The sequence below is a fragment of the Angustibacter sp. McL0619 genome (assembly GCF_049994355.1).
Classification (GTDB): domain Bacteria; phylum Actinomycetota; class Actinomycetes; order Actinomycetales; family Angustibacteraceae; genus Angustibacter.
Genome location: NZ_CP188257.1, coordinates 1,866,069 through 1,923,739 on the forward strand (window position 1 = coordinate 1,866,069; position 57,671 = coordinate 1,923,739).

The following is a 57,671-nucleotide window of genomic DNA, read 5'->3' on the forward strand; positions in this document are numbered from 1 at the left end:
TCGTCGGCTTCCCCGGCGAGACGGAGGAGGACTTCCAGGCCACCCTGGACGTCGTCCGGGCCGCTCGCTTCGCCAGCGCGTTCACCTTCCAGTACTCCCGGCGGCCCGGCACCCCGGCCGCAGACCTGCCCGACCAGCTACCCAAGGCGGTCGTGCAGGAGCGTTACGAGCGGCTGGTCGCCCTGCAGGACGAGATCTCCTGGGCGGAGAACCGGACCCAGGAGGGGCGCGTCCTCGAGGTGCTGGTGGCCGAGGGTGAGGGCCGCAAGGACGAGACCACGCACCGTCTCAGTGGCCGCGCCGCCGACAACCGGCTGGTCCACTTCGCGGTGCCGCCCCACGCGCTGGAGGCGGGCGACGTGCCCCGTCCCGGCGACGTCGTCCAGGTGGAGGTCACCTACGGGGCGCCGCACCACCTGGTCGCCGACGCTGCGCTGTCCGGGGGCCCGTACGCGGTGCGCCGGACCCGGGCCGGCGACGCCTGGCAGGCCCGCCAGGCGCAGCCGCAGAGTCCGGGGCCGAAGCCGGTCGGTCTAGGCCTGCCGGGCCTCGGCGCGCCGGCCGCGACCCCGGTGGTCCAGGGCTGCCGGTGACGTCCGGTCCGCACGACGGGCTCGTCGTCGCGGTGGTCGGCGCAACCGCGACGGGCAAGTCCGACCTCGGGGTGGCGCTCGCCCGCGCCCTGGACGGTGAGGTGGTCAACGCCGACGCCATGCAGCTCTACCGCGGCATGGACGTCGGCACGGCGAAGCTGCCCGTCGCCGAGCGCCAAGGGGTGCCGCACCACCTGCTCGACGTGCTCGACGTGGCCCAAGAGGCGACCTTGGCCGCCTACCAGCGTGCGGTCGAGGCGGCCCTGGGTGACGTGCTGGCCCGGGGGCGGGTGCCGGTCCTGGTGGGCGGGTCCGGGCTCTACGTACGGGCCGCGTTGGACCTGCTGGAGATCCCGCCCACCGACCCGGCCGTTCGCGCCGAGCTGGAGGTCGAGGCCGAGCGGCTGGGCGCCGCGGCCATGCACGCCAGGCTCGCCGAGCTCGACCCTGCGTCCGCGGGACGCATCCTGCCGGGCAACGTCCGCCGCGTGGTGCGGGCTCTGGAGGTGGTCCGGCTGACCGGGCGGCCGTTCTCTGCGACCCTGCCCGAGCCGGCCTACCGTCGCACCGCCGTCCAGATCGGCCTGCGGGCTCCGCGGCCCGAGCTGGACCAGCGGATCGGCGTCCGGGTGCGGTCGATGTGGGACGCCGGGCTGCTGGCCGAGGTGCAGCGCCTGCTCCCGCTCGGCCTGCGCGAGGGACGCACGGCAATGCGGGCCGTCGGCTACGCGCAGGCGCTCGGCCAGCTGGACGGACGGCTGGACGAGCACGAGGCGATGGACGAGACCGCCCGCCTGACCAGGCGGCTGGTGCGCCGCCAGGAGTCCTGGTTCGCCCGCGACGACCGGATCGCCTGGCTGCCGCACGACGCGCCTGACCTGCTCGAGCAGGCGCTGGGCGAGGTCGGTGCTGCGGGATCGGCCGCGCGTACCGGATGATGGTCTCGTGCAGCTGACCTTCACCAAGGGCCACGGGACCGAGAACGACTTCGTGCTGGTCCGAGACCTGGACGCCACCGTCGACCTGACCGCCGAGCAGGTTCGCCGGATCACCGACCGGCACGCCGGCCTCGGTGCGGACGGCGTGATCCGGGTCGTGCGGGCCCGCGACGTCCCCGAGGTGGCCGACCAGGCTGAGTCCGCCGAGTGGTTCATGGACTACCGCAACGCGGACGGCGTGGCCGCCGAGATGTGCGGCAACGGCGTCCGCGTCTTTGTGTCCTACCTGCTGCGCGAGGGGCTGGTCGACGGCCTGTCCTGGGACGGCGGCGAGCTGGCCGTGGCGACGCGCGCCGGCACCAAGCGGGTGCGGGTGGACGGCGACGAGCTCGCCGTCGACCTCGGCCCCTGGCGCGTGGTGGGCGGCGAGCAGGCGCTGGACGACGGCGGGGACGCGCGGGTCGCCGTGCACGGCCTGGACGGCTCGGTGGCCGGCCTCTCGCTCGACCTCGGTAACCCGCACACCGTGGTGATGCTGCCGAACGAGACCGACCTGGCGGCGCTGGACCTGACCGACGCGCCGCACGTCACCCCGGAACCGCCGAACGGCACGAACGTGGAGTTCGTCGTCATGTTGGGCGCCGGTCACGTCCGGATGCGAGTGCACGAGCGCGGGGTGGGGGAGACCCGTTCCTGCGGCACGGGCGCAGCGGCCGCTGCGCTGGCGGCCCGCGCATGGACCAACGTCGCCGGTGGGGGTGAGCCGGACGCCTGGCGGGTAGACGTCCCCGGCGGCACCCTGCGGGTGCTGCTTCGCCCGGGCGGGACCGTCGAGCTGGCCGGCCCGGCCGAGCTGGTCGCGGACGGCACGCTCACGCTCTGACCCGCCTCGCGGTGATCATGCATGTTCGCCCATCCCGTCGGGCGTGGCGCCGAATGGCAGCTGTCGGCCGTCCCGCCTAGGTTGGCAGAACGTGCCGGTTCGGGAGGGTCTGTTATGAAGAGTCCTGTTCTTATCGCATTCGCCGCCGCTCTTGCGGTAGCCGGAGGCCTGCTCGCTCCACCCGCAGGCGCTGCCAGCTCGACGTCGGACTCGGGCCCGGTCATCCCGCCGCCGAAGGTGCCGGTGATGACCGGTGGCGGGGGAGCGGTCTCGTCGGTGGACGAGGTCGCGACCCAGGTCGGGATCGACGTCCTGCGTCGCGGCGGCAACGCAGCGGACGCAGCGGTGGCCGCGGCGGCAGCGCTCGGCGTCACCGAGCCGTTCTCCTCGGGCATCGGGGGCGGCGGGTTCCTGGTGTACTACGACGCCAAGCACCGCAGCGTGCACGCGGTCGACGGCCGCGAGACCGCGCCGCGGACGTTCACCAGCACCACCTTCACCGACGGTTCCGGAGCCGCACTGGACTTCAACACCGTGGTCAACTCCGGCCTGTCGGTCGGGGTGCCGGGCACGCCTGCGCTGTGGGACACGGTCGCGCGACGCTGGGGCACCGAGTCGTTCGCCGACCTGATGAAGCCGGCCCAGGACGTCGCGCGGCGCGGCTTCGTGGTGGACGCGACGTTCCATCAGCAGGTCGTCGACAACGCCACGCGGTTCGCCCGGTTCCCGGCGACCGCCGCGCTGTACCTCAAGGGCGGGCAGCCGCCGGCCACCGGATCGGTGTTCACGAACCCGGACATGGCCAAGGCGTACGGCGAGCTGCGCGCCCACGGGGTCAAGTCCCTCTACCGAGGCAGGCTCGGCGCGGCACTGGTGGCCGCGGCGCAGCATCCAGTCACCAGCGACGGCTCGACGGTCTATCCCGGTCAGATCACCACGGGCGACCTCAAGGACTACCAGGCGCAGCAACCCACCCCTACGACGACCCGCTACCGCGGGCTGGACGTGCGGGGCATGCCGGTGCCCTCTTCCGGCGGGATCACGGTGGGTGAGTCGCTGAACCTGCTGGAGGCGTACGACCGGCAGACCCGGCAGAGCATCTCGGACGTCGACGAGGCGCAGTACCTGCACCGGTTCAGCGAGGCCACCGCGACCGCGTTCGCGGACCGGAACAGGTGGATCGGCAACGTACCCGGTGTACCCGCGAAGCAGCTCACCTCCCAGGGGTTCGCCGACGAGCGGGCGTGCGCGCTGTTCAGCCCGACCGCCGCGGCCGCGCGTCCGGTGCCGTTCGGCAGCCCCGACGGCTCGTACTCGTGCTCGACCGGCGCCACCCACCAGGACGCCGCGCGGGACGACCACGGGACGACGCACCTGACCGTGGCCGACAGGTGGGGCAACGTCGCGTCGTACACCTTGACCATCGAGCAGACCGGTGGCTCGGCGATCACGGTGCCAGGCTGGGGCTTCCTGCTGAACAACGAGCTGACCGACTTCGACTTCGTCCCGCTGACGGCCGGCGTGCCCGATCCCAACCTGCCGGCGCCGGGCAAGCGGCCGCGCTCGTCGATGAGCCCGACCATCGTCACGGTGCACGGCCGTCCGGTGCTCGCCCTCGGTTCGCCGGGCGGGGCCACCATCATCACGACCGTCTCGCAGGTGCTCACCGAGTACCTGGACCGCGGCCTGTCGCTGGAGAACGCCATCGCAGCACCGCGGCTGTCGTCACGCAACGGGGTGGAGCAGGCCGAACCGGCGATCTACTCCGGACCCGAAGGCGCCGCCCTGAGCGCGCTCGGGCACGTGATGTCCAGCACGCCGGAGATCGGAGCCGCCACCGGCATCGTGATCCGCGCCGACGGGACCTTCCAAGCAGCCGCGGAGCCGGTCCGCCGTGGCGGTGGCTCGGCTCAGGTGGTCCGTCCCGGAGGCTGACCTGGGTACGTCCCGGTCACTCCGCCTTGGTGGGCAACGTGCAGGGTCACCACGGGGGCGGCGCGGCGGGGGCGGTCACCCGCAGCACCCGGAAGCCGCGTGCGGTGGCCGCCCGGCTGACCTGGAAGCCACGCGGCCCCAGCTGTTCGTCGAGCCAGCGGTGCAGCGAGTCCGAGCCCAGGTTTCGCTGCACCACGAGGTATGCGCTGGCTCCCACGTCCAGCCGGGGCAGCCAACGCAGCAAGAGCTGATGCAGGACCGCCTTGCCGACCCGGATCGGCGGGTTGCTCCAGATCGCGGCGAACCGGAGGTCGTCCGGCACCTCGTCGGGCAGGCACGCTCGCACGCCGGTGGCAGCGACCCGCTCGGCATTGCGGCGCAGTAGCGCGATCGCGCGCTCGTTGACGTCCACGCCCCACACGGTCGCGGCCGGGCTGTCGAGCGCGAGGCTGAGGGTGATCGGGCCCCAGCCGCAGCCGAGGTCCAGCAGGTCGCCGTGCTCGGGAGCGGGCGGGGCCTCGTGCAGCAGCACCTGGGTGCCGGCGTCCAGCCGTCCGGGGCTGAACACCCCGGGCGCGGTCACCAGGTCGAGCTCGCGGTCGCCCAGTCGCACCCGCAGCGGGCGCAGGTCCGCGGCACTGGCCGGCTGCGCGGTGAAGTAGTGGTCCGTCTCGGCCGCACCGGGCGGGTCGTCGCTGCTCTGCACCGGGACATTCTGGCAGCCCGCCCAGCGCACCAGTGGTGCCGAGCCCAGGGGCGCGCACCCACCCGCGCATCCACCGGCGCATCCACCGGCGCACCCACCCGCGCACCCACCCGTGCACCTTCGGCGCACCCCAGTTGCACGCGTAGGCGGGAATCCAGTAGCCGCCCCGGTCGTTCCTATGTCACGTTGGTCTTCCGACGTCGAACCCCAGCACCAGGAGATCCGTGAACCGCCGCGCCGCCGCAGCAGACCCCATCGACCCGCAGGACGACGTCCTGGCCGGCTCGGCTGATGGGTACGACGGCGGCTCCGACGACGCCCACGACCGCGAGTACGACCGCGAGTACGACGGCGGCTTCGACGGCGACCAGCTGGACCTGGAGGAGCGCCACGCGCTGCGCCGGGTCGCCGGTCTGTCCACCGAGCTCGCGGACGTCACCGAGGTCGAGTACCGCCAGCTCCGTCTTGAGCGGGTCGTGCTGGCCGGCGTGTTCAACGGTGACCTGCGCGACGGCGAGAACTCGCTGGCCGAGCTCGCCGCGCTCGCCGAGACCGCCGGCTCCCAGGTGCTCGACGCCATCATGCAGCGCCGCGACCAGCCCGACCCGGGTACGTTCCTCGGCTCCGGCAAGGCCATCGAGCTGCGCGACATCGTGGTCGAGACCGGCGCCGACACGGTGATCTGCGACGGCGAGCTGGCGCCGTCCCAGCGCCGTGCCCTCGAGGACGTGGTCAAGGTCAAGGTCATCGACCGCACCGCGCTGATCCTGGACATCTTCGCCCAGCACGCCCGCAGCCGGGAGGGCAAGGCGCAGGTCGAGCTCGCGCAGCTCGAGTACCTGCTGCCGCGCCTGCGCGGCTGGGGCGAGTCGATGTCCCGGCAGGCCGGTGGACGAGTGGCCGGTGGTGAGGGCATCGGCTCGCGCGGCCCCGGTGAGACGAAGATCGAGCTCGACCGGCGCCGGATCCGCACCCGGATCGCCAAGCTTCGCCGCCAGATCCGCGAGATGAAGACGGCCCGCGACGTCAGCCGGCACGACCGCAAGCGTCACGAGGTGCCGAGCGTGGCGATCGCCGGCTACACCAACGCCGGCAAGTCCAGCCTGCTGAACCGGCTCACGGGCGCTGGAGTGTTGGTCGAGAACGCGCTGTTCGCCACCCTGGACCCGACCGTGCGCCGGGCCGAGACCAGCGACGGACGCACGTACACCCTGGCCGACACCGTCGGGTTCGTCCGCCAGCTGCCGCACCAGCTGGTCGAGGCGTTCCGCTCGACGCTGGAGGAGGTCGCCGACAGCGATCTGGTGCTGCACGTCGTGGACGCCTCGCACCCCGACCCGGAGGGCCAGATCCAGGCCGTGCGAACGGTTCTGGCGGACGTCGAGGCGCACCAGGTGCCCGAGCTGATCGTGCTCAACAAGGCCGACGCCGCCGATCCCGAGGTGATCGCCCGGATCCGTTCGCGCGAGCGCTCCGTGGTGGTCGTCTCGGCCCGCACCGGCGAGGGGCTGGCTGAGCTGCGGGGGCGGATCGAGCAGCTGCTGCCGCGGCCGGACATCAAGGTCGAGGTGCTGCTGCCGTACGGGCGCGGCGACCTGGTCAGCAAGGTGCACCGCGACGGCGAGGTGCTCACCGAGGAGCACTTGGCCGACGGTACCGCGCTGACCGCTCGGGTCCGTCCCGCGTTGGCCGGCGAGCTGGCTGCCTACGCGGTCTGACCGGGGTCGTCGAGCGGTAGCAGCAAGCGGAAGCGCGCTCCGCCCTCCGGCGCGTGCGCAGCCTGCGCAGTGCCGCCGAGCCGCCTGGCGATGGTCGCCACGATGGCCAGGCCGAGGCCGGTGCTGACCGGCCGCTGCCCGACGTACCGCTGGTGCAGCGCGGACCGCTCGAACGCCACGGTGAGGTCGTCGTCGGTCAGGCCAGGGCCGCCGTCGCGCACCTCGAGCACGGCCCAACGGTCCTCGACGCGCACTGCGAGCACCACCGGTGACCCGGACGGCGTGACCCGGACGGCGTTCTCGGCCAGTCCGTCCAGCACCTGCCGAACCCGGGTCGGGTCGGTGCTGACGACGACCGGTGAGGACGGTCGCTCCATGCGCAGCACCTGGCCGTCCTTCGCGCAGCGCGAGCGCCAGACGGGCTCGGCGTCGTCCAGCAGGCCGACCAGGTCGACGGCCACGGCGTCGATGCGCAGGTCGACCGCGTCCAGCCGGGCCAGGTCGAGCAGGTCGCCCACCAGTCGCTGCAGCCGGTCCGACTCGGCCAGCAGGGTGCGGCCGACCGCGGGCACCTCGTCGCCCGAGGTGACGCCGTCCGCGAGCGCCTCGGCGTACCCGCGCACCGCCGTCAGTGGGGTGCGCAGCTCGTGCGAGACCGACAGCAGGAAGTCGCGTTGACGCTGCTCGCTGGCCCCGAGCGCCTCGCTGAGCCCGTTGACCGCGTCGGCCACCTGGGCGAGCTCGCGCGGTCCGCTCGGGTCGAGCCGGACGTCCCGCTCGCCGGCGGCGAGTCGGTCTGCGGCAGAAGCCATGCGCTGCAACGGTTTCGTCAACCAGCGAGCCAGCAGCACCCCCGCCACGATGGCCACCACGAGAGCGATGCCCAGCGCGAGGATCTGCCGCCAGAGCAACCGCACCGCCGGCCCGAGCGCGTCGGACTGGGTGCGGGCCAGCACCAGGGCGCCGCCGTTTGACAACGGCCGTCCCTCGGCGATCACGGTTCGGCCGGACGCCTGGAACGTCAGCGAGACCGGCTGGCCGGCCTGCAGCCGGGCCTTGCCGCGCTCGGCGGCGAGCACGGCAAGCGCGTCGCCGCGCACCGTCCCGTTGGGCTGGACCCGGGCGACCGGCGTATTGGCGGCGCGCAGCGCGCGCAGGCCCTGGGTGATCCGGGCCGGGTTCGCGACGTCCACCAGGTCCGAGACGAGGTCGGCCTGCGAGGCCAGGGAACGGCGGGCCTCACCCCGGGCCGCCTGCCGCACCAGCCCGATCGACAGCAGGCCGGCCACCAGCACCGCCAGGGTGACGGTCGCCGTGATCACCAGCGTGGTGCGCTGCGCCAGCGAGGGCCGCGGTGCCTGACGCGCCGTCATGCGGTCCGGCCGCGGTCGTCGGCCGCGTACCCGACGCCGCGCACGGTGCGGATCGGGCTGGCGTCACCGAGCTTGGCCCGCACCTGGGCCACGTGAACGTCCACGGTGCGCGTCGCGTCGTCCGAGGGGTAGTCCCAGACCTGGGAGAGCAGCTCACCTCGTGGGAAGACCCGTCCCGGGCGACGCATCAGGTGCGCCAGCAGGTCGAACTCAGTGGTGGTGAGCTCCACTGGTTTCTCGTCCACCCACACCAGCCGGCGGCCGAGGTCCAGCCGTACCCGGCCGACCTGCAGCGGCGGTTCGTCCGGCGACTGCCGGTGCGCCGGACCACCGGCGCTGCGCCGCAGCACCGCCTTCACCCGGGCGACGAGCTCGCGAGGTGAGTAGGGCTTGGTCACGTAGTCGTCGGCGCCGAGCTCGAGGCCGATCACCCGGTCGACCTCGTCGTCGCGCGCGGTCACCAGGATCACCGGCGTCCAGTCCCCGCGGGCCCGCATCGCCCGGCACAGGTCGACGCCGTCCCGCCCGCCCGGCAGCCCGATGTCGAGCAGTACGACGTGTGGCGGGGTGCGGGCGGCGACCGCCTCGGCGGTGGCGACGTCACGAGCCAGGTCGACGACGAAGCCGTCCCGCTCCAGGTACATCCTGGCCAGGTCGGCCAGAGCCGGTTCGTCCTCGACGACGAGGACGCGGCGAACAGGTTCCATGTCCTCACCGTCGTGGTCGGTCCGGGGTCGGCGCAACGTTCGTACAGGATGCTGACACAGGCCGAGCGACCCGCTGACCTGGACGCTCCAGGCTGGCCTTCATGAGAACCGACGACCGCGTCATGGCTGCCGCCCGGATCGCCGCGCTGGGGACCGGCGGAGCGGCCGCGATCCACCTCGCGGTGGCTGGCGAGCACTTCCAAGAATGGTGGCTGTTCGGCACGTTCTTCCTGGTGCTCAGCGTGGCCCAAGGACTGCTCGGCTGGCGGCTGTGGGTGGCCCCCACCGTGCGGCTGGCCGCAGCCACCGGCGCGCTGAACCTGGCGACTGTGGGCCTGTGGGCGCTGACCCGCACCAGCGGGCTGCCCTTCGGCCCGGCCGCCGGTGAGCCGGAGCCGTGGGGAGTCACGGACGGCATCTGCGCCGGTCTCGAGCTGCTGGCGGCCGCGGCCTGCACGGCCCTGGTGCTCTGGGTGCGGCGAAACGGTGCCGTCCCCACCGGCTGGTCGGCGAGCAGGGCGGCCGGCCTGGTGGTCAGCACCGTGGCGGCGTTGGTGGTGCTGGCCAGCGGGATCGCGGTGGCTGCCCCTGGGGAGCACTCGGACACCGGCGACCACGCCGACGAGGCGATGGCCGACATGGCCGACATGGCCGGCGACCCGGCGTCCGGCGGCTCGGCGCACGGCAACGGGGAGCGTCATGAGATGGCGAACCTGCCGGACGTCTCGCGCGCCACCGCGGCGCAGACCGCCGCGGGCCGCCGGCTGGTCACCACGCTGGAGTCGGACACCGCCGAGTACCGCGACCCCGCGGCCGCGACGAGCGCCGGGTACGACATCGCTGGCGCGCTGTCTAAGTGGTCGAAGAAGCACGACGGCAAGCAGCCCGGCCAGATCGCCGCCCTGCACGTCCCGCAGCCACAGGCCCGCACGGACGACAAGCTCGTGGACCCGAGCGCGCCCGAGACGCTGATCTACCACCGCACCGAAGACGGCGGGCTCACCCTGATCGGCGTGATGTTCACCGCGCAGGGCCAGCAGCCGCCTGCCCGGTTCCAGCCGTACATGCGCTGGCACTACCACCACATGTGCATCGGCCGCGGCGGCGAGCGCACCCGGCCGCCCGGGGGCGACGAGAACGCCGCCTGCCCCAGTGGCACGAGGTCGCACACCAGCGGCTACATGACCCACGTCTGGCTCGTCGAGCCGGGCAGCAGCGCCGACCAGCTGCGCTACGCCTTCGCCATGGCACCGCCCACGCAGCAGCTGCAGCAGGCGCTCGCCGGCGCCGCCTGAACGGCCCGCACCGCGTCGGCCAGTAGGGTCGGTGGGTGCCCGCCGCCCGTCCGAGAGCCACCCCCGAGTCCGCCGACCTGGCACCGCTGATCGAGGCCGCGGTCGCGGGCGTCGGCGGCGTCCAGCGCCCCGGGCAGGTGCAGATGGCCCAGGCCGTCGCTGCTGCGGTGACCAACAGCGAGCACCTGCTGGTACAGGCGGGCACCGGCACCGGCAAGTCCCTGGCCTACCTGGTGCCCGCCATCGCCCGAGCCGTCGCCACCCGACGTCCGGTGGTGATCGCCACCGCCACTCTGGCTCTGCAGGCCCAGGTGGTCGACCGCGACCTTCCGCGGATCAGCGAGGCGCTCGCGCCGCTGCTCGGCCGGCGCGCCACCTTCGGGCTGGTCAAGGGGCGGCGAAACTACCTGTGCCGGCACAAGCTGGTCGGCGGCTTCCCGGAGGAGGAGGACGACGCGCTGTTCGGCACGCCGGTGCTGACCAGCAAGCTCGGCGACGAGGTTGTCCGGTTGCGCGAGTGGGCCCAGGAGACGGAGTCCGGCGACCGCGACGAGCTGGTACCGGGGGTCTCCGAACGGGCCTGGCGGCAGGTCTCGGTGTCCGCGCACGAGTGCCTGGGCGGCAAGTGCCCGATGGTCGAGGAGTGCTTCGTCGAGCAGGCGCGGGGCGCCGCCAAGGTGTCCGACGTCGTGGTCACCAACCACTCGATGCTGGCCATCGACGCGTTCGAGGGCCGCCAGATCCTGCCTGAGCACGACCTCGTCGTGGTCGACGAGGGACACGAGCTGGTGGATCGCGTCACGTCGACGATCACCGACGAGCTGACCGCGTCGATGGTGGAGCGCGCGGCCCGGCGGGCCGCGCGGATGGCGGACGTCGACGCGCTCAGCCTGTCCGCCGACGGGCTGCGCGAGGTGCTGGAGGGCGCGCCCGCCGGCCGCCTGACGTCGATGCCGGAGAGCCTCGGTGTGGCACTCGCGGCCGTCCGCGACGCTGCCCGTGCGGTGCAGAGTGAGATCAAGGCGGACAAGAGCGTTGAGGTGGACGGCGCCCGACAGGTGGCGCGCGCCGAGGTCGACGAGGTCTTCGAGGTCAGCGAGCGGCTGCTGTCGGGTAACGACCACGACGTGGCCTGGTTGGGCGACGACGCGCGCCGCGGCCCGGTCCTGCACGTCGCGCCGATCGGAGTGGCCGGACTGCTGCGTGAGCGGCTGTTCCCGGAGCGGACCGTGGTACTTACGTCGGCCACCCTCGAGCTCGGCGGCAGCTTCGACGCGGCGGCCGCGTCGATGGGGCTGACCGGCCCGGACGCGCCACCCTGGCAGGGGGTCGACGTCGGCAGCCCGTTCGAGTACGAGAAGCAGGCGGTGCTCTACTGCGCCAAGCACCTGCCGCCGCCCGGCCGCGACGGCACGGCGTCAGCGGCGATGGACGAGCTGGCCGACCTGATCACCGCCGCCGGCGGCCGCACCCTCGGGTTGTTCTCGTCCCGGCGGGCGGCGGAGGCGGCGGCCGAGGCGATGCGGGAACGGCTGGACGTGCCGATCCTGTGCCAGGGCGAGGACCAGATGCCGACCCTGGTGCGCGCGTTCGCCCGGGACGCCCGGACCTGCCTGTTCGGCACGCTGTCCCTGTGGCAGGGCGTCGACGTCCCGGGACCGGCCTGTCACCTCGTGGTGATCGACCGGATCCCGTTCCCGCGCCCGGACGACCCGCTGATGTCGGCGCGGTCCCAAGCGGTCGCTGATGCCGGCGGCAACGGGTTCATGGCAGTCGCCGCCACGCATGCGGCGTTGCGGCTGGCCCAGGGCTCCGGGCGGCTGGTCCGCTCGTCGCAGGACCGCGGCGTCGTGGCCGTGCTCGACTCCAGGCTGGCGACGGCGCGCTACGGGTCGTTCCTGCGGGCCTCGATGCCACCGTTCTGGCCGACCGCGGACCGCGAGAAGGTGCTGGGCGCCCTGCGCCGGCTGGACTCGGCGGCCGGCGACGTGCTGCCTGTGCTCGAGCCCGGTCTGCGCGTGGACGCCGTGCGGGAGAGCACGGACGAACCGCCGCCACCGGCCCACGCCGAGCCCCGGGTGCCGCTCGACGTGCCCGCCGTGCAGCCCGCGCCGGTGCCCGAGTCCAGCCGCACCGGTGTGGTGCAGGGCCGGGCCTGGACGGCGCAGGACGACACGACGATGTGTGAGGGGGTCGAGCTGGGATGCACGGTCGAGGACCTGGCGGACCAGTTCGACTGCGAGGTCGAGGTCGTCGAGGCCCGCCTGGACGCCCTCGGGCTGGACGCTCCGCACGAGCTGTTCTGAGCACGACGGGGCAGACCAGTTCGACGGACTCCCAGGCGGCGTCCAGGAACATCGGCCACGATGGGGGCATGCAGGAAGACGAGGCCACCCGGATCGCCGCCACGCTCATGGAGCGGGGGGTGATCGCGCGCGTCGCCCGACCCAGCTCGTACCGGTTCGGGGTGCGCATCCCTCTCGGCGACGGCCGGGAGGCGCTGTGGGACGTCGACGGCGCCGCGGGGCTGGAGGCGCAGATCATGCGAGACGGCGTGCTGGTCGGCTTCATCCCGCAGATCGCCGGCTCCGAGCACTTCGACGAGGCGCAGACGGTCGAGGCCATCCTGGCCACCGACTACGGATCGGGCTGACCCCAGGCGCGCTGGACGACGGCGCGAGCCACCTGGTCTGATGATCGGGTGAGCGCTGCCACCGGGGCAGACCAGGACCGGGTCGTGGGCTGCGTCGTGCGAGGTGGCGACGACCCGGCGGCCCTGCTGCTGGACGCCGTCGGACGTTCCTCGGCACCGCTGGCCGGCGCCCTGGCCGGACGACGTGGCCGCCGCGCGGTCGTTGCGGTAGTGCTGGCCCAGCCCGCGCCGGTGCCACCCGGCCTCGTGACGGCCGCCGTGGACCTGTTGCTGGACAACGGTTTCGCGGACGTCGTCGTCGGCTCCGCACTGCGCACCGCGGACCGCGACCGGGGCTACGAGTCGCTCGACGCGTTGGCTGCCGCGGCCGGCCACACCGGTCGGACGACGGCCGGCCACCGGTACGACGTCGTGGACCTGGACGAGCTCACCGAGCCGGCGGACGTGCCGCCGGGCAGTGTGCTGCACGGCCGTCAGGTGTCTCAGGCGTGGGCCCGGGCCGAGGTCCGGATCGTGTTGTGCCGCAGCGTGACCGACGCCGTCGACGGCTATGCCGGTGCCCTGGATGCCTTGCTGCTGGCTGCTCCGTCCGTGCCCGGCGCGGACCCCGCCGACGTGGCCACCGACCTGCTGCTGCACTACCCGCCGACCCTGGTCATCGTCGATGCCGCCGTGTCCAGCCACGGCCCGGACGGCCGGCACCTGTTGAGCGAGCTGGACACCGGGGCGCTGGTCGCCGCGACCGACGCGCTGCGGCTGGACGTCGTGCTGGCCGGTCTGCAGGGCGAGGATCCGGCGGCATCCCGGCTGGTCCAGCGAGCACTGACCCGCACCCGCCCGGCCGCCGGACTGGTCGTCGGCGACCTGACTCCGTTCCCCGGCTGGGTGCGCGCCCACCCGCTCGTCCGGGACGCCGCGCGCCACGCCGGTGCCAGCTCGAACCTGGCCCGGGTGCTCGCCGCCGCGACCGGCGGACCGGACGCGGGCAGCACGGGTGGCGACCCGGTGCTGAACGCGTTGCGCGGCCTGCTGACCCCGATGGTCGCCGCGGCCGACGACCCGGTCGCCCGCGGTGCGCTGGTGGGGCTGCTCGGGGCGGCGGCCGCGGTGGCCCAGCAGGTCGAGGGCTGGACGACGACGATGGCCAAGGACAGGGTGGCCAGGGTCGTCGTGCCGCTGGGCTTCGACCCGGCGCAGTGGACGGCGGCCAGCTACGACGAGCTGCCCGACGTGCTCGGGGACCTCGACGCCGTGCTCGACGGTGTTCCCGACGTCCCCGGCCCGATCCGCTGGCGCCTGCTCGACCGGTCGGTGGTGTTCGAGACGTCCCGGGTGATCGAGGCGCCGTTCACGGACTTCGTCGCCCGGGTGGACGTGGCGGAGGGGATCAGCCTGATGGCCGACTACCTGGGCGGTCGCCGGGTCGCCGTCAGCACTGACGGCGGCGGCCGGTCGGTGCGTCAGGCCGAACGCAACCTCTACCTTCCCCAGCCGAACTACCTGGCGCACTGGGGCGGCCTGCCGATCGACGTCTGCAAGATCGAGCTCGTGCAGCGCGATCAGGCGCGGCACGCTCTGCACTGGCGCACCGTGCACAGCCCGAACGGCTCGGCGACCTACGACGACGGCACCTTGGCTTTCACCGACGTCGGGGGCGGCCGCACGCGGCTCTCGGTTCGCGGCCGGCAGCTGTTCACGCTGCCCGCCTTCTGGGAGGCCGTCGACCTGGACCGGGTGCCGGAGGTCAGGAACGACCTCGTCGAGGACGCCTACCGACGCTTCTTCAGCATCACCTTCGACAACCTCCAGGCCCAGTACGAGGGCCGTGAGTCCCGGATCGGCCGGGAGCCGGAGGACGACGGACCGCTGGTCACCCAGACCGTGAAGGCCCTGGTGGACCTGGCCTCCCAGTGGCTCAGCGACCAGCGGCCAGGATGGGCGGGGGTCCCCGCCCCGCCGGCGCCCGAGGTCGACGTGCATGGCTTCCGGCACTTCCGGGGCAGCCCGGGGGTGGCCCGGTGAGGATCGCGGTCACCGGGGCGAGCGGTCTGGTCGGTGGCCAGGTCGTGGCGGCGGCGGCCGCGTCCGGGCACCAGGTGCGGGCCGTGGTGCGCCGCCGGGTCGACGTGCCGGGCGCCGGGCCAGGCGCGGTGATCGGTGAGGACTTCGAGACGGTCCGCGCGTCGTTGGCGGACCCGGACTCGTTGCGCGCCGCCTTCGCCGGGTGCGATGCGGTGGTGCACTGCGCTGCCGTGTACGCCTTCGGGGCCGAGCGCGCGGCAGAGGTCGAGCGGGTCAACACCACCGGGACGGTGGCGGTGGTGCAGGCGGCGGCCGACGCGGGCGCCGGGCGGGTGGTGGTGACGTCGTCCTCGGTGACCCGTGGGTCTGCGGCCACCGCGGTGGCCCGCACGGAGCTGGACGTGCTCGGCGACGAACCTGCGCCGGCGTACTACGCCAGCAAGGTCGAGCAGGAGCGGCTCGCCCTGCAGGCGGGGGAGCACGGCGGGGTCGCGGTCCTGCTCGCGCTGCCGACCGTCGTCCTCGGCGGACCGGCAGCGCGGTTGGTGCCGAGCAACGCGATCGTGCTGCGCTACCTGCTCGACCTGACCCGCAGCACCTACCCCGGCGGGTGCAACGTGGTCGACGCCCGGGACGTCGGACACGGCCACGTCCTGCTGCTCGAGCGCGGCGAGGCCGGGCAGCGGTACCTGCTGGGCGGGCAGAACCTGAGCTGGCGCGCGCTGCACGCCACGGTAGCCGAGCTGGCCGGTCTGCCCGGACCGTTCCTGGAGGTGCCGCGCCCGCTGGCCCAAGCGATGGTGAAGGTCGCCGACGGCTGGGGCCGGCTGACGTCGTCCGCCCCGCTGGTGACCGCCGACGAGGCCGACACGGTGGGCCGCTGGTACTGGTACGACCACGCGCGAGCATCAGCGCTGGGCTACTCGCCGCGGTCCGGGCGGGACGCGCTCGCGTCGTCCTTGGCCTGGCTGCTCGTCGGCGACAAGGTGCCGCGCTGGGTGCGGGAGGGGCTCTCGCCTTCGGCCGAGGTGCGGGCGGCGCGGCCGTTGGTGCCGCGCTCTCTGTAGAGCCGCTCCGGCCGTCCCACCCGGATGGCCCCGTCCCTCACGACGCGTCACTCAAGTTGCCTCGGCAATAGGCCGAAGGGGTGTTGTTGCCGTCACAACGGCACTGGATGGACCACGCACTGTCACGAACTGCCCATCACCTGGCCAAGCGGGAGCAATCCGACTCGGCCCCCCTGCTGAGGAGAATGCAATGCGAGTTACTGGAAGGCGTCGGGTCGCACTCGTGGCGGCTGCGACCGGAATCGTCCTCGTCGGCGCTGGCACCGCCTACGCCTACTGGACCACCACCGGAAGCGGGACCGGCACTGCGAAGGCCGGCACCAGCGTGCCGGTGACCGTCACGCAGGACAGCACCGTCAACGGTCTGTACCCGGACGGGCCTGCGGTCCCGATCGACTTCACCGTCAACAACCCCAGCCCGGGTGCACAGTTCATCACGTCCGTGTCGATCGCCGTGACCGGGACGAGCTCGCCCACGTGCACGGCCGCCAACTTCGACGTGGACCAGCCGACCATCACCCCGGCCAACCTCGCCTCGGGCGCAACGGCGTTCACCGGCGCATCGACCGGTGCGGCGATCCACATGATCGACACCGGCGCCAACCAGGACGCCTGCAAGTCGGTCACGGTCAACCTGTCGTACTCGGTCAACTGACCGGGATCGGTCCGGGCTGACGAGCAGCGGGCGCGACGATGGCTGACGGCACTGAGCCGAGCACCACCCCGGAGCAGCCGGCGGCGAAGCGTCGCCGCGCTGCTGCGGGGTGGTGGGTGCTCGCTGCCTTCAGCCTGCTCGCCGTCGCCGGGCTGCTGCTCAGCCAGCTGTTCGACGGTGCCGCCCCGGACGCAACCTCGGGCGGCCGACGCCCCACCCCGTCCGGCGACCAGTCGCCCGGTACCGGTCCGACGACGGCGCCCACCGCCGGCTCGTCGGTGACCACCGGTACGACGACGAACTCGGACCACACGACGTCCGACCCGACGACCGTCGGGACGACGCCCTTCCCGACGACGACCCGGACCACCCCCGGGACGACGAACCCCGGCGGAACGCCGAGCACCAGTGCTGGCCCGACGGCGACGCCATCCGGCTCCGGGGTGCCGTTCAGCATCACCTCATCGACGACGAACGGTCAGCTGCTCCCGGGCGCCACCCGGACACTGTCGGTCCGGGTGCAGAACCCGAACGCGTCCGCGATCCGGCTGCTCACGCTCACCGTCTCGGTCGGCAACCCGGCACAGCCTGGGTGCGCGGCCTCCTGGGTCACGGTCGGGGACTACCGGTCCGCCCGCGATCCGCTGGTGCAGATCGCCGCAGGCCAGTCGCGCCAGGTGAAGCTTCCGATCACGCTGACCAACCTCGTCGCGGTGAACCAGGACGCCTGCAAGGGCGTCGTCTTCCCGTTGGCCTTCAACGGCTCCGCCGCGCAGGTGCCCTGATGAGCGTCCGCCCGAAGCACCGTCGCCCCTCCCGCGCCCGGCTGCCGAAGCTGGCGCTCGGCGGGCTGCTTGCCCTGACCGCGACGCTCGGCCTCGGCCCAGCGACGACGGCCCACGCCAGCTGGTCGGCGACCGGCAGCGGCTCCGGCCTCGCGTCCACCGGCGCGATCACCGCGGCCAGCGCACTCACCGCGACCCAGGTCGCCAACACCGTAAAGGTGACCTGGGCAGCCGGTATGCCGCCGCTGGGTGCCTCGCTGACCGGGTACTACGTGACGCGGCACGCAGGAGCCACGGCGTCCAAGGCGTGCGGCACCGACCCCGCGCTGCCCGCGACGTACCTGTCGGCGGCGGCCACGACCTGCACCGACACCTCGGTCGGCAACGGCACCTACACGTACACGGTCACCGCCGTGCTGCGCACGTGGACGGCGCAGAGCACGTCGAGCAACGCCCTCGTCGTCAACATCGACGGCTCCGCCCCAGGCCTGGGTCTGGGGACGGCGGCCGGTGCCCCCGGCGCCTACCTGTCGGGGGCGACGCTGTGGTTCCGCAGCGGCAGTGCCGGCAGCGTGGCGCTGACGCTGGCCGTCAGCGACGCCCAGTCCGGCCCGGGCTCCGCCACGTTCCCCCTGGTGTCCGCACCGGGCTGGACCCACCCGGCCGAGACCGTGAGCACCGGCACCGGGTCTGCACCGACCATCACCTACCAGTCCAGCCCGATCACCTGGACCGCGTCGCCGGGCACCCCGGCCTCGGTGAACGTGGTCGGCAAGGACGTGGCCGGCAACTCCTCCAGCATCCCGGTCGCCTTCGCGGCCGACTCCGCGGCCCCGACCGGCGGCGCGCTGACCGTCAACACGGTCGCGGCGAGCGGCGCAGGCAGCCAGAGCGGCAACAAGACGGGCTCGTTCAGCATCGGCTCCAGGATCGACTTCGCCGGCGACGTCGGGTCCGGGGTGTCCAGCAGCGTCCTGTCGGCGCAGTCAGCCGCCCTGACGAACGGTGCGTGCGGCTCGTTCGGTGCCCCGACCACGCTCGTCGGCACGCCGGCCCAAAGCGGGCTGGCCACCGGCTGCTACCGCTACACGCTGACCGGCACCGACCGGGTGGGGAACGCCTCGGTGCTCTCCACGACGGTCCAGGTCGACACCACCCTGCCGAGCCAGAGCCTGTCGCTGGCCTCCGCCACCGGGGCGTTCCTGACCCCTGGGCGGCTGTTCTTCCGGGGCACGGTCGCGGGGTCCTTCCAGCTCGCCGCGGCCATCACGGACGCGGCGTCAGGCCCGGCACAGTCCACCTTCCCGGTCGTCGCCACCACCGGCTGGACGCACAGCGCCGAGACGGTCAGCACAGGCAGTGGCGCGGCGCCGACCAAGACCTACACCTCGGCCAGCTACACCTGGACCGCCGGCTCCGCGGCGCCCGGCACCCAGAACATCGTCGGCGCCGACGGCGCCGGCAACACGGTCATCACGGCACTCGCCGTGACCCGGGACAACACGGCCCCGGCGGGCGGCGTCCTGAAGGTGAACGGCGGCACGGCGAGCGCAGCCGGGACGACGACCAACAGCTCCACCGGCTCGTTCGCCATCGGGACCCGCACCGAGTACGTCGAGGCGCCGTCCACCACGGCAGCCGGCCTGGCGTCCAGCGTGCTGACCCGTGAGACGGGCACGCTGAGCGGCACGGCGTGCTCCGGCTACGGCCCGGCCACCACACTGACCGGATCGCCGGCCGAGTCCGGGCTGGCCACCGGGTGCTACCGGTACACGTTGACCGGGACCGACAACGTGGGCAACGTCGTGGCCATCTCCACGACCGTCCGGGTCGACGTATCGGCTCCAGTCGGCGGGGGTCTCACGGTGAACGGTCAGGCGGCTTCGGCGGCCGTGCCGACGACGTCGAGCTCGACCGGAGCCTGGCCGATCGTCCGCACCGACTGGACCGACCCGCAGTGGACCACCACGACCAGCACCATGACCCGGCAGACCGCCGCGATCAGCAACGGCGTGTGCGGGGCCTTCGGCGCCGCGACCACCATCCTGGGGGCGCCGGCCCAGACCGGGACGTCGCGCAACTGCTACAAGTACACGCTGACCGGCACCAACACCGCGGGGCTGGTCTCGACGGTGGCCGTCATCGTGAAGGTCGACCTCTACGTCACCGGGGTCCAGCTGACCAACGGCTCGGGCACCGCCGGACGCGTCACCGCCGGCGACAAGATCGTCGTCACGTTCTCCGACACCATGGACCCGAGCACGTTCTGCTCGGCCTGGACCACCAGCGGCGACCAGTCGATCACCGGTAACAGCCAGGCCACCGTCACGCTCACCAACGCGGGCACCAGCGACACGATGAGCGTCACGTCGAGCCTGTGCACCTTCCGGCTCGGGACCATGAGCCTGGGGTCGACGGCCTACACGGGCGCGACCACGACGTTCGGCGGCACCGGGGCAAGCAAGTCCACCATCGCGTGGGACGCGGCGGCCAGGACGCTCACCGTGACCCTGGGGGCGGCCTCCGGGGTCTCCCCGGCCACTGTCGCCACGAGCGTGGTGACGTTCACGCCGAGCACCGTCATCCGCAACAGCAGCGGGCTCGCCATCGGTGGGGTCTTCACCACCGCCGACATCCAGCAGTTCTGACTCAGCCGCCGTCCAGCGGCGTGAGCCGCAGCACCGGCAGGGTTCGGTCGGTCTTGTCCAGGTAGCCCTTGAAGCCCGGCGCCTCGGCCACGATCTGGGTCCAGGCCTTCTCGCGGGCCGGCCCTTCGAGCTGCTCCGCCGAGACCTTCCGCCTGTTCCCGCCGACCTCGGCCCACACCTGGTCCGGGTGGGCCACGATGTTGTGGTACCAACCCGGGTGCTTCGCGGCGCCACCGGCCGAGGCGCAGACGACCCAGCTGCCGTCGTCCTGGTCGAACCGGGCGGCCGGCGTCGTGTGCTCCTTGCCCGACTTCGCACCGACCGTGGTCAGGTAGATCAGCGACATCCCTTGGAACGTGTCGTGCCTGCGCCGGTGGAACCACACCATCACGGGCATGACCACCTTGCCGACCAGCTTCGGTGGCGTGCGGCCGCCTCGGGTACCGCTTGGCAGCTTCTCGATCGACATGACCAGTCCCTCCGACGAGTGTTCACGCACAGCATGCGCGGGCCGGTGGCGGCCTGTCGACCTCGGCGGTTCGTCAGCCGGTGTTGAAACCACCGTTGCTGTGCAGCAGCTGCCCGTTGATCCAGGAACCCTCGTCGGACAGCAGGAACCGGACCAGGTCGGCAGTGTCGCGCCCGGTGCCGAGCCGGCCGGCCGGCGTCTCGGCCACGCCCATGGCACGGATCTCGTCGGTCATCCAGCCGGTGTCGATCGGGCCGGGGTTGATCACGTTGGCCCGCACCCCTCGGTCGGCCAGCTCGGTGGCAGCGGCCACCACGATCCGGTCCAGCGCACCCTTGCTCGCCCCGTACGGCGTGTTGCCGGCAGTGTGGTCGCTGGTCAGCGCGACGATCCGGCCCTGCACCTCGCCCGGCGCCACGGGACCGGCGGGCAGCTGCTCGGCGAACGCCTTGACCAGCAGCCACACCGCCCTGGCGTTGACCGCGAAGTGGCGGTCCCAGCTCTGCACCGACGTGGTCAGGATCGAGCTGTCCACCGACTCCCCGTGGGACATGACCAGCGCGGACAGCGTCCCCAGCTCGCTCACCGCCGCGTCGACCAGTCGGGCCGGCGTGGCGACGTCGGCGAGGTCACCGGGCAGCAGGACGACCCTTCGACCGAGCGCTCGACACTGCGCCGCCACCGCCTCCGGGTCGGCCGGGGTCCGCTCGTAGCCGAGCCGGTCGTCGTACGGCGTCCAGTACGACAGCCCCAGGTCCCACCCGTCCCCGGCCAGCCCCAGCGCCAGTGCAGCGCCGATCGAACGTCGCCGACCGACACCGGTGACCAGAGCGGAACGCGGACCGGACGGCACGGTCAGACAGGTCTGTAGACCAGGTGCACGACGCCGTTGTCGTACACGTCGTGCCCGGTGAGCGTGAGCTTGGTGGCGTCCACGCCATCCGCCCAAAGCCGCTGCCCCCGACCGACCGCGACGGGGTAGACGAACAGGTGCAGCTCGTCCACCAGTCCCTGCGCGAGCAGCCCGCGCACCAGGGTGCCGCTGCCGGAGACGTAGATCAGACCGTCCGTCGAGTCCTTGAGCCTGCGGATCGCGTCGGCGTCGAACGCGCCGAGCAGCGTCGAAGGCCCCCAGTCAACGCTCGGCTTGCGCGCCCCGACCACGTACTTGTGCGTGTCGTTGAAGAACGGCGCGCCCGGGTCCTGCTCCGCCGTCCGGGTGGACCAGGCCGGCGCGAACATCTCGTACGTGGTGCGGCCCAGCAGGATCGCGGTGGACGCACCGGTGATCGCGGCGAGCGTCTCGCCCATCCTCGGATCGAAGCCGAACTCGAAGGTCCACTGCGGGTCCTCGAACACCCCGTCGAGCGCGACGAACTCGTGGACGGCGATCCTGCCCATCGGCGTGCCTTTCAGTCAACGGCGACGACGCAGACGACCGTGGCCTCCTCGCCGCCGCTGACGGTGATGGTGCTGCGATACGTCCTGCCCACCTCGAACGTACCGGCAGCCAGGTCGCAGGACACCGTGACCACCCGCTCCTCGCCGGCCGGCACCGTCGTGCGGGCCGGGTCGAGCTCGATCACCGCGTCCAGCTCGACCCCGAGCTCGTCGACCAGCGGCGCCGCCGACAGCTCGATCCGCCGAGCCCTGGGGTGCCGGTTGACCACCGTCACCGCGCCAGATGCCCGTTCGCCGGGCGAACCGCGCAGGGTAAGCCCGGCCGCGCCGGGTGCGGGCGGCGGGGGAGCGGCCGGGTGCCTGGTCGGCTCCGCGGACGGCGCGTGCGCGTGGCCGTGGCCCGGCGCCTGCCGGCTGCGCGCTACGTCGTCCACGACGCTGGTGGCGACCGCGCTGCCCAGCTGGGCGATGTCCCGGACGTACTCCGCGCCGAGGCGGCTCGCGCTGCGCCAGTAGCGCGTTCCCTCGCGGCGGGCCGCCTGCGCGTAGGCGCGGCTCGCACTGGCGGTGTCGAGCTCGCCGCCCATCGCCGAGCGCACCAGCTCCATCGAGGCCCTACCCCACGCGGCCTGCGCCTGCCAGGCCTCGCGGGTGACCTCCAGCCAGCGGGTCAGCTCCGGATCACGCTCGTCCTGGGCCATCGTGTCCTCCTAGCAGCAACCGCAGTCGCAGGTGACGTCCACAGCGTCGCACACCGCTGGGTGGACCACGACCGCGATCCGTTGCGGCCGTGCACATCCTTCGAAGCGGACGTCGGCGTACGCGCTCGCGCAGCCGCCGACGTCACCGAGCGACTCGCGCTGGTCGCCGTCCTTGGGTGCGCTCACCGCGACGAGCAGCCGAACCACCTTGCGCTCGCACCCCTGCAGGGTCAGCGGTGAGTCCACGTCGAACCGCGCCTGCACGCTCACCTGCTCGTCGCTGCACGCGTGCCACGGCCCGACCTCCAGGCTCACCTCGCGCTCGCGGTGCCGCGAGTTGCGCAGGGAGAACGCGAGCACCCGGCGCTCGCCCGCGCGGGCGTGCAGGACGACGTCGGCCTGCGGCACGCAACACGTGCACGGGTCACCGCAGCCGCAGTCCTGCTGTTCGTGGGACTGCGTGCAGCCGCAGGCCTTCTGGTCGCCACGCGGCTCGGTCGTCCAGCCGCGTTGCAGAGTCCGGACGGCGCTGGAGGAGTCGTCCCACCAGCGCTGCATCGCCTCGGCCCAGCCGGTCGCCAGGTCGTTCAGCACGTCGGTCGGTGCGCTGCTGCTCATCGGTTCTTCCTCGCTGTGGTGGGCTTGTCGTCGCAGGGCAGCACCAGGACCACGAGGGTCGCGGTGCCCAGGGGGATGCGCGCCTGGTGGCGGCGAGTGGGGTCGAGGTCGTCCGGGACGGCGACCCGGCCGGTCGCGTCGAGTGCGACCCCCGGCTCGACGGTGACCGCGGCGTCCAGGGTGAGGGTGACGTCGAGGTCGCCGACGACGCCGTTCGTCCACACTCGCGCCTTGAGCACCGACGCGACGTGCACGGAGACGTTGCCCTGGTTGGTGATCCGCAGCGTGAGCGGCCCGGTACCCCGTTCGGCGAGCAGCCGGTGCGGGCTGATCTGCAGGTCAGGTTCGGGCTCGACGTGCAGCACCGCCTCGCGGGCCACCCCGGCCACCTCGAGCTGCACGGGGTACGTGCCGGGCGCGGTGGTGGCGGGCAGGCTCAGGCTTACCGGCACGGTGCCGGTCGCCCCGGCTGGCAGCCTGGCGCCCAGGGTGGCGGCGGTGGTCGGCACGTCCGCGCCGCGCACGGTCGCCGAACGCACCGTGACGGCCTGGTCGGTGGTGTTCTGGACGGTGACCGTCGCGTCCAGGCGGCGCGGCGTGCCGCGCAGCTGGATGGGCGGTGTGGGGGCGGCCGGCGTGCCGCGGCGCTTGGTGGCCACAGCGCCCGCCTACAGGTCCACGACGATCGGACAGGCCCGGTCGGGTCGCACGTGGGTGGACGTCTGGCCGGACACGCTGAGCGCGAACAGCTCCAGCCCGAGGACCGACCAGCCCCAGCGTTGCTCGTAGGGCGTGCAGACCTCTGTCGGCGGGGGAGGCGCCAGCTCGAGGCGCACGCAGGAGTCGACGGCGACCGGTCTCAGGTCGACGGACGACTGGAGCGGCGCCAGCGCGACCTTGGTGTCCGCGACGACCATGCTGTCGGTGTGCAGCTTGGACTCCGAGGTCACGGCGGACTTGGTGTTCACCGACGTCCCGCCGGCCAGCGTCGTGGTCGTCCCGCCGTCCAGGGTGAGCTTCATGTCGTCCAGGCCGGCGAGGTCGGTGGTCAACCCACCGGAGACGTTGGTGTCGATCGAGTAGTCCGCCATCAGGGCGTCCCTTCGGTTGGGCTGGTTGGGCCGGCTGGGCTGACGAGGTAGGAGTGGTGGAAGCCCAGCCGGGGGTCGCCCCAGCTGGGCAGCCGCGGGTCGAACTCCTGCAGCTCGGGCATCGATACCCGCAGTCGAAGCTCGAGCGAGGGGTAGTCGTAGACGGTGATGTGGTTCTGCCCGCGGTTCGCGGTGAACAGCAGCGTCTGGTCGGCCGACAGCTGGCAGGCGTAGATGCCGTCCAGCAGCGCCCCGCGGCTGACCTTCATGGCGCCGACGTACAGGTGGGCGTTGCTGAACACGTTGCCGCGGGCTAGCGCCTCGGTGACGGTGGCGGCGGCCTGGCGGGCGTGGGTCCACTGGTCCAGCGCGCCCGGGTGCTCGTCGATGATCCGGTGCTGCGACAGCGTCGCCAGGTCGACCAGCACGACCGTGTGGCTGCCGCCGGTGCAGAAGATCAGCTCGCGGTCGGAGATCGTCACGTCGGAGTTGATGTGCGCCGGCAGGTCGCGGTCGGCCGACCAGTGCCGCAGCACCCGGCCGGACTCGGCGTCCACCTCGTAGGCGTACTCGCGCAGGTACGACATCCCCCAGTGCTGCCAGTCGGTCCCGTCCGCCGGCGCCACCCGGAACGAGAGCGCGTAGAACACGTCGAGCACCGGGTGCGGCACCAGGTGCCAGCAGGTGGTGGGCAGCTCGACCCGGCGGACGGCGCCGGTGAGCGTGTCCAGGACGCCCACCTCGCGGGCCTCGCCACGGGTCGGGTGGTCCATCCCGCCGAACACGACGTAGCGCCCGGACGCCGTGCGCTTCATCGCGTGCGGGACCTTCAGCCCGTGCGGCGCCAGCTGCTCGGCCTTGGTCAGCCGGTTCACGTCGAAGCGCCACAGGTGCTCGCCGATCGCGGTGACGAACTCGGTGTCGTCCAGCCAGACCAGGTGCGTGCTGCCCTTGATGGTCGTGTCCGGGACGGCGAAGCGCAGCGTTGACACCCGGTCCGCCTCGTCCAGCGTGGCCGGGTCGTAGAACAACAGGTGCTGACCGGTGTTGCCCAGGAAGCCCAGGCGGCGGGCGGGGTCCACCGTGGGGGCGTGCCCGCCGGCAACGCCGCCGAAGTACGTGATCTTGTAAGCGTGGTCGCCGGTGGCCGGGTCGTACCGGAACAGGCAGACCCCCGCGCGGCCCTCGAGACCGTTCAGGCCGTTCCCGTCCAGGGCGATGTGGAACGCGTAGGGGTAGTCGCGCGCGCCCCCCGCTACGCCGACCACCACAGATCACCGCCCGGCCCGGTGCTCGTTCTCCCGCGGCTCCAGGCCGCCCCAAATCGACCATACGCGGCCACGCGGGCGGCGTCACCGGGGCGAATCGGACAAAGCCCCACCGCCGCAGACCCGGTGGGCCAGCTGGCTAGCCTACCTCGATCGGCTGGCCCCCGGTGATCCGGACCAGCTCCTCGTACGACGTCGGGAACACCGTGTGCGGGTGGCCCGCGGCCGCCCACACCACGTCGTACCGCGACAGCGCGATGTCGATGAAGGTGCGCACCGGCGTCAGGTGCCCGACCGGGGCGACCCCGCCGATGGCGAAACCCGTTGCGGCACGGACGATCTCCGGTGTCGCCCGCTGCAGGTCCGCGACCCCGATCAGGTCCGCCACCTTGTGCGTGTCGACCCGGTGGCCGCCGGAGGTCATGATCAGCAGCGGCTCGCCCGGCACGCCCAGCTCGTGTCGTCCCTGGTCTGGGTCGGCGACGGCCGGGACCGAGACGAAGACCAGCGAGTTGGCGATCTGCGAGACCTCCACCCCGAGCGCGTCGGCGGCGGCCTGGGCGGTCCGGGCGGCGTCGTCCAGCACCCGCACCTGCCCCTGGACACCCAGGCCCGCAAGGGTCTGGGTCACCCGGGCGACCGCGTTGTGCTCGGTGAGGTCCGCCATGGAGGAAGGGTAGTGCCGGTGCGAACTACCGTCGCGCAGGTGAGTCGCACCGGCGCGGCCCTCACCAGAAGCGCGGCTGCCCGGGGATGGTCTCCAGGTCGGCCAGCAGCATGGCGCGGTCCTCGTCGTCGGCGATGTCCTCGCCGCACGCCAGTGCCTGCTCGGTGGCGGCCCGGGCGGCCAGCGCATCGCCGCTGACGGCGTGCGCACGCGCCAGCGCCTCGTACGCGAACGCCAGGTCCCAGTCGCCGATCGCGTTCTCCCGGCACAGGTCCAGCTCGCGCTGTGCGTGGTGGAGGCTCGGCTCGCCACGACCCAGGACGGCGTAGACCCGCGAGCACAGCCACTCACCGCGGGCCAGGTTGACCGGGGTGCCGACGCCGGCCCAGTGGTGCCGCGACGCGTGCGCGGTGTGCAGCATGCGGTCGTCGTCGGCCGGGGTGCGGGCCTCGTTCTCCATCAGCCGCCAGGTGTCGTTGAAGAGCGCGACGGCAAGTCGCCGCTCGACGTCGTGGTCCAGCCTGGTGTCCGGGTGGACATCGGCAGGCTGGGCCGGTTGGGTGGCCTGTTGCGGCTGGGAGGGCCCGCTGGTCTGGGTCACCGGTGTCTCCTTCAGGTAGTGGTCGATGGTGTGCAGATCGCCGCGCAGGCGGATCGAGCGGGCCTCGACGCGTCGGCGGTGCCGGACCAAGGTCGCAGTCACGGCGTCGAGGTCGGAGCTGTTCAGGCACTCGCGCACCTCTTGCAACGGGACGTCCACTGCACGCAGCCGATGCACCAGCAGGGCGATGTCGAGCTGCTGATGGGTGTAGTACCGGTAGCCGGTCTGCGGGTCCACGTGCGCGGGGTGCAGCAGGCCGACCCGGTGGTAGTGCCGGATCGCCTTCGTGGTCAGGCCGGTGCGCCTGGCCAGCACGCCGATGGTCAGGAGCTCGTCGGGGGTGGTGCTCGAGGTCATGTCCGGCAGGCTAGGGGTCTACCCCGGGGCAACCTCAAGCACGTCGCGGGAGGTGTCAAGAGCGGGTGGCTCGATGGTGTTGACGGACTGTCCGAGCCCGGGTGTAGTCTCGTAGTCGTTCGAACACCTGTTCGAATCCTCTCGAGGCGTACTCCCCGTCGCCTCGGGGGAGGGTCCGTCCTTCCGGCCGCTTCGACCCCGGCCCCGTGACGGGCCCGGACCTGCCTGGTCCGGGTGGCGGTGGGGAAGCCGCCACCCGGATCTGGCCGGTCCGGCTCTGCCTCCTTCCCCACGGCAGCGCGACCAGCGGGCATCAGTCGTGGTGGAGGTGGTTGCTGTGCGGCGGTACGACGAGGCGATCGAGGTGCGGACGGCGAACGCGGCCGAGGTGGCGGATCCTGAGGGCGCCGCCGTAGGCCTGTCGGCGCCGGTGGCCTTCGTGTGGCGTGACCGGCTGTACGTCGTCCGGGGCGTGCTCGCGCACTGGTACGAGCGGCGCGTGTGGTGGCGAGAGGCGGCCGCCACGGCGTTGCTCGGTCTGCGGGCCGAGACCTCTGGGGGGTCCACCGCGCAGGGGGCGGTGGCGCTCGCGCCGGGCGAGGTCCGGGCATCCCTGGAGCCGGCAGAACGACAGGTCTGGCGGGTCGAGGCCGCGGCCGGGCGTTCCAGCCCGGTCGGGGTCTACGACCTCGTGCACGACCCGTCTGCCGAGCCCGTCACCGGTTGGCGGCTGACCGGCGTCGACGACTGAGGCGCACCCCATCGACCATCGAGCTGGCAGGAGGATCTCGTGACCACACCCGGCCCTGCGCGCGTCCCACCCGGCAGCCTCGACCTGGTCGACCGAGCCAGGGACAGCCTGGTGATGGCCCTCAGCGCCACCTCGGCCGGCGAGCGCTACGTCGCGGCCCACCTGGCTGCGCTGCGGGCTGCGGCCGCCGTGCTGTCGGTGCGTGGGCGTCCGCAGCGGTACGGGCGGCCGCGCAGCGTGTGGGAGGTGCTGCCCACAGTGGCGCCCGAGCTGGGGGAGTGGGCCAGCTTCTTCGACGCCGGGGCGACCCGTCGAGCCGCGGTCGAGGCCGGCCGGGAGGACGCCGTGAGCAGCCGGGAGGCGGATGACCTGGTCCGCGACGGCGAGGCCTTCCTCGCAGTGGTCGAAGGCGTGCTCGGTCTACCGCGTCACGCGGTGCTGCCCGTGGGGGCCGCTTCGATCTCCAGCGGGACGCTCCCGCTGCCGTTGTCGGGATGACCAGCGACTTCGTCCACCTGCACGTGGCCTCGGGGTACTCGCTACGGCACGGCGCCTCCTCGCCGCAGGTCCTGGTGGACCGTGCGGTCGAGCAGCGGATGAGCGCACTCGCTCTCACCGACCGCGACGGGCTGTACGGCGCGGTCAAGTTCGTCCTGGCCTGTCAGCGCGCCGGCATCGCCCCGCTGCTCGGGGTGGATCTGGCGACGGCACCCACCGGTCTGGTCGACGGGCTGCCGGGCTGGGCCGATCCGTCGGCCGCGGCGCGGGCCGCCGGAAACGGGCGGACGCCTGTGCGCGGTGGGGCCCTGGTGGATCCCTACCGTCCTCGGGTCACGGTGCTCGCCCACGGCCCGGCCGCACCGGCGGGTGCCGGTGCGGGGTGGGCGGCGTTGTGCCGGCTGACCTCCGCGGCGCACCTGGCCAGCGCCGCGCTGGGCGGCGAGCGGGGGACGCCGGTCACCGACCTGGCGATGCTCGCCCGCCACGCGAGTACGCCGACGTCCGATGGGGCAGCGCTCACGGTGCTGCTCGGCCCGTCCAGCGAGGTCGGTCGGGCGGTGCTGGCCCGGCGTCCGGACCTGGCCCGCGCCGTGCTGTCCCGGTGGCGCGAGGTGCTGCCCGAGGGGTCGTTGGCGATCGAGGTGGTCTGTCACCACGGGCCGCCGAACGGCCCGCTCAGCGTGCAGCACGCCGGGCGGATGCTGGCGCTGGCCAGGGCAGCCGGCCTGCCCGCCGTGCTGACCAACGCGGTCCGCTATGCCACCCCCGACGGGGCCGCCACCGCCGACGTCCTGGATGCCACCCGGCGGCTGGTCACGCTCGACGTGCGTCACCTCGACCGGGTGACCGCCCAGGGCTACCTGGCCGACGGCGCCACCATGACGCGTACCGCCGAGCAGGTCGTGGCGACCCTCGGCGGTGGCAGCCACCTGGCCCACGACGAGGTGCGTCGGCTGCTGGCCGACACGGCCGCGCTGGCCGGGCGGTGCGAGCTCGACCCGAGAGCCGACCTCGGCATCGGGTCGGTGCACCTGCCTGAGCCCGCGGTGCTCGGCCTGTCCGCGGGCCAGAGCCCGAGCGCAGTGCTGCGCGAGCGGGTCCACGCATCGGTCGCCGGACGCTACCCGGGTGCACCGCAGCGTCGGTTGGGCGAGGTGGGGCAACGCCTCGCCGCCGAGCTCGACGTCATCGACCAGCTCGGCTACCAGAGCTACTTCCTCACCGTCGCCGCGGTCTGCGACCTGATCCGGGGCATGGGCGTGCGGGTCGCGGCTCGCGGGTCAGGGGCAGGCAGCCTGGTCAACTACCTGCTCGGGATCAGCGGTGTCGACCCGATCGAGCACGGTCTGCTGATGGAGCGGTTCTGCTCGCCGTTGCGCGCCCAGCTGCCGGACATCGACATCGACGTCGAGTCGGCCCGGCGCACCGAGGTCTACGAGCAGATCCTGCAACGGTTCGGCGGCGAGCGGGTCACCTGCGTGTCGATGATGGACACCTACCGGGTGCGGCACGCCGTCCGGGACGTCGGTGCCGCCCTCGGGCTGCCGCCCGTCGAGGTCGACGCCATCGCCAAGTCGTTCCCGCACATCAGGGCGCGCAACGCCCGCACCGCGATCGCCGAGCTGCCCGAGCTGCGGACCAGCGGCCTCGGTCACCAGCGGCTCGACCTGCTCTTCGAGCACGTCGAGCGGCTCGACGCGCTGCCCCGGCACATCGCCCTGCACCCGTGCGGCGTCGTGCTGTCCGACATCACGCTGCTGGACCGCACCCCGGTCGAGGCGAGCTGGCTGGGGTTCCCGATGAGCCAGTTCGACAAGGACGACGTCGAGGCCATGGGACTGCTCAAGCTCGACGTGCTGGGCATCCGGATGCAGTCGGCGATGGCGCACGCCGTCGACGAGATCATCCGGGTGGACGGAGTGCAGGTCGACCTCGACGACCGGTCGGACGTCCCGCTGGACGACGAGGCGACCTTCCGGCTGATCCGCTCGACGCACACGCTGGGCTGCTTCCAGATCGAGTCGCCCGGGCAGCGTGAGCTGGTCGGCAAGTTCGGGCCCGAGACGTTCGACGACATCGTCATAGACATCTCGCTGTTCCGTCCCGGCCCGGTGAAGTCGGACATGGTGACCCCCTTCCTGCAGGCCAGGCACGGCTGGCGCGACCCGGAGTACCTGCACCCCTCGCTGCGCCCGGTGCTGGAGGACACCGGCGGCGTGGTCGTCTTCCACGAGCAGGTGCTGCAGATCGTGGCGGTCACCACCGGGGTCAGCCTCGCCGAGGCGGACGAGGTGCGCCGGGCGATGGGTTCGCCGGCCGGCCAGCTGGAGGTCGAGGCCTGGTGGCGCCCCGCAGCTCGTGCGCGCGGCTACACCGCGGCCGACGTCGAGCGGATTTGGTTGGTGCTCAAGGCATTCGCGTCCTTCGGCTTCTGCAAGGCGCACGCCGCGGCGTTCGCGCTGCCGACCTACCAGTCGGCCTGGCTCAAGGCCCACCACCCGGCCGCCTTCCTGGCCGGGGTGCTGACCCACGACCCCGGCATGTATCCCAAGCGGCTGATCCTGGACGACGCGCGCAGTCTCGGCATTGCCGTCCTGGGGCTGGATGTCAACGCCAGCGACAACACCTACCGGGTCGAGCGCCTCGCCCCGTGGGACGAGCCACCGCCGGCCATCCTGGACCAGCTGGACGCCGGTCCGCAGCACCCGGACGACGGCCCGCGCCCGCGCCCGCACCCGGACCTACCGGACGGGCGCGACTACGGCATCCGGCTCTCGCTCGCCGACGTCAAGGGGATCACCGACGCCGAGGTCGAGCGCATCGTCGCCGGGCGGCCGTACGCCTCGCTCGCCGACTTCTGGCATCGGGCCAGGGCGAGCCGCCCGGTCGTCGAGCGGCTCGTCGTCGCCGGGGCGTTCGACAGCCTGTACGGCCTGGGCGGCCTGGCCGCGCGCCTGCCGGTACGCCGGCGAGGGCAGGTGACCCGTCGCGACCTGATGCTCCAGGTGGTCGAGCTGGACCGCTGGACGCGTGCCACCACCCGCGGCACCGGCCTGGGCAGGCAGCGGGCCGCGGCCCGGGTGGCCAAGGGGGCCCGTGGCCCGCAGAGCCCGGACGACGTGCGGGCCCTGGCCGCGGCCCAGTCGCAGGCCGCGGCCCCCGCAGTCCCGGCCGCGGAGCAGCCCGTGCAGCTCGCGCTCGACCTCGGCGACGCGCCGGACACCACTCGGCCGACCGGGCTGCCGGAGATGACCATGACTGAACGCGTGCACGCCGAGCTCGAGGTGCTCGGCCTGGATGCCAGCGCGCACATCGTCGACGCCTACGCCCCGATGCTCGACGCGCTCGGCGTCACCCGCAGCAAGGACCTGCTCGACCAGCGAAACCAGGCCGAGCTGCTGGTGGCCGGGGTGAAGGTCGCCACCCAGACCCCGCCGATCCGCTCCGGGCGGCGGGTCGTCTTCCTCACCCTGGACGACTCCACCGGCCCGGTGGACGCCACCTTCTTCGAGGACGTCCAGGGCCCTTACGCCGCAACGGTCTTCCACTCGTGGCTGCTCGTGGTGCGTGGAGTGCTGCGACGTACCGGCCCGCGTGGGGTCTCGCTGCGGGCGACGGGGGCGTGGCAGCTGCCGCCGCTGTGGGAGGCGTGGACGAGAGGTGGGCTGCCCGCCGTGCACGCCGCGCTGGACGCCGCCGACGTCCTGGCGCACGCCCAGGCGGTCCCGGACGACCGCGAGGAGGTGCTCGTCGAGTACACGGCCGAAGCGACCGTGGCAGCAGCGGCGAGCCGCTCGACCCGGCCGGTCATGGTGCCGCCGCAGGTCGACGAGCCGGCGGCCAAGGCCGGCGGCATGGGCGCGGGGCAGCGCCACCGCCGGGTCCTGGTGCATGCCAGCGGCTTCAAGCAGTCGCCCTACGCGGACGTCAAGCCGCCGGGCGAGGACGTCAAGTCCGCCCCGCGCAAGCTGTGGCACTCCAGCCCGGGGAGTTCGGGCCGGTGAGCGCGGCGCACCTCACTAGGCTGGGCGATGACCGCGGGAACCGCGGTTCCCGCGCGCACCGAGCCCGGGTCCGACGACCTCGAGGAGGCCACCGGTGGCCGCACCATCCGCCGACGCGCCCCGCCGGGCTCGCCGTGGCGACGTCGCCAGCGCCCCCCGCACCGCCGCAGTCTGGGAGGTCGTCTCGCGTACCGCGCGGACCCTCCAGGGCGACGACCCGAGCCGCCCGCTCGTGGTGCTGGACGTCGGCGGTGGCACCGGCGGACTCGCCGTCCCGCTGGCGTCCCTGGGCCACCACGTCACCGTCGTCGACCCCAGCCCCGACGCGCTCGCGGCGCTGGCCAGGCGCGCCGAGGAGGCCGGCGTGGTCGGGCGGATCCAGGGCGTCCAGGCCGACGCGGCCCAGCTCGCCCAGGTCGTCCAGCCCGGCGGCGTCGACCTGGTCTGCTGCCACGGGGTGCTGGAGTACGTCGACGAGCCGGCCGAGGCGCTCGACGCGATCTCGCAGGTGCTCCGCGGCGGTGGCGTCGCCAGCCTGCTGGTCGCCCAGCGGCTCGCGGTCGTGCTGGCCCGAGCCCTCGCCGGCCGGTTCGCGGAGGCCGCGCACGCACTGGACGCTCCGGACGGCCGCTGGGGGCAGGCCGACCCGCTGCCGCGCCGCTTCGACGCCTCGAGCATCGTCGCTCTCGCCGAGGCGGCCGGGCTGTCCACCCGCCGCGAACCCGGGCTGGTGCACGGCGTGCGGCTGTTCAGCGACCTGGTCCCCGAGGCTCTGGTGGACGGCGAGGACGCCCGGGCCGCGCTGCTCGAGCTCGAGCAGCGCGCCGGTGACCATCCGGACCACCCCGAGCTCGCGTCGCTGGCCGCGCAGCTGCACGTCGTGGCGGTCCGCGAACCGCGGTGAGCACCCAGTGACCGGTTACCCGCGGGCCGAGGCGACGGCATGAGCCGGCGTCAGATCACCGCGGCGCACCGACCGAAGGACGCCGACGACACCGGGTGCACCATCCTGCACGCCGACATGGACGCGTTCTACGCCTCCGTGTCGCTGCTCGAGCGTCCCGACCTGGTCGGCACGCCGGTCATCATCGGCGGCTCCGGCTCCCGTGGCGTCGTGCTGTCGGCCACCTACGAGGCCCGCACGTTCGGGGTGCACGCCGCGATGCCGATGTCCCGGGCCCGCCGGCTCTGCCCGCGGGCCACCGTGATCGAGCCGGACCACCGCCGGTACTCGACCGTGTCGGACGGGGTGATGGCCGTGTTCGCCGACGTCACGCCGTTGGTGGAGCCGCTGTCGCTGGACGAGGCGTTCCTGGACGTGGCCGGGTCGATCCGCCGGCTCGGGCGGCCCACCGAGATCGCCCAGCACATCCGGGACCGCGTGCACGACGAGCAGGGCGTGGCCTGCTCGGTCGGCGTGGCCTCGACGAAGTTCGTCGCCAAGCTGGCCTCCGGCCTGGCCAAGCCCGACGGCCTGTTCGTCGTCCCGCGCGACCAGACGCTGCAGGTGCTGCACCCGCTGCCGGTCGCCGCGCTCTGGGGCGTGGGGGAGAAGACCGAGGAGACGCTGCACCGCTTCGGGTTGCGCACCGTGGCAGACATCGCGCACACACCGGTGGACACCCTTCGCCGCGCGCTCGGCCAGGCGGTCGGCTCCCAGCTGTTCGAACTGTCCTGGGGGCGTGACCCGCGCACGGTGGTCCCCGCGCAGAGCGAGCGCAGCATCGGCAACGAGGAGACGTTCTCGCACGACGTCGACGACCCGCTGGTGATCCGCCGCGAGCTGCTCCGTCTCGCCGAGCGCACCGCGGCCAGGCTGCGGTCCGCCGGGCAGGTCGGCCGCACCGTCTCGATCAAGGTCCGGTTCGCCGACTTCACCACGATCACCCGGGCCCGCACCCTGCCGCAGTCGACCGACGTCGCCCGTGAGGTGTACGCCACCGCGATCGCGCTGTACGAGGCGCTCGGTCTGCAACGCAGCCGCATCCGGCTGGTCGGCGTCCGGGTCGAGGGGCTGCAGCCGGCTGACCAGCAGCAGCGCCAGCTCGCGTTGGACGACAAGCCCTTCGGCTGGCGGGACGCCGAGCGAGCGGTCGACCAGGCCAGCGCCCGGTTCGGCGCCGGCAGCGTCCGCCCGGCCAGCCTGGTGGACCCGGATCCGCCCCCGCAACGGCCTGCCGGCCTGCCCCGCCAGACGGATCCACGGGTCACGGACTGACATCGGTTGGGCTACCTCAGCGACCCATTTCCCCGCTGCGCTTTCGCGCTCGACTATCGCGACCTATCCTGGACCTGCAAAGGGAATGACGGCGACCTTCCCAGTCGTCGTCCCTCCATCGTCTCAGTGCCAGCGGGGAGGTCACCGTGCCGCTATCGGAGCACGAGCAGCGGGTGCTCGAGCAGATGGAGCACGCGATGGAGGCCGAGGACCCGAAGTTCGCCACGGCCATGCGCGGGCGAACGCCGAAGGCCCGCCAGCGCCGCCGCATCATGCTCGGCAGTATCGGTGTCGTCATCGGGCTGGTCCTGGTCGTTCTCGGTGTGGCACAAGGGGTTGTGGCCCTGGCCGTCGCGGGGTTCGTGCTGATGCTCGGGGCCGGTGGGTTGGCGCTGACGCCGCCTCGACGGCAGAGCGCCAAGGGTGTCGCCGTCAAGGGGAACGGCCCGATCGGGGCAGTCGGCGCCGACGGCTTGACGAAACCCCGCCGCGCGAAGGCGAGCAAGAAGGCCGCCAAGTCCGGCACGTTCATGCAGCGCCTCGAGCAGCGCTGGGACCACCGCAAGGACCAGGGCCAGGGCTGGTAGCCCGCCACTGAACGTCCCCTCGAGCATCAGTCCGCTCGAGGTCGGCCACCCGAAAGGTGCGCCAGCACCTCCTGAGTGCCCCGAGTTGCCCCGGACTGCGGTGTTGTCAGCGCATGTGCGGCGGGTTGTCAGCCCTTGTGGATCCGCGGCCGACGCAGCCGGTGCGTTGCCCGGGCGATCCGCTCATCCCAGCCGCCGAGGAACCGTCCGAGCCGGCGACCCACCCCGGTGATCCGCGACGTCCCCGACGAGGGGTAGAGCACGGCCCGCAGCCGCTGCGAGCGCGGCCGGGTGGCCGATACCGCCCGTACGACCGTGCGGACATCGCCCTGCAGGTCGTCCACGGCGCTGCCGGGCCGAGCGTAGCGGGCCCGTTCCACGGTGGTGCTGATCCGGGACAGCGCCGCCTGGGAGTCCTCGCCGAGGGTGGCCGCCGACTGCAGCCGATGGTCCACCTGACGAGGCGTCAGCGAAACGGGCAGCTCGATGCCGAGGTCGGCAACCTGCTCGTGCAGGTCCGCCCAGGACGCCTCCACGTCCCGCCCGGCCGCCGCCGCACGGCGCCTGCGCCGTCGACGCCCGAGCCACGCACTGGCCGGCGTCAGCAGTGCCGCGGCCAGCAGCAGCAGGACCACCAGTGCGACCTCCACGGCACGCACCAGCCCGGCGTTGCCGGGGTCGACGGTCGCGGTGACCGCGTTGATCTCGCCGGTGCGCTCGCGCGCCTCGGCGTCGGCCAGCGACTGGATGCGGGGATCGACCGAGGAGGTGGCGGTGGCGCCGGTGCCGGCCGTCGCCGTACCGGACGACACTCCGCCCGAGCCGACGGTCGCGCCGACCTGTGCCCAGCTGGGTGCGGAGCCGGTACGCGAGGCCGGGGTCGGCTCGAAGCGGACCCAGCCGACGTTCTGGAAGTACAGCTCGGGCCAGGCGTGCGCGTCCGTCAGCTTGACCGACCACCAGTCGTCCTGCGTCGGAGTGCCGGGCAGGAAGCCGACACCGATCCGGGAGGGAATGCCCAGGGTGCGGGCCATCACCGCCATCGCCGAGGAGAACTGCACGCAGAAGCCGCGCCGATCACGCAGGAACGCCGCCACCGCGTCGCCGCCGGAGTCCGACGGTGCGTCCGTGGAGTAGGTGAACTTGCCGCCCGAGCGGAACCACTCCTGCAGCGCCATCGCCTGGTCGTACTGGTTCGTGGTGCCCTTGGTGACCGCACGCGCCGTCTGCGCCACGACGTCCGGCAGGCTGCGCGGCAGCCGGGTGAACTGTTGCATGATGTCGGGGGCCAGCACCGGTGCGTTGCGCAGCTGGTCGACTGTCGGGCGCACCGCCAGGTACGTCGCGGTGTAGTTCTTGCCGCGCACCGTCTCCCCGTCGCCGATCACGTTCAGCGACGACGCGTCGTACAGCCAGGCGCCCTTGATGTCGACCCGTCGCGTGGGGTAGGGCAGCGGCAGGAAGTCCTGGTCCAGGCTCGGGCTGACCTCGATTCGCATCGTGTACTCGCTCTGCGAGACGTCCGGCGACAGACCCGGTGCAGTGGGCAGCCCCTGGCTGGCCCGGTTGCGCCGGGACACGTCGCGGGTGCCCGGCTTCCAGCTGTCCCCGTCGAAGCTGTCATCGGTGACGATCCGCAGCGGCTGGACGTCGGCCTGCTTGGTGTTGTAGCGCAGGACCTCGATGTTGCGCCGAGGGGCGAGGTTGTCCCGCAGGGTCAGCACCGGGTTGATCACGGTGAGCCCGTTCAGCCCGGCGGTCTGGCCGCCGGACGACCCGGTGGTGAGCAGCCCGTCGGACACGCCGGGCAGCGCGGCCGGGATCACCACGGCCAGCACGATCGCCGCGAGCCCGACCCGGCGTCCGGTCGCAGCCATCGCCGCCGTGTCGTTGCCGAAGGTCTGCCGGCTCGCGCCGAACCCGGTGCCCCAGCGCGGCAGCAGCCGTCCCCAGCGCAGCACCCGGCTGCTCGCGTCGTGCGCGAGCAGCAGCAGCCAGCCCGCCGCCGCGGCCACGAAGTAGCGCCACTGCAGCCCGGTCGGCACCACCGCAGCCGGCACGGCGTACAGCGCGAGCAGCGGGATCCCCGCCGCGGCCGGCGCGCGCAGCCCGACCACCAGCAGGTCGACCAGGACGGCGATCGAGAGCACACCGATGGCCAGGATGAGCGAGATGCCGTGCGAGGTCGGCACCGGCGCGGAGTAGCGGTTGATGGTGTCGCCACCGTCGACCACCACCTGGCCGAGCCGTTCGATGGCGGCCGGCCCGGGCAGCAGGCCGGCGATGGCGCTCTCGCCGGCGAAGATCGCCGTCAGCACCACGCCGCCGGCGAGCAGCTGGACCGGGGCGACCAGCGCCCTCGGGAACCGGGCGGCCCGGGCGCCCATGCCGACGACCATCACCACCAGGATCAGCAGGATACACGGACCCTGCCACTCCTTGCCGTCCACCACGGGCGCCAGCGACCAGGTGGTCAGCAACGTCGCGACGGCGGCGAGCACGGGGGCCAGGCGATCCCTGGTCATCGGCGCACACCTCCCAGCGAACGGCCGGAGCCGATCCGACGCCAGGTCTGCTCCAACGGCTCACGGCCCCGCGCGGGGACGACGTCCCAGCCGGCGGCCCGCAGCTGCTCGACCTGGGCCAGGGTGCGCTCGCGCACCTGGGTGAACAGGGCGGCGTCGTTGATCACCGACGCGGTGTCCGCCACCAGCGCCACGCAGTTGGTGCCGGCCTGGTGCAGGCTGGCCAGCATCGCGGTGTCCTGCTCGTCGATCTCGCCGAGTGCGGCGACGACCAGGCCACCGGTCGCGGCCCGCGCGGCGGCGTGCACCGCGCGCTGCAGCTCGATACCGCCACCGGGGGCGACCGAGGACAGCGTGTCCAGCACCGCGGACGACGTCGACTCGCCGCCGCTGCTGGCGATGTGTGCCCAGGGGTTGGCCGACTCCTGGCCCTCGGTGCCGTCGACCAGCCGCACGGCGTACCCGCGCGAGGCCAGATGGACTGCGACAGAGGCGATCGCGGACACCGCCCACTCGAAGCTGGACTCCGGTCCGTCCCCTCGGTGGGCCGCCCGCCGGCGGTCCAGCAGCAGTGTCGCCCGGCTCTGCCAGGGCTGCTCCTCGCGGCGCACCATCAGCTCGCCGCGGCGCGCCGTGGACCGCCAGTGCACCCGGCGCAGGTCGTCACCCTGGCGGTACTCGCGCGTGGTGACGTCGTCCTCGCCCGAGGCCGAGACGGCGCGCGGACGGCTATCGCCGGAGCCGCTCCAGTCACCAGGCAGCTGCACCGGCGGCAGGGCGGCCACCTTGGGGATCACGATCAGCTGGTCGCGGGCGGTGAACGAGCGGCGGTGCTCACCCATGCCGAACGGGTCGGTCAGAGTGAGGCTCAGCGGCCCGACCAGGAACCGGCCGCGCACGTCGGAGCGCACCGGGTAGCTGACCGCGCGCCGCTCACCGGACTCCAGCCCCGGCAGCACGAACCGCGGCCTCGAGCCAAGCGTGTAGGGCACCTGCTCCTCGGCCAGCACCATGCCGCAACGGGTGCTGGACACGTTGGCGATCTCCAGCACCACCTGCGCCGGCTTGCCGACCTCGACCCGGACCGGCGAGATCGAGCGTGCGCAGGCCAGCCGGTAGCGAGCTCGACCCAGCACCAGCACGGTGATCACCGGCACGAGCGCGAGCAGCACACCCACCCGCAGCAGGTCCTGCTGCCCGAGCACAACGGCGCACAGTGCGCAGGTCAGGCCGGCGGCCAGCACGGCTCGACCACGTGTGGTCAGCCGGGACAGCGGCCCGAGCAGTCGTCGTCCCAGGTCCCGGCGGGCGGCTCGCGGCGACACCAGAAACCCGTCAGCTCAGTGGACCGCTGGGCACCGGGACGCGCTGCACCAGACCCTGGACGACGTCCTGGGCGCTGCGTCGGGCGAGCAGCGCGTCGGGCGTGAGCAGCAGCCGGTGGGCCAGCACCGGGACGGCCAGGGACTGGACGTCGTCCGGCAGCACGTGGTCGCGGCCCTCCAGGGCCGCCTGCGCGCGGGCCGCGCGAAGCAGGTGCAGCCCCGCTCGCGGCGACGCACCGAGCCGCAGATCGGGGGTGGACCGGGAGGCGTCGACGATGTCCACCACGTACTGCTTGACCGGGTCGGACACCCAGACCGAGCGGGTCTGGGCGACCAGCTCGCGGATGTCGGCCGCGGTCGCGACGGGCTGCACCTCGTCCAGCGGGGACGACGAGCCGTGGCTGCTCAGCATGGCCAGCTCCGAGGCGGTCCCCGGGTAGCCCATCGAGACGCGGGCCAGGAAGCGGTCGCGCTGCGCCTCGGGCAGCGGGTAGGTGCCCTCCATCTCGATCGGGTTCTGGGTGGCCACCACGATGAACGGGGCCTCGAGCGGGTAGGTGATGCCGTCGACGGTGACCTGGCGCTCCTCCATGCACTCCAACAGTGCCGACTGGGTCTTGGGCGAAGCGCGGTTGATCTCGTCGCCGAGCACCACGTTGGCGAAGATCGCGCCAGGCTTGAACTCGAAGTCGCGCGTCTCCTGGTTGTAGATGCTCACGCCGGTCACGTCGCTGGGCAGCAGGTCCGGGGTGAACTGCACGCGGCGCACGGTGCAGTCGATGGCCCGCGCCATGGCCTTGGCCAGCATGGTCTTGCCGACGCCGGGCACGTCCTCGATCAGCAGGTGGCCCTCGGCGAGCAGCGCGGTCAGGGTGATCCGGACGACGTCCGGCTTGCCCTCGATCACCGAGCTGATGGCACCGGCGATGGCCGTGGTCGTCCGGCGCAGCTGCGCCAGATCCAGCTCGGACCGGGTCTGCGGGGCGCTCATCGCGCTCACGGGGCCTCCTGCGTGGCGTCTGGATCGGGTGCGTGTGCGTGGCGCACGGCATCCCCGTCAGGGATCCCAATGCACCAGGCGTGTTGTGCAGTCTGTCACCGCTGGCCGCCGCGGGGGAGGCGCGACGTACCTTCCCGTGTCCGCTCCGTTTCCGTTTCGTGTCCTGAGGGCCGGTTCATCCCGTGTATTCACCCCAAAGGCGCAACGTCCCGCATTGATCAACGCCGTCCGGGCCCGGCGCGTTCCGCAGGGTCCCCCACTTCCCTCCACGACCGAGCGATACGGCTCCGTGCGGCTGCTGTGCCGCGTCCTGGCTCGTGCTCGAGACTCCCGTCCCTGCTCGTCGCAGCGCCCGCGTCGGCCTGGGGACCCAGCATTCCCCTCCACCGCCCGCATGTCCGCTTCATCCGGTCTGACCTGCGGGTTTGTCTGGATGGGTCCCTCCTCGAATGGCCCAACGTGCTTGACCGGGGAGTGAAGTGGAGTAATGTGGAGGACGTCGGAGGGCCGGGGGGCTTCCGTTGCAGGTCACGCAGGGTCGGCAGGCGGTTCAGGTCCGCGGTTCGGGGAGGGAGGTGCGTGGTGTTTCTTGGCACGCACTCGCCCAAGCTGGACGACAAGGGCCGGCTGATCCTGCCCGCGAAGTTTCGCGACAAGCTGGCCGGCGGCCTCGTCGTGACCAGGGGCCAAGAGCGCTGCCTCTACGTCTTCGCGATGGACGAGTTCAGCCGGGTGGCCGAGCAGCTGCGGTCGGCCCCGGTCACCAGCCGAGCGGTCAGGGACTACCTGCGCGTGTTCTTGTCCGGCGCGAGCGACGAGGTCCCCGACAAGCAGGGTCGGGTCACCATCCCCACCGTCCTGCGCGAGTACGCCGGGCTCGGCCGCGACCTTGCGGTCATCGGCACCGGGGCCCGGATCGAGATCTGGGACGCCACGGCGTGGGAGCAGTACCTGGCCGCCAGCGAGCAGGCCTTCTCCGAGCAGGCGCAGGAGGTGGTCCCCGGACTCCTGTGACCGACCCCGTTCGATCCGTCCGATCCGGTCTCCACCCGCTCCACGTCGTCCTGGCGCACCTTCCCCGGTGCCAGGGCGCATCCCTCGGAGCGGTTGGGGACCAGGCCGGACGGCCCGGCGCCAGCCCCAGCACCGCAGCACTGGACCAGCACGACCCGACAGGAAGGACCGGCCATGGCACGCACCGGCGACGCCGCCTCGCGGCACGAGCCGGTCATGCTCGCCCGGATCGTCTCCCTGCTCGCGCCGGCGCTGACGTCGCCGGGTTCGGTGCTGGTCGACGGCACGCTCGGCATGGGCGGCCACGCCGAGGCGCTGCTCGAGGCGAGCCCGGACGCCATCCTGGTCGGGATCGACCGTGACCGCGAGGCGCTGGCCCTGGCCGGCGAGCGGCTGTCCGCGTTCGGTGACCGCGTCCACCTGGTGCACGCCGTCTACGACGAGATCGGCCCCGTACTTGCCGACCTCGGTCTCGGCCCGGTCGCGGCGGTCCTGCTCGACCTCGGCGTCTCCTCGCTGCAGCTCGACGAGGACCAGCGCGGGTTCGCCTACCGGGTGGACGCGCCGCTGGACATGCGGATGGACGCCGGCGAGGACCTCACCGCCGCCGAGGTGCTGAACACCTACGCGGTGCAGGACCTGACCCGGATCCTGCGCGAGTACGGCGAGGAGCGGTTCGCCCGACGGATCGCCTCGGCAGTCGTCCGCGAGCGCGCCGTCGCACCCTTCACGACGTCGGCGAGGCTGGTCGAGCTGGTCCGGGCCAACGTGCCGGCGGCCACCCGCAAGCACGGCGGCAACCCGGCCAAGCGGACCTTCCAGGCGCTGCGCATCGAGGTCAACGGTGAGCTGGACGCGCTCGCCCGCGCGCTGCCCGCCGCGGTGGACGCGCTGGCCGTCGGTGGCCGCCTCGCCGTGCTGGCCTACCACTCGCTCGAGGACCGCATGGTCAAGCGCGAGCTGGTGCTCGGGGCCCGCAGCAGCGCCCCGCCGGACCTGCCGGTCGAGCTGCCGCAGCACGCCCCGTACCTGCGCCTGCTCACCCGTGGTGCCGAGGTGCCGGACGACGACGAGGTGCAAGAAAACTCGCGTGCCTCCTCGGCCCGCCTTCGCGCCGCCGAGCGCATCCGCACGGGTCGGAGCGCGGCATGAGCCAGACCCTCGCCGCCGCCACCCAGCGCCGGAGCAGCGCGACGTCGCCCGCCGCCCAGCCCGGGCGCAGCGCACCGCGCGCCCCGCGCCCGAACCTGCGCGTGGTGCACGCACCCGCCGTGGATCGCGGCCGCACCGCCTTCGTCGTCGGCTGCATGCTGCTGCTGGTGGGTGGCCTGCTGGGGCTGCTGATGATCAACACCGCCCTCGGTCAGGGCTCGTTCACCCTGCACGACCTGCAGCAGCGCTCGGACGAGCTCGGTGACCGTCAGCAGGCACTGCGGCAGGACATCGACAGCCAGGCGGCACCCGAGCGGCTGGCCGCCCGCGCCAAGGCGCTGGGCATGGTCCCGTCCCAGGGTGCGGCGTTCATCCGGTTGCCGGACGGACGCATCCTCGGCGTGGCGCAGCGGGCTACCCCGCCACCCGCGCCTACCGTGAAGGTCGCCTCCGGAACCGCGGCAGCGACGACGAAACCATCGACGACGCCGACCGGCAAGGCGACCAAGCCCCCGACGGGACACCCCACGGCCACGGCCGGGGCCAAGAAGACGAGGTGAGGGTGGACGCCAAGGGCTCGCGCGGCTCCTCCACCCGTGGCGCGGCCGGACGGCGAGTGCCCGCGCAACGCAAGTCCGGCAAGTCGCAGTCCGGCAAGTCGCAGTCCGGCAAGTCGCAGTCCGGCAAGTCGCAGTCCGGCAAGTCGCAGTCCGGCCAGCCCCAGTTCGGCCAGTCCCAGTCCGGCCGTCGCAGCAGCACCCGCCAGCCGGCCGCACGGCCGGGCACCCGTGCTCCCGCGGCCCGGCCTGCGGCCTCCGGTGGCTCGGCGAGCCGGACGACCCGGACGGCGAAGCGGCCGCCCACCCGCCCGGCACCGCGGACCCGGCAGGTCCGCCGTCCCCGGCTTGGCCACCCGCAGCGCCGGGCCCGCGCCATGTTCGTCGGGGTGTGCATCGTGCTGAGCCTTTTCGCGGTTCAGCTCCTTCGGCTGCAGGCGCTGGACGCCTCGGCCATGGCCCAGCAGGCGCTCGGCAGCCGGCTGACCACGGTCCCGGTCAGCGCGCCGCGCGGCGAGATCGTCGACCGCAACGGGGTCGTGCTCGCCACCAGCCTCGAGCGCTACAACGTCACGGTCGACCAGACCACCGTGAGCGGGTACTCCCGGACCGTCCAGGACCCGGTGACCGGGCACCGGACGAAGACGGAGCTCGGCGTCGCGGGAGCGGCCGCGGTCCTGGCCCCCTTGCTGCAGATGGACGCGTCCACCGTGCAGGACAAGCTCACCGGCACCCGGCGTTTCGCCTACGTCGCCAAGAGCATCACGCCCGAGGTCTGGCGCAAGGTCTCGGCGCTGGACGTGCCGGGCATCTACGCCGAGCGCACCACCCAGCGCTCGTACCCGGCCGACGGCGTCGGCGCCTCAGTGGTGGGCTTCGTCGGCAAGGACAACACCCCGTTGGCCGGTCTGGAGCTCAAGCTCGACAAGACCCTCACCGGCACCGCGGGCAGCCAGACGTACGAGCGCGACCCGCAGGGTCGCCACATCCCCACCGGTGACGTGGAGCACAAGGCGGCGGTGCCGGGCAGAACCGTCCAGCTCACGCTGGACCGCGACCTGCAGTGGCGCGCCGAGCAGGCGCTCGCCGCCAAGGTCAAGGAGTCCGGCGCGCTGTCCGGGACCCTCGTCGTGATGACGGTCGACGGCAAGATCCTCGCACTGGCCAACGCCCCCACGTTCGACCCGAACGTGCCCAGCCAGAGCACGCCCGCCAACCTGTCCAACCGCGCGCTGTCCGAGGTGTACGAACCGGGCTCGACGAGCAAGGTGATGACCGCCGCCGCGGTCCTGCAGGAGGGTGCGGTCACGCCCACCACGCCGTTCTCCGTGCCTGGGCAGCTCCGCCGTGCGGGCAAGGTGTTCCACGACTCGCACGCCCACGCCGTCGAGCGGCTGACGTTCGCCGGCGTGCTGGCCAAGTCGAGCAACATCGGAACGATCATGGCCGGCGAGAAGCTGCCACCGACGACGCTGTACTCCTACCTGACCAAGTTCGGCATCGGTCAGCCCAGCGGGTTGGCCTTCCCGGGCGAGAGCCGCGGCATCCTGGCCCAGCCCCAGGACTGGAGCGGCTCGCAGCGCTACACCGTCCTGTTCGGCCAGGGCCTGTCGGTCAACGCCGTGCAGGCGGCGGGCGTCTACCAGACCATCGCCAACGGCGGGCTGCGGGTCGAGCCGCAGCTGGTCGCCGGTACCGTAGGCCCGGGCGGCAAGCTGGAACCGGCGCCCGTGCAGAAGACCACCCGGGTGATCAGCGCCAAGACGGCCGCCACGCTGCGGGTCATGCTCGAAGGCGTGGTCAGCCAGGACGGCACCGCGCCCGAGGCGCGCATCCCCGGCTACCGGGTCGCCGGCAAGACCGGCACGGCGCAACGCTTCGACCCCACCTGCGGCTGCTACAAGGGCTATACCGGTTCGTTCATCGGCATGGCGCCGGCGGACGACCCGAAGCTGGTCGTCGCGGTCACCCTGCAGCGCCCGGTGCGCGGGTACTACGGAGGCACCGTCGCCGCGCCGGTGTTCAAGGACGTCATGACGTACGCCCTGCAGAAGATGCAGGTCCCGCCGACCGGGTCGAAGTCGCCCACGATCCGGCTCACCCCGCAAGACCGGTAGCCTCGCCACCGTGTCTGCAGCAGCCGTGACCTCCCTCGGGCTGCGCCCATCGATCTCGAACGGGTGCACCCTGGAACAGGTCGTCGAGGCACTGGAAAGCAAGGTGCGCTGCGTACGACCTGACCTGCTCGGCACCCGGGTGCTCGGTGTGACCCTCGACTCGCGCGCGGTGCGACCCGGCGACCTGTACGCGGCTCTGCCGGGCTCGCGTGCGCACGGCGCGCAGTTCGTCGCGGCGGCCGCGGCGGCCGGTGCGGTGGCCGTGCTGACCGACGACGCGGGAGTGGCCACCACCCAGGAGGCGGCGCCCCAGCTTGCGGTGCTGGTCAGCGACGACCCGCGAGCCGTCCTCGGCCAGGTCGCCGCCACCGTCTACGGCGACCCGGCCGTGGACGTCACCCTGCTCGGGATCACCGGGACCAACGGCAAGACGACCACGACCTACCTGATGGACGCCGTGCTGCGCTCGGCCGGCCGGGTTACCGGGCTGGTCGGCACGGTCGAGACCCGGGTGGCCGATGAGCGGGTGCCGAGCGTGCGGACGACGCCCGAGGCGCCGGACCTGCACGCCCTGCTGGCCGCGATGCGTGAGCGCGGCGTCCAGGTCTGCTCGATGGAGGTGTCCAGCCAGGCGCTGGCCCAGCACCGGGTGGACGGCGCGGTGATGGACGTCGCCGGGTTCACCAACTTCAGCCAGGACCACCTCGAGCTGCATGGCGACATGGGCACCTACCTGGCCGCGAAGGCGTTGCTGCTCACTCCGGCACACAGCCGCCGTGCCGTCGTGGTGGTGGACGACGACGGCTCGCGGCGCGCCGCGGCGGGGGCCACCGTCCCGATCATCACGCTGACCGGTCAGGCCGGCTCGGACGCCGACTGGCGGGTGGTCGAACGCACCCCGAGCGGTGCGGGCACCGACTTCGTCCTGGTCGGTCCCCGGGGGCAGCGGCTGGGCCTGCGGTGCCCGCTGCCGGGCGACTTCAACGTGCTCAACGCGGCGCTCGCTGCCCTGGTGCTGCTGGCCGCCGGTCTCACCGAGCAGCAGGTGGTCGACGGCCTGCGCTCGGCCGACGGCGTACCCGGCCGGATGGAACAGGTCGGTGACCCGGCGTCCGGTCCGCTCGCGGTGGTGGACTACGCGCACACCCCGGACGCGGTGGCGGCTGCGCTGGACGCGCTGCGCCCGGCGACGTCCGGCCGGCTGGTCGTGGTGCTGGGGGCCGGTGGCGACCGGGACCCAGGCAAGCGCCCTGCCATGGGCGCCGCCGCCGCGGACGCCGCGGACGTCGTGGTGGTGACCGACGACAACCCGCGCAGCGAGGACCCGGCGGCGATCCGGTCGGCGGTCCTGGCCGGTGCCCGCAGGGCTGCCGACGTGCGGGCGGGCCGCGGTGAACGGGTCGAGGTGGTCGAGATCGGCGACCGCGCCGCCGCGATCGACGAGGGGGTCCGGCTGGCCAACCGGAGCGGTGACGTGCTGCTCGTCGCGGGCAAGGGCCACGAGCCGGGCCAGGAGGTCGCCGGCGTGGTGCATCCCTTCGACGACCGGGCCGAGGTCGCCCGCGCGCTGCGCGAGGTGCGTCCGTGATCGCCTTGACGCTGGCTGAGATCGCCGACGTGACCGGCGGCGTCCTGCAGGGTCCGCCGGACCTTCTGGTGGACGGCACGGTCGTCACCGACGCCCGCCTTGCCGAGCCCGGCAGCCTGTACGTGGCGCGCGTGGGCGAGCACGCCGACGGCCTGGACTTCGTCCCTCAGGCGGTCGAGCGCCAGGCTGCCGCAGTGCTCGCCGAGCGGCCCAGCACGCAGCTGGCCAGCGTCGTGGTGCCGGACGTCCAGGCCGCCTTCGCCGCGGTCGCCCGCGAGGTCGTCGCTCGCGTCCCCGCGGTGCAGGTGGTGGCGGTCACCGGCTCGTCGGGCAAGACCAGCACCAAGGACCTGCTGGCCCAGGTGCTTAGCGAGCACGCACCTACCGTGGCCACCGCCGAGTCGTTCAACGGTGAGGTCGGCGTGCCGCTGACCGCGTGCCGGGTGGACGCGGACACCGCGCACCTGGTCCTCGAGATGGGCGCCCGTGGCATCGGGCACATCCGCTACCTCACCGAGATCGTCCGGCCGGACGTCGCGGTGGTGCTGAACGTGGGCACCGCGCACGTCGGCGAGTTCGGCTCGGTGGACGCGGTCGCGCAGGCGAAGGCCGAGCTGGTCGAGGCGCTGACGACTGACGGCGTGGCTGTGCTGAACACCGACGACCCCCGGGTGCGTGCGATGGCCGACCGCACTAAGGGGCGTGTCGTGCTCGTGGGGCGCTCGGACGACGCGCAGGTGCGGGCGGACGACGTCGTCCTGGACGACCAGGCCCGGGCCTCTTTCACCCTCGTGCACGGCGGCGAGCGCGCCGTTGTCCGCCTCGCGCTGCACGGCGAGCACCACGTGTCCAACGCGCTCGCCGTCGCGGCGGTGGGCCTCGAGGTCGGGATGACGCTGCCGGACGTGGCGGCCGCGCTGGGTCGGGCCCGACCCGCCAGCCGCTGGCGGATGGAGGTCCGGGACCGTCCGGACGGCGTCCGGATCGTCAACGACGCCTACAACGCCAACCCGGAGTCGATGCGGGCCGCGCTCAAGGCGCTCGCCGGTATGGGGGAGGGTCGGCGCACCTGGGCCGTGCTCGGCGAGATGCTCGAGCTCGGCGACAGCTCGCTGCTCGAGCACGACGCGATAGGACGCCTCGCCGTCCGGCTCAACGTCAAGCGCCTGGTCGCAGTAGGGCCGGGGGCCCGAGCCATCCACACCGGGGCGACCCAGGAAGGCTCGTGGGGTGAGGAGTCCGTGCATGTACCGGATGTCGAGGCGGCGTACGCGCTGCTGTCGGCCGAGCTGGAGCCCGGGGACGTCGTGCTGCTGAAGTCGAGCCGGGACGCCGGCCTGCGCTACCTCGGGGACCGGCTCGCGGGGGCCTGCGCATGAGGGCCGTACTCATCGCGGCGGCGGTCTCCCTGATGGTGTCGCTGTTCGGCACCCCGCTGTACATCCGCTGGCTTGTCAAGCGCGGGTACGGGCAGTTCATCCGGGACGACGGCCCGACCTCGCACCACACCAAGCGCGGCACTCCGACCATGGGCGGCACGGTCATCATCCTGGCGGCGCTGCTCGCCTACGTGGCCGCGCACCTGATCACCACGAACCCGCCGACGATGAGCGCCGTGCTGGTGCTCTTCCTGATGACCGGTCTGGGCGTCGTGGGGTTCCTGGACGACTTCATCAAGATCAGCAAGCAGCGCAGCCTGGGCCTGCGCACCGTGCCCAAGCTGATCGGGCAGTCCGTGGTGGCGTTGCTCTTCGCCGTCCTCGTGCTGCAGTTCCCGAACCACAAGTTCCGTACCCCGGCCTCGACTCAGATCTCCTTCATCCGGGACACCCGCTTCGACCTCGCGTTCGCCGGGGCGGCACTCGGCGTGGTGCTCTTCTGCATCTGGGCGTACGTGATGATCGCGGCCACCAGCAACGGCGTGAACCTGACCGACGGGCTGGACGGGCTGGCCACCGGCGCCAGCACGCTGGTGTTCGCGGCGTACGTGCTGATCGGCACCTGGCAGTCCAACCAGAGCTGTCAGCAGCTGACTGGCAACGAGACCGGCTCGGCGGCGCTGAAGTGCTACGAGGTCCGGGACCCGCGTGACCTCGCGGTGGTCGGGGCCTGCGTGATGGGCGCCTGCATCGGCTTCCTGTGGTGGAACGCCTCGCCGGCCAAGATCTTCATGGGGGACACCGGCTCGCTCGCGCTCGGCGGCGCGCTGGCCGGGCTGGCGATCACCAGCCGCACCGAGCTGCTGCTGCTGGTCGTCGGCGGCCTGTTCGTGCTCATCACCTTGTCGGTGATCATCCAGGTCGGCTCGTTCAAGCTGACCGGCAGACGGGTGTTCCGGATGGCACCGCTGCAACACCACTTCGAGCTGCTCGGCTGGCACGAGGTGACCATCGTGATCCGGTTCTGGATCATCGCCGGGTTGTTCGTCGCCCTGGGCCTGGGCATCTTCTACGCGGAGTGGGTGGTCGGTTCGTGAGCGACGCCCCTGGTCGACTGGACGGCCTGACGGACCGCGACGCGGACTGGGCCGGTCTGCAGGTGGTGGTGGCCGGGCTGGCGGTGAGCGGTTTCGCCGCGGCCGACGCGCTGCTCCAGCGGGGGGCGCGGCTCGTCGTCCTGGACGGGCGTGACGGTCCGCAGGAGCGCGAGCGGGCCGAGATCCTGCGGATCATGGGAGCCGACGTCCGGCTCGGGGAGTCAGCGACGACCGAGCTGCCGGGCCGCCCCGACCTGGTCGTCACCTCGCCCGGATGGCGCCCCGCGCAGCCCGTGCTCGCCGCTGCCGCCGCGGCCGGCGTGCCGGTCTGGGGCGAGGTCGAGCTGGCTTGGCGGATGCGGCCCGCGCACGGCGGCCCGCCCTGGCTCACCCTGACCGGCACCAACGGCAAGACCACGACCGTGCACATGCTCACCTCGATGTTGCGGGCCGCCGGGCTGCGAGCGGCCGCGGTCGGCAACGTCGGCACCCCCATCCTGCACGCGGTCCTCGCCGAGGAGCCGCTGGACGTGCTCGCGGTCGAGCTGTCCAGCTTCCAGCTGCACTGGCTCGGCCCGGACCGCGCCCGCTCGGTCGCGCCGCTGGCCAGCGCCGTGCTGAACGTCGAGCCGGACCACCTGGACTGGCACGGCAGCTTCGAGGCGTACCTGAAGGACAAGGGCGACGTCTACGAGCGGACCGAGGTGGCCTGCGTCTACAACGTGCAGGATCCGCGGACCGAGCAGCTGGTCCGCGACGCGGATGTCACCGACGGCTGTCGGGCGATCGGCTTCACCCGCGGCTCGCCCTCGGTGGGCATGGTCGGGGTGGTGGACGACGTGCTGGCCGACCGCGCGTTCGTGGTCGAGCGACGGACGTCGGCGGCCGAGCTCGGCACGCTGGCCGACGTCCAGGGGGATTCGCCCGTGCTCGCGCCGCACCAGGTGTCGAACGCGCTGGCGGCCGCCGCGCTCGCCCGGGCCGCCGGGGTGGCTCCGTCCGCCGTCCGCGACGGGCTGCGCGGGTTCCGGCCCGAGCCGCACCGCATCGCGCACGTGGCGACCGTGGACGGGATCAGCTTCGTCGACGACTCCAAGGCCACCAACCCACCGGCTGCCGCCGCGGCGCTGGCCACCTTCGAGCACGTCGTCTGGGTGGCCGGTGGCCTGCTCAAGGGCGCGGACGTCGACGACCTGGTCCGGGTGCACGCCGGCCGGCTGCGCGCGGTCGTGCTGATCGGCCGCGACCGCGAGCAGATCGCCCGGGCGATCGCGCGACACGCGCCGGATGTCCCGGTCGTCGAGGTCGACTCGACGGAGACTGGGCTCATGGACGACGTCGTGCGCCGCGCCGCATCGCTGGCGCGCGCCGGGGACACCGTCCTGCTCGCGCCGGCGGCGGCTTCGATGGACCAGTTCCGCGACTACGCCCAGCGCGGGGAGGAGTTCGCCGCCGCCGTCCACCGGTTCACTCGGTCCCGGCAGGGGGAGTAGCCGTGACCAGCCAGGTCCAGGGCCGCGCCGCGCTGCCCGCGAACCAGTCCCGGCTGCGCCGGCACGTACCCGCCGCGGAGCGGCTGGACTCGCCGGTCACCACCTACTACGTGCTGCTGGGCAGCACGCTGCTCCTGCTGGTCATCGGGCTGGTCATGGTGCTGTCGGCCTCGTCGGTGACCTCGCTGTCCAAGAGCGGCTCGTCGTTCACCATCTTCCTCAGCCAGCTGCGCTTCGCGGTGATCGGTCTGCCGTTGATGCTGGTGGCCTCCCGGGTTCCCGTGCGGCTCTGGAAGCGGATCGGCTGGGTGGTGCTCGTCGGCGCGCTGCTCGCCCAGCTGCTGGTCTTCACGTCCCTGGGCGTCAGCGTCAACGGCAACCGGAACTGGATCGGGGTCGGTGGCCAGCGGCTGCAGCCGTCCGAGGCGCTCAAGCTCGCGCTCGTGCTGTGGGGGGCGGCGGTGCTGGCCCGCAAGCGACTGCTGCTGGACCGGTGGGTGCACGTGCTGGTGCCGGTGCTGGCGCCGGTCGGGGTGCTCACCATCGGGCTGGTGCTGGCCGGACACGACCTGGGTACCGCGCTGGTACTGCTGCTGATCCTCGCCGCGCTGCTGTTCGCCGCCGGTGCACCGCTGCGGATGTTCGGCATCGCCGGCGCGTCGATGGCGGTCCTGGTCGGCGCGATGGTGATGTCCAGCGACAACCGCAAGACCCGGATCGCCTCCTGGCTCGGGGGCCGGTGCACCGACACCCTTACCGTCTGCTACCAGTCCATCCACGGTAAGTACGCACTGGCGGACGGCGGCTGGTGGGGCGTGGGCCTGGGCGCCAGCCGGGAGAAGTGGTCCTGGCTGCCCGAGGCGCACAACGACTTCATCTTCGCGATCATCGGCGAGGAGCTCGGTCTGCCCGGCGTGCTGGTGGTCCTCGCGCTGTTCCTGCTCATCGGTTGGGCGTGCCTGCGGCTGGTGACCCGCAGCGACGACCTCTTCGTCCGGATCGCCTCCGCGGCGACGATGGCCTGGCTGCTCGGCCAGACCCTGATCAACGTCGGTGCGGTGATCGGCATGCTTCCGGTGATCGGACTGCCGCTGCCCCTGGTCTCCAGCGGTGGGTCCGCGCTGCTCACCTCGATGCTCGTGCTCGGCATGCTGATGTCCTTCGCCCGGGCCGAGCCAGGTGCCGCGCACGCGCTGTCGGCGCGGGGCGGAATGCTGCGGCGTTCGCTGGCGGTGCTGCCCGGTCGGGCCCGGGGTGCGGGGCGGGCCGGCCGGTGACGACGTCCGTGCTGCTCGCCGGCGGGGGAACGGCGGGGCACGTGTCACCGCTCCTGGCGCTGGCCGACTGCCTGCGTCGGCGCAACCCCGCGATGACGGTCACGGTGCTCGGTACGGCCGAGGGTCTGGAGGCGAGGCTGGTGCCCGCGCACGGCTACGAGCTTCGCACTGTGCCGAAGGTCCCACTGCCACGTCGGCCGGGCCCGGACCTGGTCCGGCTTCCCGGGCGACTGCGCGGCGCCGTCCGGGCGGCCGCGGACGCGGTGCAGCAGAGCGGGGCCGACGTGGTGGTCGGTTTCGGCGGCTACGTGGCGGCGCCCGCCTACCTGGCCGCGCGCCGGCGCGGGGTGCCGATCGTCGTGCACGAGCAGAACCCGTTGCCGGGCGTCGCCAACCGGCTCGGCGCTCGGCTGACCCGCTTCGTGGCCACCACCTTCCCCGACACCAAGCTCGCCCACTCGGTGCACACCGGGATGCCGCTGCGCCACCAGATCAGCAGCCTGGCGAGCCTGACCGTCGACGAGCGCGCCGCGCGGCAGATGTCGGCCCGGGCCGCACTGGGTCTGGATCGGGACCGGACCACGCTGCTCGTCACCGGCGGCTCGCTCGGCGCGCAGCGGCTGAACGAGACCTTCGGGGCGGCGGCGGCGGACCTGCGGGCGGCGGGCGTGCAGGTGCTGCACGTCAGCGGCACCGGCAAGCAGGTGGACGTCGAGCCGGCCGTGGACGGCCAGGCGCCGTACGTGGTGCTGCCGTACGCGGACCGGATGGACGAGGCGTACCTGGCGGCCGACCTGGTGGTCTGCCGGGCCGGTGCCAACACTGTGTGCGAGCTGGCCACCGTGGGTCTGCCAGCGGCGTACGTGCCGCTGCCGATCGGCAACGGCGAGCAGCGGCTGAACGCCGAACCCGTCGTCGCGGCCGGCGGCGGCCTGCTGGTGGACGACGTCGGCTGCACGCCGGACTGGGTGCGCCAGGTGCTGCTGCCGTTGTTGGCCGACCCGACGTCCCTGCACGCGATGGGCGAGGCGGCGACCCGGTTCGTCGTCCCGGACGCGGACGAGCGGCTGGCCGACTTGGTGCTGTCCGCGGCCGGGAGCCGGTCGTGAACGACTCCGCCCCGGTCGGGGAGGCCGAGCAGCTCTCGCCGGTCCACTTCATCGGCATCGGTGGCGCCGGGATGTCGGGCATCGCCCGGATCATGCTGGCGATGGGGCTCGAGGTCAGCGGCAGCGACGCGAAGGAGTCGCTGCTGCTGACCGCGCTGGCTGCTGAGGGGGCCAGGGTGCAGGTCGGCCACGACCCGCGACACGTCGAACAGGCCCGTACGGTGGTCGCCTCGTCCGCCGTCCGGCCGTCGAACCCAGAGCTGGCCCGGGCCCGCGAGCTCGGTCTGCGCGTGCTGCACCGCTCCGAGGCGCTGGCCGCGGTCAGCGGTGGGCACCGGGTCATCGCGGTGGCCGGCACCAACGGCAAGACGACCACCACGGCGATGCTCACCGTGATGCTTCAGAAGTGCGGTCGCGACCCTTCCTTCTCGATCGGCGGCGAACTGACCGAGAGCGGGACGAACGCCCACCTGGGCAGCGGTGAGGTGTTCGTGCTTGAGGCGGACGAGAGCGACGGGACGTTCGTCGTGTACCGCCCGCACCTCGCTGTGGTGACGAACGTGCAGCCGGACCACCTGGACTTCTACGGCACGGCCGAGGCGGTGGAGGCCGGGTTCGCGGAGTTCGCACGCAGCATCCGACCCGATGGCCTGCTGGTCGCCTGCGCGGACGACCCGGGGTCGGCCCGGCTGGCCGAACAGGCTGCGGCAGAAGGGATCCGGGTGCGAACCTTCGGCTTCTCCGAAGAGGCCGACGTCCGGTTGCTCGATCTTGAGCCGGACGAGGCCGGGTCGAGCTTCGAGGTCTGGGACGGCGACCTGCCGATCGGCCGAGCCAGGGTGAGCGTGCCCGGCCGGCACAACGCGCTGAACGCGCTGGCCGCCTGGACGGCGCTCGTCGAGGTCGACGTGCCGCCGACTGCGGCACTGGAGGCCATGGCGGCGTTCACCGGGACCCGTCGACGGTTCGAGCCGCGAGGGAGCTCTGGCGGGGTGCGCCTGTTCGACGACTACGCGCACAACCCGGGCAAGGTGGCCGCGGCGCTGACCACCGCTCGGCAGGTGGCCGGCAAAGGTCGGGTCGTCGCGGTCTTCCAGCCGCACCTGTACAGCCGCACGCGGGACTTCGCACAGGAGTTCGGCCAGGCGCTCGGCCAGGCTGACGAGGTCGTCGTGATGGACGTCTACGCAGCGCGCGAGGACCCGCTTCCCGGGGTCTCCGGTGCGCTCGTCGCCGACGCGGTCCCGCTGCCGTCCGAGCGGGTCGCCTACGTCCCGTCCTGGTCGGCCGTGGCCGGAGCGGTCCGGGCCAGGGTGAAGCCGGGCGACCTGGTCGTCACCATCGGCGCGGGTGACATCACGATGCTGGCCGACGAGGTGCTGGCCCTGCTGGGCGGGTCGGACCCGCGATGAGCACGCGGACGACGACGGTGCGCGAGTCCGGCACCGAGACGTCCGCGAGGTTCGAGGCGCGGGCCCGGGCAGCCCGGTGGCGGTCCCGGCGACCGGTGCTGGTCGCGGTGCTGGTGGCGATGGTCCTGGTCGCGGTGGCGGCACTGGCCTACTTCGGCCCCGTGCTCGTGGTGCGCTCCGTGCAGGTCCGCGGCCTGGACGGTCCCGCTGCCGACCAGGTGGTCAGGGCGGTCGGCGACCTGACTGGCACGCCGTTGGCGCAGGTGGACACCGGCGCGGTCGGCGACCGGGTCCGGCGCGTTCCCGCGGTGGCGTCCGTCGAGGTGCGGCGTGGCTGGCCATCCACCCTGCAGCTGGTCGTGCGACCGCGGGTGGCCGTGGCGGCGGTGCCGGCGACCGGCGTCGGGTACCGGCTGGTCGACGCGTCCGGCGTCGCCTTCGCGAAGGTTGCGCGGGCACCGGCCGGCGTACCCGTGATCGACGTCCCGGTCGGGGTGAAGGCGGCCGACACGCTCGGTGCTGCGCTCACCGTGCTGGACGCGCTGCCGCCCGCGCTGCGCTCGAGGGTGAGCAGAGTCAGCGCAGACTCGCCCGACGACGTCCGGATGCGCCTCGGCGCGGCCACCGTGGTGTGGGGGAGCGGGGACGACAGCGAGCTCAAGGCCCGGGTGCTGACCGCGCTGACCAAGCACAAGGCGAAGGTCTACGACGTGAGCTCCCCGAGCACCCCGGTGCTCCGCTAACCCCACTTGTGGCGACCTGGCGGGGTCTCACGACGGTCTGAGACCACGAGAACGGCTCACCAGTCGGGGTCGCAGGGGTGATGCGAGTGGCCGATCTGCCGACACGCCGGGCGCGGTCGTTGGCGGTGGGGCGATCGGCACCTAGCGTCTTCGACCAGGACGAGGTTGACATAACTATAACCCTCAACTTGAGGGTCAGGGTCCACCAAACAGGGCAATACCCAGTGAGAGGCACTCGACGTGGCTGCACCGCAGAACTACCTGGCCGTCATCAAGGTCGTCGGCATCGGCGGCGGTGGCGTCAACGCGATCAACCGGATGATCGACGTAGGCCTCAAGGGCGTCGAGTTCATCGCCGTGAACACCGACGCGCAGGCCCTGCTGATGTCGGACGCCGACGTCAAGCTGGACGTCGGCCGCGAGCTCACCCGCGGGCTCGGCGCCGGCGCCGACCCCGAGGTCGGCAAGAAGGCCGCCGAGGACCACGCGGAGGAGATCGAGGAGGTGCTGCGCGGCGCCGACATGGTCTTCGTCACCGCTGGCGAGGGTGGCGGCACCGGCACCGGCGGCGCGCCCGTCGTCGCGCGGATCGCCCGCTCGCTGGGTGCGCTGACCATCGGCGTCGTGACCCGCCCGTTCACCTTCGAGGGTCGTCGTCGCGCGAACAGCGCCGAGACCGGCATCGCGCAGCTGCGCGACGAGGTCGACACCCTCATCGTCATCCCGAACGACCGGCTGCTGTCGATCAGCGATCGCGCGGTCAGCATGCTCGACGCGTTCCGCAGCGCCGACCAGGTGCTGCTGTCCGGCGTCCAGGGCATCACCGACCTGATCACCACGCCGGGTCTGATCAACCTCGACTTCGCCGACGTGAAGTCGGTCATGCAGGGTGCGGGCAGCGCGCTGATGGGTATCGGCTCCGCCCGTGGCGAGGACCGCGCGGTGCAGGCGGCTGAGCTGGCGATCTCCTCGCCACTGCTCGAGGCCAGCATCGACGGCGCCTACGGTGTCCTGCTGTCCATCCAGGGCGGCTCCGACCTGGGCCTGTTCGAGATCAACGAGGCGGCCCGGCTGGTTCAGGAGGCCGCGCACCCGGAGGCGAACATCATCTTCGGTGCCGTCATCGACGACGCGCTGGGCGACGAGGTCCGGGTCACCGTGATCGCCGCCGGCTTCGACGGTGGTGTGCCCACCCAGCGCAAGGACGACCGCGCCCTCGGCCAGATCACCGGCTCCTCGACGTCCAGCGCGATCCGGACGGCGCCGCCCGCCACGCCGGCGTACGCGGGCAGCAGCAACGGCACCAGCAACGGCACCAGCAACGGACACTCGTCCAGCCAGCGGCCCTACTCCACCAACGGGTCCACGGCACCGCACGTCGAGCCGGCCGGTGAGTCCTCCACGGATGCCGGAGTCGAGTCCGCCGCATCGGCGCGGCGCGGCGAGCCGGTCGTGGTGCCGGACACCCTCGAGCCGGTCCGCGCCCGCGCGCCGCGCTCGGTGGTCTTCGACGACGCGGACGACGAGCTGGACGTGCCCGACTTCCTCAAGTGAGCCTTACGGCACACTGACGAGGTGATCGCCTGGACCGAACGGCTCGAGGGTCGAAACGGGCCGCGCGGTCCGGTTGCCGAGCTGACGCTGACCGACCGGACGGGTGGCTCGAGCGTCGGGCCGTACGGCACCGCGACCGGTTCGGACGGGCTCAACCTGGGCGTCCACGTGGGTGACGACCTCGATCGCGTCACGGCCAACCGTGCGGCGCTGGCTTCCGCACTCGGGCTGGCGGTCGAGCGCCTCGTGGTCGCCAACCAGGTCCACGGCGTCACCGTCGCCCACGTCAGCGACCCGTGGCCGACGAGGCCGCAGGACGCCGACGCCATGGTCACGACGGTGCCCGACCTCGCGCTCGCCGTCCTGGTCGCGGACTGCGTCCCGGTGCTGCTCGCGGCACCCGACGAGGGGGTCGTCGCCGTCGCGCACGCCGGGCGGCCGGGGATGGCTGCCGGTGTGGTTCCGGCGACGGTCGGGGCGATGCGCGACCTCGGCGGACGCCGGATCGTGGCCCGGCTCGGACCCTCCGTGTGCGGGCGGTGCTACGAGGTGCCGCTCGAGCTGCGCGAGCAGGTGGCGGCCGTCCAGCCGGTCAGCCGGACGTTGACCTGGGCGGGCACGCCGGCCCTGGACGTCGCCGCAGGCGTTCTCTCGCAGCTGGTCGAGCTCGGCGTCGCGGTGCAGCAGCTGCCGGGCTGCACACGAGAGTCGGCGAACCTGTACTCCTACCGCCGCGACGGCCGAACCGGTCGCTTCGCAGGGGTCGCCCGGTTGCGCCCGGCCGAGGTGGGTGCGTGAGCGAGGTCGACCCGCAGCGGCGCGCCGAGCTTGCCGGTCGGCTGCGTGCCGTCCACGACCGGATCGAGCGGGCCTGTGCGGTCGCCGACCGCGACCCGGGCGAGATCACGCTGGTAGTGGTGACCAAGACGTTTCCGGCTGCGGACGTCGTCCGGCTGGTCGAGCTCGGCGTGGCCGACGTGGGGGAGAACCGCGACCAGGACGCCGCTGCCAAGGCCATCGAGGCCGCCGCGGCGCTCGGCGCCGGACAGCGGCCGCCGCGCTGGCACTTCGTCGGTCAGCTGCAGCGCAACAAGGCGGCGTCCGTCGCCCGCTACGC

Annotated in this window: 50 protein-coding genes (2 of these 50 cut by a window edge); 34 read left to right on the forward strand and 16 right to left on the reverse strand. The window is 73.0% G+C overall.

Annotated features, from left to right (window positions below):
• From miaB to ggt, 4 genes are all read left to right on the forward strand, one after another.
• Positions 1-593 carry the 3' portion of a tRNA (N6-isopentenyl adenosine(37)-C2)-methylthiotransferase MiaB gene (gene miaB / locus ACPPVT_RS08635; protein ID WP_426566588.1) on the forward strand. It extends 937 nt beyond the left edge of the window, so only the last 593 of its 1,530 coding nucleotides appear in the window; its start codon lies beyond the left edge, outside the window; it ends in the stop codon at positions 591-593.
• Positions 482-1,531, forward strand: a complete 1,050-nt coding sequence (gene miaA / locus ACPPVT_RS08640) for a tRNA (adenosine(37)-N6)-dimethylallyltransferase MiaA (RefSeq protein WP_426567103.1) — start codon at positions 482-484, stop codon at positions 1,529-1,531. The genes miaB and miaA overlap by 112 nt, the downstream gene beginning before the upstream one ends.
• A 7-nt stretch (positions 1,532-1,538) precedes the next feature.
• Complete coding sequence (gene dapF, locus ACPPVT_RS08645) at positions 1,539-2,414, forward strand: diaminopimelate epimerase (RefSeq protein WP_426566589.1); 876 nt, start codon at positions 1,539-1,541, stop codon at positions 2,412-2,414.
• Positions 2,415-2,528: 114 nt separating this feature from the next.
• Positions 2,529-4,349, forward strand: coding sequence for a gamma-glutamyltransferase (ggt, locus tag ACPPVT_RS08650; RefSeq protein ID WP_426566590.1), 1,821 nt, complete (start codon positions 2,529-2,531; stop codon positions 4,347-4,349).
• 46 nt (positions 4,350-4,395) lie between these two features.
• On the opposite strand, the gene ACPPVT_RS08655 is transcribed toward ggt, so the two are convergent.
• A complete protein-coding gene (locus tag ACPPVT_RS08655) occupies positions 4,396-5,055 on the reverse strand; it encodes a class I SAM-dependent methyltransferase (protein ID WP_426566591.1) in 660 nt (219 codons plus the stop codon).
• Positions 5,056-5,279: 224 nt separating this feature from the next.
• Here ACPPVT_RS08655 and hflX point away from each other — a divergent pair, with 224 nt between their 5' ends.
• On the forward strand, positions 5,280-6,773 hold the full coding sequence (gene hflX / locus ACPPVT_RS08660) for a GTPase HflX (protein ID WP_426566592.1): 1,494 nt from the start codon (positions 5,280-5,282) through the stop codon (positions 6,771-6,773).
• Here the strand turns inward: hflX and ACPPVT_RS08665 are convergent.
• Positions 6,761-8,146: a sensor histidine kinase gene (locus ACPPVT_RS08665; protein ID WP_426566593.1), complete on the reverse strand. Its 1,386-nt coding sequence runs from the start codon at positions 8,144-8,146 to the stop codon at positions 6,761-6,763. The genes hflX and ACPPVT_RS08665 overlap by 13 nt on opposite strands.
• Positions 8,143-8,853 carry a response regulator transcription factor gene (locus tag ACPPVT_RS08670; RefSeq protein WP_426566594.1) on the reverse strand — a complete coding sequence of 237 codons (711 nt, stop codon included), beginning with the start codon at positions 8,851-8,853 and terminating at the stop codon, positions 8,143-8,145. Before ACPPVT_RS08670 ends, ACPPVT_RS08665 begins: the two co-directional genes overlap by 4 nt.
• Before the next feature lie 101 nt (positions 8,854-8,954).
• Here ACPPVT_RS08670 and ACPPVT_RS08675 point away from each other — a divergent pair, with 101 nt between their 5' ends.
• The 8 genes from ACPPVT_RS08675 (at position 8,955) to ACPPVT_RS08710 (ending at position 19,978) form a co-directional block, all read left to right on the forward strand.
• A complete protein-coding gene (locus ACPPVT_RS08675; RefSeq protein ID WP_426566595.1) occupies positions 8,955-10,148 on the forward strand; it encodes a hypothetical protein in 1,194 nt (397 codons plus the stop codon).
• Between the two features lie 35 nt (positions 10,149-10,183).
• Complete coding sequence (locus tag ACPPVT_RS08680; RefSeq protein WP_426566596.1) at positions 10,184-12,454, forward strand: ATP-dependent DNA helicase; 2,271 nt, start codon at positions 10,184-10,186, stop codon at positions 12,452-12,454.
• Positions 12,455-12,522: 68 nt separating this feature from the next.
• Positions 12,523-12,801: a hypothetical protein gene (locus ACPPVT_RS08685; RefSeq protein WP_426566597.1), complete on the forward strand. Its 279-nt coding sequence runs from the start codon at positions 12,523-12,525 to the stop codon at positions 12,799-12,801.
• 48 nt (positions 12,802-12,849) lie between these two features.
• Positions 12,850-14,823 carry a DUF362 domain-containing protein gene (locus ACPPVT_RS08690; protein WP_426566598.1) on the forward strand — a complete coding sequence of 658 codons (1,974 nt, stop codon included), beginning with the start codon at positions 12,850-12,852 and terminating at the stop codon, positions 14,821-14,823.
• The gene (locus tag ACPPVT_RS08695; protein WP_426566599.1) at positions 14,820-15,890 is read left to right on the forward strand and encodes an NAD-dependent epimerase/dehydratase family protein; all 1,071 of its coding nucleotides are present in this window, start codon (positions 14,820-14,822) and stop codon (positions 15,888-15,890) included. Before ACPPVT_RS08690 ends, ACPPVT_RS08695 begins: the two co-directional genes overlap by 4 nt.
• Positions 15,891-16,113: 223 nt before the next feature.
• A complete protein-coding gene (locus tag ACPPVT_RS08700; RefSeq protein ID WP_426566600.1) occupies positions 16,114-16,545 on the forward strand; it encodes a hypothetical protein in 432 nt (143 codons plus the stop codon).
• 38 nt (positions 16,546-16,583) lie between these two features.
• A complete protein-coding gene (locus ACPPVT_RS08705; protein WP_426566601.1) occupies positions 16,584-17,330 on the forward strand; it encodes a hypothetical protein in 747 nt (248 codons plus the stop codon).
• Complete coding sequence (locus ACPPVT_RS08710; RefSeq protein ID WP_426566602.1) at positions 17,330-19,978, forward strand: beta strand repeat-containing protein; 2,649 nt, start codon at positions 17,330-17,332, stop codon at positions 19,976-19,978. The genes ACPPVT_RS08705 and ACPPVT_RS08710 overlap by 1 nt, the downstream gene beginning before the upstream one ends.
• A gap of 1 nt (position 19,979) precedes the next feature.
• Here the strand turns inward: ACPPVT_RS08710 and ACPPVT_RS08715 are convergent, their stop codons facing one another.
• The 10 genes from ACPPVT_RS08715 to ACPPVT_RS08760 all read right to left on the reverse strand — a co-directional run bounded on the left by ACPPVT_RS08715 (position 19,980) and on the right by ACPPVT_RS08760 (position 27,151).
• Complete coding sequence (locus ACPPVT_RS08715) at positions 19,980-20,447, reverse strand: nitroreductase/quinone reductase family protein (RefSeq protein WP_426566603.1); 468 nt, start codon at positions 20,445-20,447, stop codon at positions 19,980-19,982.
• 73 nt (positions 20,448-20,520) lie between these two features.
• Entirely contained in the window at positions 20,521-21,300 is a 780-nt protein-coding gene (locus ACPPVT_RS08720; RefSeq protein ID WP_426566604.1) for an SDR family oxidoreductase, read from the reverse strand.
• Between the two features lie 2 nt (positions 21,301-21,302).
• A complete protein-coding gene (locus tag ACPPVT_RS08725) occupies positions 21,303-21,848 on the reverse strand; it encodes a dihydrofolate reductase family protein (protein ID WP_426566605.1) in 546 nt (181 codons plus the stop codon).
• A gap of 11 nt (positions 21,849-21,859) precedes the next feature.
• Positions 21,860-22,549, reverse strand: coding sequence for a hypothetical protein (locus ACPPVT_RS08730; RefSeq protein WP_426566606.1), 690 nt, complete (start codon positions 22,547-22,549; stop codon positions 21,860-21,862).
• A 9-nt stretch (positions 22,550-22,558) separates the two neighbouring features.
• Positions 22,559-23,167 (reverse strand): hypothetical protein, encoded by a 609-nt coding sequence (locus ACPPVT_RS08735; protein ID WP_426566607.1) that lies wholly within the window; start codon positions 23,165-23,167, stop codon positions 22,559-22,561.
• Positions 23,164-23,826, reverse strand: a complete 663-nt coding sequence (locus tag ACPPVT_RS08740; RefSeq protein WP_426566608.1) for a hypothetical protein — start codon at positions 23,824-23,826, stop codon at positions 23,164-23,166. Before ACPPVT_RS08740 ends, ACPPVT_RS08735 begins: the two co-directional genes overlap by 4 nt.
• 9 nt (positions 23,827-23,835) lie before the next feature.
• Positions 23,836-24,258 (reverse strand): hypothetical protein, encoded by a 423-nt coding sequence (locus ACPPVT_RS08745; protein WP_426567252.1) that lies wholly within the window; start codon positions 24,256-24,258, stop codon positions 23,836-23,838.
• Positions 24,258-25,526, reverse strand: coding sequence for a hypothetical protein (locus tag ACPPVT_RS08750; protein ID WP_426566609.1), 1,269 nt, complete (start codon positions 25,524-25,526; stop codon positions 24,258-24,260). Before ACPPVT_RS08750 ends, ACPPVT_RS08745 begins: the two co-directional genes overlap by 1 nt.
• A 139-nt stretch (positions 25,527-25,665) precedes the next feature.
• A complete protein-coding gene (locus ACPPVT_RS08755) occupies positions 25,666-26,193 on the reverse strand; it encodes a YbaK/EbsC family protein (protein ID WP_426566610.1) in 528 nt (175 codons plus the stop codon).
• 61 nt (positions 26,194-26,254) lie between these two features.
• The gene (locus ACPPVT_RS08760) at positions 26,255-27,151 is read right to left on the reverse strand and encodes a MerR family transcriptional regulator (RefSeq protein WP_426566611.1); all 897 of its coding nucleotides are present in this window, start codon (positions 27,149-27,151) and stop codon (positions 26,255-26,257) included.
• Between the two features lie 337 nt (positions 27,152-27,488).
• Between ACPPVT_RS08760 and ACPPVT_RS08765 the strand changes: the two genes are divergently transcribed.
• The 6 genes from ACPPVT_RS08765 (at position 27,489) to ACPPVT_RS08790 (ending at position 35,212) form a co-directional block, all read left to right on the forward strand.
• A complete protein-coding gene (locus tag ACPPVT_RS08765) occupies positions 27,489-27,902 on the forward strand; it encodes a DUF6504 family protein (protein ID WP_426566612.1) in 414 nt (137 codons plus the stop codon).
• Positions 27,903-27,941: 39 nt separating this feature from the next.
• Positions 27,942-28,400, forward strand: a complete 459-nt coding sequence (locus tag ACPPVT_RS08770) for an SAV_6107 family HEPN domain-containing protein (RefSeq protein ID WP_426566613.1) — start codon at positions 27,942-27,944, stop codon at positions 28,398-28,400.
• Positions 28,397-32,407 carry a DNA polymerase III subunit alpha gene (locus tag ACPPVT_RS08775; protein WP_426566614.1) on the forward strand — a complete coding sequence of 1,337 codons (4,011 nt, stop codon included), beginning with the start codon at positions 28,397-28,399 and terminating at the stop codon, positions 32,405-32,407. Before ACPPVT_RS08770 ends, ACPPVT_RS08775 begins: the two co-directional genes overlap by 4 nt.
• 94 nt (positions 32,408-32,501) lie before the next feature.
• Positions 32,502-33,311, forward strand: a complete 810-nt coding sequence (locus ACPPVT_RS08780) for a methyltransferase domain-containing protein (protein ID WP_426566615.1) — start codon at positions 32,502-32,504, stop codon at positions 33,309-33,311.
• Between the two features lie 39 nt (positions 33,312-33,350).
• The gene (locus ACPPVT_RS08785; RefSeq protein ID WP_426566616.1) at positions 33,351-34,625 is read left to right on the forward strand and encodes a DNA polymerase IV; all 1,275 of its coding nucleotides are present in this window, start codon (positions 33,351-33,353) and stop codon (positions 34,623-34,625) included.
• A gap of 146 nt (positions 34,626-34,771) precedes the next feature.
• A complete protein-coding gene (locus tag ACPPVT_RS08790) occupies positions 34,772-35,212 on the forward strand; it encodes a DUF3040 domain-containing protein (protein ID WP_426566617.1) in 441 nt (146 codons plus the stop codon).
• 128 nt (positions 35,213-35,340) lie between these two features.
• On the opposite strand, the gene ACPPVT_RS08795 is transcribed toward ACPPVT_RS08790, so the two are convergent.
• From ACPPVT_RS08795 to ACPPVT_RS08805, 3 genes are read right to left on the reverse strand one after another with little or no spacing between them, the layout of a single operon-like run.
• The gene (locus tag ACPPVT_RS08795; RefSeq protein WP_426566618.1) at positions 35,341-37,737 is read right to left on the reverse strand and encodes a transglutaminaseTgpA domain-containing protein; all 2,397 of its coding nucleotides are present in this window, start codon (positions 37,735-37,737) and stop codon (positions 35,341-35,343) included.
• Positions 37,734-39,062 (reverse strand): DUF58 domain-containing protein, encoded by a 1,329-nt coding sequence (locus ACPPVT_RS08800; protein ID WP_426566619.1) that lies wholly within the window; start codon positions 39,060-39,062, stop codon positions 37,734-37,736. Before ACPPVT_RS08800 ends, ACPPVT_RS08795 begins: the two co-directional genes overlap by 4 nt.
• A gap of 10 nt (positions 39,063-39,072) precedes the next feature.
• The gene (locus tag ACPPVT_RS08805; protein WP_426567104.1) at positions 39,073-40,053 is read right to left on the reverse strand and encodes an AAA family ATPase; all 981 of its coding nucleotides are present in this window, start codon (positions 40,051-40,053) and stop codon (positions 39,073-39,075) included.
• A 591-nt stretch (positions 40,054-40,644) separates the two neighbouring features.
• Here ACPPVT_RS08805 and mraZ point away from each other — a divergent pair.
• The 15 genes from mraZ to ACPPVT_RS08880 all read left to right on the forward strand — a co-directional run.
• On the forward strand, positions 40,645-41,076 hold the full coding sequence (mraZ, locus tag ACPPVT_RS08810; RefSeq protein WP_426566620.1) for a division/cell wall cluster transcriptional repressor MraZ: 432 nt from the start codon (positions 40,645-40,647) through the stop codon (positions 41,074-41,076).
• A gap of 174 nt (positions 41,077-41,250) precedes the next feature.
• Positions 41,251-42,228, forward strand: a complete 978-nt coding sequence (gene rsmH, locus ACPPVT_RS08815) for a 16S rRNA (cytosine(1402)-N(4))-methyltransferase RsmH (RefSeq protein WP_426566621.1) — start codon at positions 41,251-41,253, stop codon at positions 42,226-42,228.
• Complete coding sequence (locus ACPPVT_RS08820) at positions 42,225-42,788, forward strand: hypothetical protein (protein WP_426566622.1); 564 nt, start codon at positions 42,225-42,227, stop codon at positions 42,786-42,788. Before rsmH ends, ACPPVT_RS08820 begins: the two co-directional genes overlap by 4 nt.
• Positions 42,785-44,902, forward strand: coding sequence for a penicillin-binding transpeptidase domain-containing protein (locus ACPPVT_RS08825; protein ID WP_426566623.1), 2,118 nt, complete (start codon positions 42,785-42,787; stop codon positions 44,900-44,902). Before ACPPVT_RS08820 ends, ACPPVT_RS08825 begins: the two co-directional genes overlap by 4 nt.
• Before the next feature lie 10 nt (positions 44,903-44,912).
• Positions 44,913-46,490, forward strand: a complete 1,578-nt coding sequence (locus ACPPVT_RS08830) for a UDP-N-acetylmuramoyl-L-alanyl-D-glutamate--2,6-diaminopimelate ligase (protein WP_426566624.1) — start codon at positions 44,913-44,915, stop codon at positions 46,488-46,490.
• Positions 46,487-47,869: a UDP-N-acetylmuramoyl-tripeptide--D-alanyl-D-alanine ligase gene (locus ACPPVT_RS08835; RefSeq protein ID WP_426566625.1), complete on the forward strand. Its 1,383-nt coding sequence runs from the start codon at positions 46,487-46,489 to the stop codon at positions 47,867-47,869. Before ACPPVT_RS08830 ends, ACPPVT_RS08835 begins: the two co-directional genes overlap by 4 nt.
• Entirely contained in the window at positions 47,866-48,966 is a 1,101-nt protein-coding gene (mraY, locus tag ACPPVT_RS08840; RefSeq protein WP_426566626.1) for a phospho-N-acetylmuramoyl-pentapeptide-transferase, read from the forward strand. The genes ACPPVT_RS08835 and mraY overlap by 4 nt, the downstream gene beginning before the upstream one ends.
• Entirely contained in the window at positions 48,963-50,459 is a 1,497-nt protein-coding gene (gene murD, locus ACPPVT_RS08845; protein ID WP_426566627.1) for a UDP-N-acetylmuramoyl-L-alanine--D-glutamate ligase, read from the forward strand. Before mraY ends, murD begins: the two co-directional genes overlap by 4 nt.
• Before the next feature lie 2 nt (positions 50,460-50,461).
• Positions 50,462-51,736 carry a putative lipid II flippase FtsW gene (ftsW, locus tag ACPPVT_RS08850; RefSeq protein ID WP_426566628.1) on the forward strand — a complete coding sequence of 425 codons (1,275 nt, stop codon included), beginning with the start codon at positions 50,462-50,464 and terminating at the stop codon, positions 51,734-51,736.
• Complete coding sequence (gene murG, locus ACPPVT_RS08855) at positions 51,733-52,845, forward strand: undecaprenyldiphospho-muramoylpentapeptide beta-N-acetylglucosaminyltransferase (RefSeq protein ID WP_426566629.1); 1,113 nt, start codon at positions 51,733-51,735, stop codon at positions 52,843-52,845. The genes ftsW and murG overlap by 4 nt, the downstream gene beginning before the upstream one ends.
• The gene (gene murC / locus ACPPVT_RS08860) at positions 52,842-54,257 is read left to right on the forward strand and encodes a UDP-N-acetylmuramate--L-alanine ligase (RefSeq protein WP_426566630.1); all 1,416 of its coding nucleotides are present in this window, start codon (positions 52,842-52,844) and stop codon (positions 54,255-54,257) included. The genes murG and murC overlap by 4 nt, the downstream gene beginning before the upstream one ends.
• Positions 54,254-55,000 carry a cell division protein FtsQ/DivIB gene (locus tag ACPPVT_RS08865; RefSeq protein ID WP_426566631.1) on the forward strand — a complete coding sequence of 249 codons (747 nt, stop codon included), beginning with the start codon at positions 54,254-54,256 and terminating at the stop codon, positions 54,998-55,000. The genes murC and ACPPVT_RS08865 overlap by 4 nt, the downstream gene beginning before the upstream one ends.
• Positions 55,001-55,240: 240 nt before the next feature.
• On the forward strand, positions 55,241-56,554 hold the full coding sequence (ftsZ, locus tag ACPPVT_RS08870; RefSeq protein ID WP_426566632.1) for a cell division protein FtsZ: 1,314 nt from the start codon (positions 55,241-55,243) through the stop codon (positions 56,552-56,554).
• 21 nt (positions 56,555-56,575) lie between these two features.
• A complete protein-coding gene (gene pgeF, locus ACPPVT_RS08875; RefSeq protein WP_426566633.1) occupies positions 56,576-57,352 on the forward strand; it encodes a peptidoglycan editing factor PgeF in 777 nt (258 codons plus the stop codon).
• A protein-coding gene (locus tag ACPPVT_RS08880) for a YggS family pyridoxal phosphate-dependent enzyme (protein ID WP_426566634.1) crosses the window boundary here: on the forward strand, positions 57,349-57,671 show its 5' portion. 412 nt of this gene lie beyond the right edge of the window; 323 of the gene's 735 nt are visible here — the first part of the coding sequence; it begins with the start codon at positions 57,349-57,351; the stop codon falls past the right edge of the window. Before pgeF ends, ACPPVT_RS08880 begins: the two co-directional genes overlap by 4 nt.

What these genes read in the sequence shown, in the direction of transcription:
- ggt (WP_426566590.1), top strand. Translation starts at nt 2,529, where the DNA reads ATGAAGAGTCCTGTTCTTATCGCATTCGCCGCCGCTCTTGCGGTAGCC.
- ACPPVT_RS08665 (WP_426566593.1), bottom strand. Translation starts at nt 8,146, where the DNA reads ATGACGGCGCGTCAGGCACCGCGGCCCTCGCTGGCGCAGCGCACCACG.
- ACPPVT_RS08670 (WP_426566594.1), bottom strand. Translation starts at nt 8,853, where the DNA reads ATGGAACCTGTTCGCCGCGTCCTCGTCGTCGAGGACGAACCGGCTCTG.
- ACPPVT_RS08675 (WP_426566595.1), top strand. Translation starts at nt 8,955, where the DNA reads ATGAGAACCGACGACCGCGTCATGGCTGCCGCCCGGATCGCCGCGCTG.
- ACPPVT_RS08685 (WP_426566597.1), top strand. Translation starts at nt 12,523, where the DNA reads ATGCAGGAAGACGAGGCCACCCGGATCGCCGCCACGCTCATGGAGCGG.
- ACPPVT_RS08705 (WP_426566601.1), top strand. Translation starts at nt 16,584, where the DNA reads ATGGCTGACGGCACTGAGCCGAGCACCACCCCGGAGCAGCCGGCGGCG.
- ACPPVT_RS08710 (WP_426566602.1), top strand. Translation starts at nt 17,330, where the DNA reads ATGAGCGTCCGCCCGAAGCACCGTCGCCCCTCCCGCGCCCGGCTGCCG.
- ACPPVT_RS08715 (WP_426566603.1), bottom strand. Translation starts at nt 20,447, where the DNA reads ATGTCGATCGAGAAGCTGCCAAGCGGTACCCGAGGCGGCCGCACGCCA.
- ACPPVT_RS08725 (WP_426566605.1), bottom strand. Translation starts at nt 21,848, where the DNA reads ATGGGCAGGATCGCCGTCCACGAGTTCGTCGCGCTCGACGGGGTGTTC.
- ACPPVT_RS08730 (WP_426566606.1), bottom strand. Translation starts at nt 22,549, where the DNA reads ATGGCCCAGGACGAGCGTGATCCGGAGCTGACCCGCTGGCTGGAGGTC.
- ACPPVT_RS08735 (WP_426566607.1), bottom strand. Translation starts at nt 23,167, where the DNA reads ATGAGCAGCAGCGCACCGACCGACGTGCTGAACGACCTGGCGACCGGC.
- ACPPVT_RS08745 (WP_426567252.1), bottom strand. Translation starts at nt 24,258, where the DNA reads ATGGCGGACTACTCGATCGACACCAACGTCTCCGGTGGGTTGACCACC.
- ACPPVT_RS08755 (WP_426566610.1), bottom strand. Translation starts at nt 26,193, where the DNA reads ATGGCGGACCTCACCGAGCACAACGCGGTCGCCCGGGTGACCCAGACC.
- ACPPVT_RS08760 (WP_426566611.1), bottom strand. Translation starts at nt 27,151, where the DNA reads ATGACCTCGAGCACCACCCCCGACGAGCTCCTGACCATCGGCGTGCTG.
- ACPPVT_RS08775 (WP_426566614.1), top strand. Translation starts at nt 28,397, where the DNA reads ATGACCAGCGACTTCGTCCACCTGCACGTGGCCTCGGGGTACTCGCTA.
- ACPPVT_RS08785 (WP_426566616.1), top strand. Translation starts at nt 33,351, where the DNA reads ATGAGCCGGCGTCAGATCACCGCGGCGCACCGACCGAAGGACGCCGAC.
- ACPPVT_RS08795 (WP_426566618.1), bottom strand. Translation starts at nt 37,737, where the DNA reads ATGACCAGGGATCGCCTGGCCCCCGTGCTCGCCGCCGTCGCGACGTTG.
- ACPPVT_RS08805 (WP_426567104.1), bottom strand. Translation starts at nt 40,053, where the DNA reads ATGAGCGCCCCGCAGACCCGGTCCGAGCTGGATCTGGCGCAGCTGCGC.
- rsmH (WP_426566621.1), top strand. Translation starts at nt 41,251, where the DNA reads ATGGCACGCACCGGCGACGCCGCCTCGCGGCACGAGCCGGTCATGCTC.
- ACPPVT_RS08820 (WP_426566622.1), top strand. Translation starts at nt 42,225, where the DNA reads ATGAGCCAGACCCTCGCCGCCGCCACCCAGCGCCGGAGCAGCGCGACG.
- mraY (WP_426566626.1), top strand. Translation starts at nt 47,866, where the DNA reads ATGAGGGCCGTACTCATCGCGGCGGCGGTCTCCCTGATGGTGTCGCTG.
- ACPPVT_RS08865 (WP_426566631.1), top strand. Translation starts at nt 54,254, where the DNA reads ATGAGCACGCGGACGACGACGGTGCGCGAGTCCGGCACCGAGACGTCC.